This window comes from Tropicimonas sp. IMCC34011, from assembly GCF_003390865.1.
GTDB lineage: Bacteria > Pseudomonadota > Alphaproteobacteria > Rhodobacterales > Rhodobacteraceae > Tropicimonas_B.
Genome location: NZ_QMEJ01000001.1, coordinates 1 through 57,671, shown reverse-complemented (window position 1 = coordinate 57,671; position 57,671 = coordinate 1). Strand labels below are relative to the sequence as shown.

General features: G+C 63.7%; 43 protein-coding genes, 1 tRNA gene and 1 pseudogene (1 of these 45 running past the window's edge). 24 read left to right on the top strand and 21 right to left on the bottom strand.

Translation table 11 applies throughout. The features are described 5' to 3' along the window. Positions 1-221, bottom strand: partial view of a CoxG family protein gene (locus DQG15_RS00220; protein ID WP_116081800.1) — the start only. 232 nt of this gene lie to the left of the window's left edge; only the first 221 of its 453 coding nucleotides appear in the window; it begins with the start codon at positions 219-221; its stop codon lies beyond the left edge, outside the window. Positions 222-417: 196 nt separating this feature from the next. Between DQG15_RS00220 and DQG15_RS00215 the strand changes: the two genes are divergently transcribed. The 4 genes and pseudogenes from DQG15_RS00215 to DQG15_RS00200 all read left to right on the top strand — a co-directional run bounded on the left by DQG15_RS00215 (position 418) and on the right by DQG15_RS00200 (position 3,151). Continuing rightward, positions 418-1,014, top strand: a complete 597-nt coding sequence (locus DQG15_RS00215) for a TetR/AcrR family transcriptional regulator (RefSeq protein WP_116081798.1) — start codon at positions 418-420, stop codon at positions 1,012-1,014. 203 nt (positions 1,015-1,217) lie between these two features. Then, positions 1,218-1,295: pseudogene (locus DQG15_RS00210) on the top strand (amino acid ABC transporter ATP-binding protein); the annotation flags it as partial. Positions 1,296-1,339: 44 nt separating this feature from the next. Then, the gene (locus tag DQG15_RS00205) at positions 1,340-1,618 is read left to right on the top strand and encodes a RidA family protein (RefSeq protein ID WP_116081796.1); all 279 of its coding nucleotides are present in this window, start codon (positions 1,340-1,342) and stop codon (positions 1,616-1,618) included. Positions 1,619-1,861: 243 nt separating this feature from the next. Continuing rightward, positions 1,862-3,151 carry a methyltransferase domain-containing protein gene (locus DQG15_RS00200; protein ID WP_198665036.1) on the top strand — a complete coding sequence of 430 codons (1,290 nt, stop codon included), beginning with the start codon at positions 1,862-1,864 and terminating at the stop codon, positions 3,149-3,151. 6 nt (positions 3,152-3,157) lie between these two features. Here the strand turns inward: DQG15_RS00200 and DQG15_RS00195 are convergent, their stop codons facing one another. Then, positions 3,158-4,480 (bottom strand): ATP-binding protein, encoded by a 1,323-nt coding sequence (locus DQG15_RS00195; RefSeq protein ID WP_116081792.1) that lies wholly within the window; start codon positions 4,478-4,480, stop codon positions 3,158-3,160. A gap of 37 nt (positions 4,481-4,517) precedes the next feature. On the opposite strand from DQG15_RS00195, the gene DQG15_RS00190 reads away from it, so the two are divergent. The 3 genes from DQG15_RS00190 (at position 4,518) to DQG15_RS00180 (ending at position 7,816) form a co-directional block, all read left to right on the top strand. Then, positions 4,518-5,405, top strand: coding sequence for an MBL fold metallo-hydrolase (locus DQG15_RS00190; protein WP_232830640.1), 888 nt, complete (start codon positions 4,518-4,520; stop codon positions 5,403-5,405). A gap of 118 nt (positions 5,406-5,523) precedes the next feature. Next, positions 5,524-5,598: transfer RNA gene (locus DQG15_RS00185), tRNA-Asn, on the top strand. Positions 5,599-5,809: 211 nt separating this feature from the next. Continuing rightward, positions 5,810-7,816 carry a hypothetical protein gene (locus DQG15_RS00180; protein WP_157968836.1) on the top strand — a complete coding sequence of 669 codons (2,007 nt, stop codon included), beginning with the start codon at positions 5,810-5,812 and terminating at the stop codon, positions 7,814-7,816. A gap of 71 nt (positions 7,817-7,887) precedes the next feature. Here DQG15_RS00180 and DQG15_RS00175 read toward each other — a convergent pair whose 3' ends face one another. From DQG15_RS00175 to DQG15_RS00150, 6 genes are all read right to left on the bottom strand, one after another. After that, positions 7,888-8,253 carry a hypothetical protein gene (locus tag DQG15_RS00175; protein ID WP_116081789.1) on the bottom strand — a complete coding sequence of 122 codons (366 nt, stop codon included), beginning with the start codon at positions 8,251-8,253 and terminating at the stop codon, positions 7,888-7,890. A gap of 105 nt (positions 8,254-8,358) precedes the next feature. Next, on the bottom strand, positions 8,359-8,748 hold the full coding sequence (locus DQG15_RS00170) for a hypothetical protein (protein ID WP_116081788.1): 390 nt from the start codon (positions 8,746-8,748) through the stop codon (positions 8,359-8,361). A 351-nt stretch (positions 8,749-9,099) separates the two neighbouring features. After that, on the bottom strand, positions 9,100-10,572 hold the full coding sequence (locus DQG15_RS00165; RefSeq protein ID WP_157968835.1) for a hypothetical protein: 1,473 nt from the start codon (positions 10,570-10,572) through the stop codon (positions 9,100-9,102). Position 10,573: 1 nt separating this feature from the next. Then, positions 10,574-12,760 carry a tyrosine-type recombinase/integrase gene (locus tag DQG15_RS00160; protein ID WP_157968834.1) on the bottom strand — a complete coding sequence of 729 codons (2,187 nt, stop codon included), beginning with the start codon at positions 12,758-12,760 and terminating at the stop codon, positions 10,574-10,576. 287 nt (positions 12,761-13,047) lie between these two features. Further along, entirely contained in the window at positions 13,048-13,317 is a 270-nt protein-coding gene (locus tag DQG15_RS00155; protein WP_116081782.1) for a helix-turn-helix domain-containing protein, read from the bottom strand. Continuing rightward, positions 13,314-13,670: a helix-turn-helix domain-containing protein gene (locus tag DQG15_RS00150; protein WP_198665033.1), complete on the bottom strand. Its 357-nt coding sequence runs from the start codon at positions 13,668-13,670 to the stop codon at positions 13,314-13,316. Before DQG15_RS00150 ends, DQG15_RS00155 begins: the two co-directional genes overlap by 4 nt. A 250-nt stretch (positions 13,671-13,920) precedes the next feature. On the opposite strand from DQG15_RS00150, the gene DQG15_RS00145 reads away from it, so the two are divergent. Together DQG15_RS00145 and DQG15_RS00140 are read left to right on the top strand one after the other, a co-directional pair. Further along, positions 13,921-15,021, top strand: a complete 1,101-nt coding sequence (locus DQG15_RS00145; RefSeq protein ID WP_116081781.1) for an AAA family ATPase — start codon at positions 13,921-13,923, stop codon at positions 15,019-15,021. A gap of 146 nt (positions 15,022-15,167) precedes the next feature. After that, positions 15,168-15,770: a hypothetical protein gene (locus DQG15_RS00140; protein ID WP_116081779.1), complete on the top strand. Its 603-nt coding sequence runs from the start codon at positions 15,168-15,170 to the stop codon at positions 15,768-15,770. 30 nt (positions 15,771-15,800) lie between these two features. Here the strand turns inward: DQG15_RS00140 and DQG15_RS00135 are convergent, their stop codons facing one another. The 7 genes from DQG15_RS00135 to DQG15_RS00105 form a co-directional block, all read right to left on the bottom strand. Beyond that, positions 15,801-16,619, bottom strand: a complete 819-nt coding sequence (locus DQG15_RS00135) for an HNH endonuclease (protein WP_232830639.1) — start codon at positions 16,617-16,619, stop codon at positions 15,801-15,803. Further along, positions 16,616-20,581, bottom strand: a complete 3,966-nt coding sequence (locus DQG15_RS18760; protein ID WP_304466038.1) for a DNA methyltransferase — start codon at positions 20,579-20,581, stop codon at positions 16,616-16,618. The genes DQG15_RS00135 and DQG15_RS18760 overlap by 4 nt, the downstream gene beginning before the upstream one ends. Beyond that, entirely contained in the window at positions 20,578-23,340 is a 2,763-nt protein-coding gene (locus DQG15_RS00125) for a DEAD/DEAH box helicase (protein WP_116081777.1), read from the bottom strand. The genes DQG15_RS18760 and DQG15_RS00125 overlap by 4 nt, the downstream gene beginning before the upstream one ends. After that, positions 23,337-28,415, bottom strand: coding sequence for a DEAD/DEAH box helicase (locus DQG15_RS00120; RefSeq protein WP_116081776.1), 5,079 nt, complete (start codon positions 28,413-28,415; stop codon positions 23,337-23,339). Before DQG15_RS00120 ends, DQG15_RS00125 begins: the two co-directional genes overlap by 4 nt. Before the next feature lie 433 nt (positions 28,416-28,848). Continuing rightward, a complete protein-coding gene (locus DQG15_RS00115; RefSeq protein ID WP_198665032.1) occupies positions 28,849-29,820 on the bottom strand; it encodes a toll/interleukin-1 receptor domain-containing protein in 972 nt (323 codons plus the stop codon). 260 nt (positions 29,821-30,080) lie between these two features. After that, on the bottom strand, positions 30,081-30,482 hold the full coding sequence (locus DQG15_RS00110; protein ID WP_116081772.1) for a hypothetical protein: 402 nt from the start codon (positions 30,480-30,482) through the stop codon (positions 30,081-30,083). A 107-nt stretch (positions 30,483-30,589) separates the two neighbouring features. Beyond that, positions 30,590-30,928 carry a hypothetical protein gene (locus DQG15_RS00105; RefSeq protein ID WP_116081770.1) on the bottom strand — a complete coding sequence of 113 codons (339 nt, stop codon included), beginning with the start codon at positions 30,926-30,928 and terminating at the stop codon, positions 30,590-30,592. A gap of 501 nt (positions 30,929-31,429) precedes the next feature. Between DQG15_RS00105 and DQG15_RS00100 the strand changes: the two genes are divergently transcribed. Then, positions 31,430-33,295 (top strand): site-specific integrase, encoded by a 1,866-nt coding sequence (locus DQG15_RS00100; protein ID WP_157968833.1) that lies wholly within the window; start codon positions 31,430-31,432, stop codon positions 33,293-33,295. Positions 33,296-33,817: 522 nt separating this feature from the next. Further along, entirely contained in the window at positions 33,818-34,096 is a 279-nt protein-coding gene (locus DQG15_RS00095) for a hypothetical protein (RefSeq protein WP_116081767.1), read from the top strand. 597 nt (positions 34,097-34,693) lie between these two features. Here DQG15_RS00095 and DQG15_RS00085 read toward each other — a convergent pair. After that, entirely contained in the window at positions 34,694-34,918 is a 225-nt protein-coding gene (locus DQG15_RS00085; protein ID WP_116081764.1) for a hypothetical protein, read from the bottom strand. A gap of 10 nt (positions 34,919-34,928) precedes the next feature. On the opposite strand from DQG15_RS00085, the gene DQG15_RS00080 reads away from it, so the two are divergent. From DQG15_RS00080 to DQG15_RS00055, 7 genes are all read left to right on the top strand, one after another. Continuing rightward, positions 34,929-35,291 (top strand): hypothetical protein, encoded by a 363-nt coding sequence (locus tag DQG15_RS00080; RefSeq protein WP_157968832.1) that lies wholly within the window; start codon positions 34,929-34,931, stop codon positions 35,289-35,291. Continuing rightward, positions 35,288-35,551: a hypothetical protein gene (locus tag DQG15_RS17990; RefSeq protein WP_232830638.1), complete on the top strand. Its 264-nt coding sequence runs from the start codon at positions 35,288-35,290 to the stop codon at positions 35,549-35,551. Before DQG15_RS00080 ends, DQG15_RS17990 begins: the two co-directional genes overlap by 4 nt. 157 nt (positions 35,552-35,708) lie before the next feature. After that, a complete protein-coding gene (locus DQG15_RS00075; protein ID WP_116081761.1) occupies positions 35,709-36,521 on the top strand; it encodes a UvrD-helicase domain-containing protein in 813 nt (270 codons plus the stop codon). 299 nt (positions 36,522-36,820) lie between these two features. Continuing rightward, complete coding sequence (locus tag DQG15_RS00070) at positions 36,821-38,755, top strand: ATP-dependent endonuclease (protein ID WP_116081760.1); 1,935 nt, start codon at positions 36,821-36,823, stop codon at positions 38,753-38,755. A 275-nt stretch (positions 38,756-39,030) separates the two neighbouring features. Further along, positions 39,031-40,245, top strand: a complete 1,215-nt coding sequence (locus DQG15_RS00065; protein WP_116081758.1) for an exonuclease SbcCD subunit D — start codon at positions 39,031-39,033, stop codon at positions 40,243-40,245. A gap of 3 nt (positions 40,246-40,248) precedes the next feature. After that, positions 40,249-43,968, top strand: a complete 3,720-nt coding sequence (locus DQG15_RS00060) for an AAA family ATPase (RefSeq protein WP_116081757.1) — start codon at positions 40,249-40,251, stop codon at positions 43,966-43,968. 683 nt (positions 43,969-44,651) lie between these two features. After that, positions 44,652-45,065, top strand: a complete 414-nt coding sequence (locus DQG15_RS00055) for an ester cyclase (protein ID WP_116081755.1) — start codon at positions 44,652-44,654, stop codon at positions 45,063-45,065. Positions 45,066-45,436: 371 nt separating this feature from the next. Here DQG15_RS00055 and DQG15_RS00050 read toward each other — a convergent pair whose 3' ends face one another. The 3 genes from DQG15_RS00050 to DQG15_RS00040 are packed head-to-tail and all read right to left on the bottom strand — an operon-like array spanning position 45,437 to position 49,272. Then, entirely contained in the window at positions 45,437-45,955 is a 519-nt protein-coding gene (locus tag DQG15_RS00050; RefSeq protein WP_116081753.1) for a hypothetical protein, read from the bottom strand. A gap of 51 nt (positions 45,956-46,006) precedes the next feature. Then, positions 46,007-46,879: a hypothetical protein gene (locus tag DQG15_RS00045; protein WP_116081751.1), complete on the bottom strand. Its 873-nt coding sequence runs from the start codon at positions 46,877-46,879 to the stop codon at positions 46,007-46,009. Further along, complete coding sequence (locus DQG15_RS00040; protein WP_157968830.1) at positions 46,876-49,272, bottom strand: VWA domain-containing protein; 2,397 nt, start codon at positions 49,270-49,272, stop codon at positions 46,876-46,878. Before DQG15_RS00040 ends, DQG15_RS00045 begins: the two co-directional genes overlap by 4 nt. Positions 49,273-49,395: 123 nt before the next feature. Between DQG15_RS00040 and DQG15_RS18325 the strand changes: the two genes are divergently transcribed. After that, positions 49,396-50,103, top strand: coding sequence for a helix-turn-helix transcriptional regulator (locus DQG15_RS18325; protein WP_198665031.1), 708 nt, complete (start codon positions 49,396-49,398; stop codon positions 50,101-50,103). A 150-nt stretch (positions 50,104-50,253) separates the two neighbouring features. Here DQG15_RS18325 and DQG15_RS00030 read toward each other — a convergent pair whose 3' ends face one another. Together DQG15_RS00030 and DQG15_RS17985 are read right to left on the bottom strand one after the other, a co-directional pair. Next, on the bottom strand, positions 50,254-51,159 hold the full coding sequence (locus tag DQG15_RS00030) for a 5'-methylthioadenosine/S-adenosylhomocysteine nucleosidase (RefSeq protein ID WP_116081747.1): 906 nt from the start codon (positions 51,157-51,159) through the stop codon (positions 50,254-50,256). 706 nt (positions 51,160-51,865) lie between these two features. Further along, positions 51,866-52,039, bottom strand: coding sequence for a hypothetical protein (locus DQG15_RS17985; protein WP_157968829.1), 174 nt, complete (start codon positions 52,037-52,039; stop codon positions 51,866-51,868). Between the two features lie 122 nt (positions 52,040-52,161). Between DQG15_RS17985 and DQG15_RS00025 the strand changes: the two genes are divergently transcribed. The 5 genes from DQG15_RS00025 to rsgA all read left to right on the top strand — a co-directional run bounded on the left by DQG15_RS00025 (position 52,162) and on the right by rsgA (position 57,416). Further along, positions 52,162-52,683 carry a hypothetical protein gene (locus tag DQG15_RS00025; RefSeq protein ID WP_116081746.1) on the top strand — a complete coding sequence of 174 codons (522 nt, stop codon included), beginning with the start codon at positions 52,162-52,164 and terminating at the stop codon, positions 52,681-52,683. 245 nt (positions 52,684-52,928) lie between these two features. Beyond that, positions 52,929-53,861 (top strand): IS5 family transposase, encoded by a 933-nt coding sequence (locus tag DQG15_RS00020; protein ID WP_116081744.1) that lies wholly within the window; start codon positions 52,929-52,931, stop codon positions 53,859-53,861. Between the two features lie 774 nt (positions 53,862-54,635). Beyond that, a complete protein-coding gene (locus DQG15_RS00015) occupies positions 54,636-55,766 on the top strand; it encodes a MerR family transcriptional regulator (protein ID WP_116081742.1) in 1,131 nt (376 codons plus the stop codon). A gap of 29 nt (positions 55,767-55,795) precedes the next feature. Beyond that, on the top strand, positions 55,796-56,335 hold the full coding sequence (locus DQG15_RS00010; protein ID WP_116081741.1) for a GNAT family N-acetyltransferase: 540 nt from the start codon (positions 55,796-55,798) through the stop codon (positions 56,333-56,335). 4 nt (positions 56,336-56,339) lie between these two features. Next, the gene (gene rsgA / locus DQG15_RS00005) at positions 56,340-57,416 is read left to right on the top strand and encodes a ribosome small subunit-dependent GTPase A (RefSeq protein ID WP_116081739.1); all 1,077 of its coding nucleotides are present in this window, start codon (positions 56,340-56,342) and stop codon (positions 57,414-57,416) included. Positions 57,417-57,671: the final 255 nt, after the last annotated feature.

Genomic DNA, 57,671 nt, shown 5'->3' with positions numbered 1-57,671 from the left:
ATGGTGTGTTCGGGCTGCTCTTCGAGCACTTCCACCAGCAGATTGAAACGCGCCTTGATGGGGCCGACCTTCACCGATACCTGCGCCCGGTAGGAGGTGTCGTCCAGCTGCTCGATGGAGTCGCAGCCGGGAATGCAGGCGCCCATGATCTGCGGATCTTGTATCTTCTTCCAGACCTCGGTGCGCGGGGCCTCGACCTCGAACTCTCCCTCGATCTTCATACGATCCGCCCCCGAAGCTGACGCAGGGGCAAGAAGCGGATGCAGTTCGGCTGTCTGGATCGAGGCACGGTCATCTCCCGGTTGGCTTCACGCTCTGACGGCGCATTAACGAATGACGTTCGTTAAAGAGTGGCAGAGACCTTGATTCTGTCAATAGCGAATGTCATTCGATGAAAATTGATCTTGGAGAGGCGCCATGGCACGCCAAAAAAATGAGCAAATCCGGACAGCTATCATGGAAGCCGCGCAGCAGCTGTTCATGGAGAAGGGCTATATCGCGACGACGATCAGCAGCATCGCGCGGGCGGCCGGCACCTCGCAATCCAACGTCTACGTCTACTTTTCCTCGAAGTTCGAGATCGCTTTTGCAGTCTTCGACCCATGGTTGCGCGCCAGGGTCGCCGAGCTGGAAAAGCGTGTAATGGCTCAAGAAACACCGGAAGAAAGCCTTCGGAGCCTGATCGACGGGCTGTTGCACGGCATAGCGGCCGACCGCTCCGGCCAGACCCTCACCCTTGTACAGGCCCTCGCCACGGCGAAGCCCGGCGACGAATACAATCCGGAGCTGTTGATCTGGACCATGTCGCGCATCCATCACATGATCGGTGGCGCCCTCCCCAGCTCCGATCCCACGGAACGCAACGCGCTGACCCACTCGCTCATGCTCGCCTTCGACGGCATCGCTCTGCGCCAGAACCTCAGGCGGGGCGAGATCGAAGACGGCCTCTCCGTCGATGCGCTATACATGATGGTGCAAGCGCTTGTCGAACGACGGTCGCAAGCCAGGTCGTAGCGTGCAGGCCGCCCGGCAAGAGCCGGAGCAGACGGCATCTCACATCGCGCTCCAACGGAAAGCTCCCGCGCAAACCGCTTAAATTATTCGCACTTCACACGCGAGCGCCTCCGTCGGCGCGAAGCACTCGTGCGGATGCCACGGGGGGTTTGGCGAACTTCGTGCATCGCTCTGTCCCGATCATCGGACAGGTCAAGGCCTTCGAGATGATCAAGGAAGTTCTCGATACGATGATCGAGCTCGCCGAAGAGGGCATGACGATGATCTGCGTGACCCACGAAACAGCCGCGTGGTCACATATAACGGAACCGTATTCATCGGCGGCATGACCGCCGCCGATCGGTCGGAGGACATTACCGGCCAGACCCGGCAGGTGCTGGATAAGATCGACAGCTATCTGGAAAAGGCGGACGTCGACAAGTCGCACGTGCTGACCGCCCAGATCTGGCTGAAGCACATCGAGCGTGACTTCAAGGCGATGAATGAGGCCTGGAATGCCTGGACGGTGCCGGGGCATGCGCCCTCGCGCGCAACGGTCGAAGCTTCCATGGCCGCGCCGGACATCCTGATCGAGATCGTCGTCACCGCGGCCTGCGCGGATTGATCGAACGGCGCGCTCTGTAGACCCGGACGGCGTAGCCTCACCGGCTCAGGTTCTGCACCAACGCCCACCCGCTGCGCGCCTATGGCCGGTTCACGGCGGCGTTGAACTGGCCGGGTCGTATGGCTACGCTGCGTCATGGAGGGCGCCGATCGGGGGGTCCCGCTCCACGTGCCGCCTGAGGGCCGCTCACCGGCTCACGGGACGCGATGCGCAAAAGGATCTGCGAGGCAGAGGGACCGATCGATGAGCGATCTCGACGACACGACGACCCGTACCGAGTTGGGCGGACATCAAGCCGAGACGTCCCGAGATGCCCCACGCTCTCGCGCGGCCCTCGACGACGGCATACGGGCTGCGTCGCGGCAGGTCTACGCTGCACGACAGGCGGGGGACGAAGCCGAGGCGGCGCGGATCTTCAAGCGCATCCTGTCGCTGACGGAAGAGAAGATCACCCTCGATCCCGCCGACGGCGAAGCCCGCACGGAACTCGCGATCCTGCTTCACCTCTCGGGTCGCTCCGAGGAGGCCAAGTCGGAGGCGGACCGCTCCCTTGCCGCCGATCCCAGCGATCGCTCCGCCGTGCAACTCCGCTCGGTTCTCGCGCTGAAGGACGGCGACGAGGCGCGGGCGGCAGAGGTCTGGGACGACCTGATCGGGCAATGGCCCGAGAACGGCTCGCCCAGCCGAGCCTACATGATCGTTCGGGCCGCCAAGGTCTTCGCCTTCTTCGACCGCGATGCCCGCGCCCGCGCCTATCTGGACCTCGCCCGCCCGCTCCTGCGCACGCCGGCCGAGCGGGACGATCTGCGCGCCGTCGAAGTGCTGGTCAACGGCGCCGGGGACATGGAGCGGCAGGCGGCGCATTCGGTCGAGATCTTCGACGCCTTCGCGAAGACCTACGATCAGGTTCTCTTCGGCATCCAGAACCGCGGCCCGTTCCTGATCCGCGACATGGTCCAGCGCCTCGGCCTGCCCGCGACACGCTCGCGCGACATCCTGGATGCAGGCTGTGGCACCGGGCTCTGCGGTCCGCTCCTGAGGGAGTATGCGCGGACGCTCCACGGCTGCGACATCTCGATCGGCATGCTGGAGCAGAGCCGCGCGCGGAACATCTACGACCTCTTGACCCGCTCCGACATCAGCGTCGCCGGAAGCCTGCCGGAGGGACCGTTCGACGTGATCGTCGCGGGGGACGTCATGGTCTATTTCGGCACGCTGTCCGGCCCCCTCTCGGGGCTGGCCCAGGTCCTGAAGCCGGGCGGATGGATCGTCTTCACGACCGAGCTGGCGCAGAAGCCGGCGCCCCGCGGCTGGCACCCGACACTCACCCACCGCTACCGGCACGACCCCGCCTTCGTGCGCGCCGAACTGACCCGCTCCGGGTTCTCCGCGCCGCGTCACGAAGTAAGGGATACGCTCCGCCACGAGTTCATGATGCCGGTGGAGGCCAATTGCGTGGCGGCGCAGAAGCTCGCGCTCGCATCCAGCCCCGCCACTCTGACCCTTCCGGGCCTCAGCGGCCTGACCGGCTGATCCCGCTCAGAGTGGCAACACCAGGTCGGCCCGGAGCCCGCCCCAGCGTTCACTTTCCCCCAGGCGAAGCGTGCCGCCATGACCGCGCGCGATGTCGAATGCAATCGAGAGACCAAGCCCGACGCCGGATCCTTTATCCTGGTTGCGCGCGGTATCGAGGCGGGCGAAGGGCCGAAGCGCGATCTCCCGCGAGTCCTCGGGGATCCCCGGCCCGTCATCCTCGACGGTGAAAACCACCGCCCGCTCGCCCACCTGCACGGACACCTCGGCCTTCCCGGCATACCGGATCGCGTTCCCCACGAGGTTGGCCAGCGCGCGCTCCACGGCCAGCGGGCGAAGCGTCACCTGAACCTCATCGGGCGGCACCCGCCCCAGCGAGACAGTGCCGCCGGCGCGCTGACCGTTCTCGACGGCGCTCGTCGCGAGGCCCGCCGGGGAGACCTTTTGCGGATCGTCCAGCGCCTCGCCCCGGGCGAAATCGAGGAACGTGCCCAGCATCGTCTCCATCTCCGCGATGTCGTTCAGCATGTCCTCCGCCTCCGACTCGTCGGTGAGCATCGACAGGCCGAGGCGCAGGCGCGTCAGCGGCGTCCTCAGATCATGGCTGACGCCGGACAGCATCAGCGTGCGCTGCTCTATCTGCCTCTCGATGCGAGAGCGCATGTCCAGAAAGGCGTGGCCCGCCGCCCGCACCTCCGTCGCTCCGGAGGGCTTGTAGGGCACCACCCTGCCCCGCCCGAACGCCTCCGCGGCGGCCGAAAGGCGGGTGATGGGCCGAAGCTGCCCGCGTAGGTAGAGAAAGGCGATTCCGGTCATCACGATCGCCAGGATCCCCATCAGGACCAGAAGCTGGTGCGGGTTGGACGGAGCGGCCCGCCTCCGGTCGAACTGGAGCGTGAGAGGCCCGTGCGGCGTCTCCGTCTGGAGCGTGACACGGCGCAGGGAGGACGCAAGGTCGACGGCCCTCAGGTTCGGCAGCGCCTCCTCGAGACGCAGGATCACGACACGGCCCGAAATATCGTAGAAGGCCCGCCGATATCCCCGCATCTCCTCCCCCGGCAACGCCCAGTCAATCGCGAGCGCATCGGCCACGGGCGCGATCTCGCCTCGCGCCGCCTCGAGATCGGGCGCATCCTCCACGAGCGCCGAGAGATAGGACAGCTCGAGCGCCGCGGAGCGCATCATCTGATCCGTCACGCCCTCGAAGTTGCGCTGTACGAAGACGATGGCCAGCACGATCTGCAGCACGGCGATGGGCAGAACGAGGATCAGCGCCGCCCGCCCGTAGAGCCCTTTCGGCATCGATCGTTTAAGCCAGGCGAAATTCATGGGATCAGGGGTAAAGCGCCATGCGGGAGGACGAAAGATGAATTGCGACATGTGGGAGCCCCGCCTGCGCCGCATCCTCGCGCCGAACCCCTCACCGATGACGGCGGAGGGGACCAACACGTTCCTCGTCGGCCGCGGCGACGTCGCCGTGATCGATCCCGGGCCCGATCTGCCGGCCCACCTCGACGCAATACTCGCCGCACTGGATCCGGGCGAACGCATCGCCCTCATCCTCGTCACCCACAGCCACCTCGATCACAGCGGCCTCGCCCCTGCCCTCGCAGCCCGCACCGGCGCCCCGACGGCGGCGTTCGGCGACTACCGCGCCGGCCGCACCCCCCGGATGGACGCTCTCGCGGCGCGCATGACGCGCGGCAGCGACGGGGTCGACCGCACGTTCGTTCCCGATCTTGCGCTGGCGGATGGGCAGACCGTGACGGTCGGGGCGGAAACGCTCACCGCGATCCATACACCGGGCCACATCTCGAACCACCTGTGCTTCGCCTGGACGGACGCTCTCTTCACCGGCGACCATGTCATGGGCTGGTCGACATCCATCGTCTCCCCGCCCGAGGGCGATCTCGCGGCCTTCATGGCATCCATGAGAGCGCTGAGCGCGCGAAGCGACCGGATCCTCTACCCAGCTCATGGCGCGCCCGTGCCACGACCCTCCGCCCGGATCGCCGAACTCATTGCCCACCGGGAGGCCCGCGAGGCCCAGATCCTGGACACCCTCGCCGTAGGCCCGGCCACCCCGGACGAGCTGGCCGCGAAGATTTACACCGGCAGTCCAACGGTCCTTCTGCCCATGGCCGCGCGCAATGTGCTCTCCCAGCTCATCGACCTCGAGGCCCGCGACGCAGTCATCGCGGACCCCGACCTGCTGCCGGATGCCACCTTCCACCTCCGCACCGCAACCGACTGAAATCAAACGCCTCCGCAGGTCCCCCACCAAGTTTCCGCCACGTCTCCAACTCAGAGCAAAGTTTTTCTGAAACACCTCTGGACGCCCACCACCCGCATTGCTAAACGTCTCGCCGTGTTCCGGCGTAGCTCAGCGGTAGAGCAGTTGACTGTTAATCAATTGGTCGTAGGTTCGATCCCTACCGCCGGAGCCAATTCCCTCAAGTAGCTGAAAAGCAAAGACTTCTTGCGAGGAGTCGCAGCGCGGCACTTTCCGGCACGATTCCTGTCTCTCCGCCTGGCACATTCGCTGGCACAGGAGTCGGAGCACTGCGCACCCTTCAGACCAATCAACGACACCTCGAGTATCGACCTACCGGCTACCACTGGCGCCGGCGGTGGCCGCAACGTTGGCTTGCCCATCATATGGGACCGCCCGCGAAAAAAATGTCACTGCTTTTCCCGCTTCGAACGCATCTCCCGCCCGAAGCGAAGGTGCTGGCCCAGAAACTGACCTTTCTGACCGACATCGCCTTCGCCCGCAGGACGGAGACGACGATGGCAATCGGGCCGCAGATCATGGCAAGGCACCTCGAGGAGCTGGGATGCTTCCTCGTCGAGGCGCATGAGACCGCGCGCGAGGTTGCGCCGCAGCTCACCGCCGAGGCGGCCGCCTACGAGGCGGCGTGCTCCCAGGCCGCCATTGATGCACTCCGCTGCGCCCTTTCGCTGCGCGACCGGGAGCCTGCGCGCCAGCCCTTGAGGGATGTCGCGCGCCGTCTCGGCGTCGACCTGGACGAGGCCGATGCGGACTGGCCGCGCCTGGCATACCGGGCGCTCCGCGTCATGCTCGACGCGGCTGAAGAAAACGCGCGGCGTGACGCCGGCGTCTTCGATGCGCCGAGCCCCTACTTCTGCTCGTCGCGAGCGGTAAGGGCCACGCCGCGTCCCGCCTTGCCGCAAGCGATGCCGCGAGCGGCCTTGGCTTCGGAAACCTGCCCCACGCCGCTTTCCGCGCCGGCGTTCCATGCTCCTGATCAGGACCAGTTCGTGCCTTCTCCCGTCAAGGAGGCCGATGTCCCTCCGGTGATGCTCGCAACTGCGCCGCCGCCTGCGCAGGAAGAAAACGACAGCAAGGCGACAAGCATCCGACCGGTGCCGCAGAGGAAGCGGCCGGCCACGGGGGCAGGTTCCATGCGGCTCGGTGACTACTTCGACCTCTACATCGCCAAGAAGCTCGAGGGGTACACCGACGACTTCGGCGAGGAGGAGGTTCCGGATGAGGCCGCCGGGAAGAAATGGGAAAGAACGAGCAGGAACAACCTGGAAGTCGGGAAGCGTCTCTGGATCGGACTGCTCGGCAACAGGCCGATCTCGGACATCACCGACGAGCAGATCCGGGAGGCCAAGAAGAAGCTTCGGCTGATCCCCGAACGTCATGCGAAAAGCTGCTCCGAGACACGGGATCTTGATGTTCTGATCATGGAGACTGATGCCGAGGAAAAGCGAAACATCGAACGGGCGGTCGCGGAAGCGACCCTTTCGGGTGGTTCCGAAGCCAAGATCGAGCGCGCGAGGCTGGACAACCTCACCCCGCGCATCCGGGTCGAGACGGTTCTCAAGCACACGCGTGCGCTCAATCGCCCGGCAAAGATGCTGGTCAAGCTTGGGCAACTCGAAAGCAGCCCTTTCGAGAAGCACATGATCAGTAACAAGAGCGCGGCCAGGATGCGGAAGTTGGAGGAAAAGCGCGACCGGCGCCCCTGGGATGACCGCCTCTACAATCTACTTGCCACACCGGTGTTTCGGGGACGCTCCGCAGACGTGGGCGATCCGATGTTCTGGTCACCTCTGATGGCCCTAATTGGCGGCGGGCGCGAGGAGGAAATCCTCCAGCTTTCACCCGACGACTTCGAAACTTCTGGTGGCATCCATTACTACCGCCTCCGCGACACGGCCGGAAACAGCATCAAGTCGGACGCCGGGGTCCGGGTGATCCCCGTTCACCCCGAGCTCGTTCGTCTTGGACTGATCAAGCTGGTCGAACTGCGGCGCCGGCAGGGCGAACCGCGCCTGTTCCCGGAGCTCAAGCGCGGCAAGCACAAGGAGACCTTCACCGAACTGTTCACCAAGGAGTTCACCAAGTACCGGCAGGCGCATGGCGTCTATTGGCGGGGTCTCGACTTCCACGCGCTTCGTACAACGTTCCACCACGCCCTGATGGACAATCGCGTCCCTGGTTACATCAAGCGGGCCCTGATGGGGCACGAGGGTCTCGACGAGGGCGAAAAGTCCTACGCGCAGGGCGGAATCGCGATCAAGACCCTCTACAACGTTGTCTCCGAGATCCGTTTCAACCTGGAACAGGTGCAGAGTCCGTTCGGCCATCCCAGTCAGGAAAGGACCGGTGTTTCGCTTCGCGTGGTGTCTTGATCGCTGACAGACCCCCTGACTCCGGCCGCCGGTGTAAACGGGTGGCGGACGCTGCCGCCACCCAGAGTTGTTTAACCCTCTGTGACCATTGCGGAGAGTCGGAACATGGCCTCGTCCATTCGCGCGCCGTGCCAGCTGACGCTGGCCGCGAGGTCTCGAAGCACCTCTGCCTCAGTTTCCACTTCGACCAAGTCAGCGAACCGAACTTGTGCCAGCATGTCGCGGACCCGCGCAGCGGCACCAAGAAGATAGCGCGTGTCCGGCGCGGCGGCCTCCGTGTGCCGCTTCAGCTCCGCCACGGCAGCCTGGCCGGAGGCGTCGCCCAAGACTGCGGCGATGGCCGCGAGCGGCGCGAGCTGCGCATCGAGCGCGGATGCGACATCGCAGGCACGGGGCGTGTCCGCCTGCCGCGCCGCAATATCCGGGTGAGTGTTCATGGGACGTCCTCCGACATGCTGCCCGCGGCGGGTGCCGCGCTTGCAAAAGCAGGTGTCGTCAAGCGCCGCCGGCAGGAGGTCCGGCGGCGTGACCGATGCGTGGGGTTACGCAGCGGCCAGGTTGCGCGGTGCCGGCGGGTGATCCTGGTCCGCCAGTTCGAGGGCTTCACGCAACCGATCCGTGAGGAGGCAGATGTCCTCCACCACGGGATTTTGGGGATCGATCATGGCGAAGAGCGCCGCCTCTTCGCTGTCCTCGATTTCCACGCGCTCGAGCGCGAGGATGTCGAGCAAATCGCTAAGAGCCAGGCGAGTCCGCCGCGTCACGACCGGGCTCTCTTCGAGCATGCCCACGATTTGGTCGACAAGACGGCCGCCCCGCCGCCCGGCGAGGAGTTCTGCCGCCTGCCGGTAGGCCGGCCAGTCCTGTTCGAACAGGACATGCAGGGCGAAGGCGGGTGTCGCCGCAGTGGGCGACATGTATCGATGGAACATTGGGACCTCCGTTCCATGCCGACCGGAAAAGCCGGCTTCAAGATCGTCGCTGTTCCCCTCCTGTCGTCTGCGACGCGATGCTGTAGGCGGCGCCCCCTATGTCGTCCGCCTCGTTTCCGTTTCCCCTCGCGCCCTCACCGGAGCCTGTGCGATGCGGGTCTCATTCGGAGGACCCGCAGCGATCAGGCGCCCTGGCGCGTCCGGGCTTCCTCATCCCTGCTGATCAACCCCACTTCGGCAGCCCTCCATAAAGCAGTCCGGACTTCCGCCTGTCTCGGTCGACTGACCTCGCACATCTTGCCATGGCATCGGGGGTGCCGGTGAGGCTGGGTAGCCGCCAGCGGACGGCAATCATCCTCCCCGGGTCCGGCGAGGCGCCCGGCGCGGCTTTTGATTCCTGCGGCGTGCCTTGCCGGGCCTCGGCCCTGACCGGCCGCGCCGTGTCGGAGCGGTATCCGCTTCCAGTTCTGCTGCTCCGATCCGGGTCGCCTTACCGAGCTTCCGCGAGGCGATGATCTGGTCGCCACGCTGCGTGTAGACCGGTGTCACGTCATCACCCTTGTGGTTGAGGATGATGCTCGCCAGCGCAGCCTCCTCCGGCGCGGTCGCGGCGATGAAGTTCGCGACAGAATGCCGAACCGCATGCGGCGTGACGCGCACCCTGAAGACGGGCTCCGTGTAATCGCCGAGGATCTTGCTGAGCTGTGCGCCCTTCACCGGGCCACCACGCTCTCCCACGAACAACCTTGTTTCGCCCGGAGCGGCGATCACCGCCCGATGGAGACGGACGTATCGTCCGATCGCGTCGATCAGCGTGGCGCTGAACATCCGCCGATCCGTGTTGGCCTCCTTCGTGCTCCCCGCATCGAGAAACAGGCCGCGGAGATCACCGAGCAGGCTCTCCCCCAGCTCAAGCTCGGCACATCCGGTCAGCCGGATCGGTGCCTCCGCCAGTAGGATGATCGTCAGCGCGGTCCGTGCCCGGGTGTGTGCCACAACGAAGTCTCGTCGGTGTCGGGCTACGGCGTGAGCCGCATCGGCCTTGGCGAGGAGTTGCTGTCCGGCGACACGCAGCTCCGCCGCATCGACGGCACGGGCCGCATTGCGCGATCCATGGTTGGCGGCAAGTTTCTTGAGCCGGTCGCGCGCGGTCTTCAGCCATGCCCAGTCCCTCTCGGGACGAAGTGCCTGCGCAAGACCCGCCAGCGCCTCGAGATCGACGCTCACTCCACCAAGCCGGCGTTCGCCGCGCGCGACCCTGGCCTGGTCCTCGCGAAGTTTCGCGCGTAGCCCGTCAGGCGTGATATCTTCCGGCAGACCACGGGCGCGACACCAGTCGAAGTGATGCGCCGCCGTCTCAACGCGCCGCTGGATCGTGCTCGGAGCCCAGGCCTGCACAAGGATGCCGTCTCCGAGACCATCCGCGTCGACATGCAACAGCGGCGCGGCGGCGGCGCGCCAAGCGTCGGGAAATCTCGCCAGGTTGCGCTCGACGATTGCGCGAAGCTGGTCGCGAGGATCACTCCGTCCCTTCTGTTGGTTGTCACCCTCGTAGAGCGACGCCGCCGCATCCGGGAAGACGATGGCGAGAGCCTGGCGCACCTCGTTCCGGACCGGCCGCGACAGTCCCTGCGTGCGTTCCTTCCATGTCTCCCGCGTCGCGTCGCGGGCGTCGGCGCCGAGATCCATCGAGAGCCGAAACCAGCGACCGAGGCCCCTACGAAGTCGGGTTCTCTGCGCCGCGGAGAGCGAGTGGCGTTCGAAACGCTCCCGCAGGTCCTCGGGCCAGGAAGACGGCGGTAGAGTGAGTCTGCGTCTCGGCATTTCAGAGTTCCTTTCCCGTCCGCGGGTCGATGAACCTGAACGTCACGGTCGCCAGCACCTGCCGCGCCTTCCGCTCGAGCAGGTGAATGTAGCGCCGCTGCGCCACGATCTTCGACACCTCGGCGTAGTACGCCTGCGTCGTCTTCAGCCGCTTGTGGCCGAGGATCTCCTGGACCAGCGACATCGCCGACGGGTCCTGGTCGAGGATGATCTTTCCGGCGAGATGCCGCATGACGTGAAGGCACATCTTCAGTCCGCAATGCTTGCGCATGTGCTTCCTGAAAGCAGTGTTCAGCTTCGACTTCGTGATGTACCCGCGACCGACGGCATAGCCGCCGCCCTCGACCGCGCGGCCACCTGCTCCGGGAAACAGATGCGGATTGTCGGCACCGGCCGTCGCATGCTTCTGCGCGACGGGCAGGAAGTGCTGTATGTAGTACTTCAGCATCCGAACGGTCTCGCGATCGATCCGGACGTGGATTTCCTTCAGCGTCTTCCCTTCGTCGGCCGGAATCCGCAGCGTGCCTTCGCCGTCGCTTTCCGGCAGCATGAGGTGGCGGTCGTCGCCGCGATATCGCAGCCGGGCAAGGTTCGTGCGCCGGATCGGCGCCACGTACTGGCCGACGCGCGCGACGAGCGCGGACCTCGCGAGTGTGGCCTGAAGCAACTGGGGCTTGCGGCCCTGGCGGATCGGCGCGGTCGCGAGGGCCCAGAGAGCCGAGGGCGCTTCGAACCAGCGCTTCAGCTGCGAGGTGTCGGCGAACGCGGCCAGCATCGTGGCGTGCCGTAGGCCGATGCGGCGCTCCGCGTAGACTCGCTTAAAGCTCCCATCCGGAGCCCGCTTCATCCCGACGACGTTGGGATCGAGCTGTCGTTTCAACTCGTCCACTTCCTCGACCCGATCCGGATCGACGGCCAAGGCGCGTCCGACCGAGCAGAGTGCCTCGACGAGCGAGTGCTCGTAGCGGCCTTTCACCTTGGGATCGAAGATCCTGGCCTGCGCCTCGAGCCGCTGCCGGCGGGCATCGCGTGTCGATGCTACCAGCGCCGCAATCACGGCCCGGGAAAACAGGTCGGCGAGGACACTCGGCTTCGGATGTACGCGCGGGTCCATCGAGGCGGCGTGCCAAGCGCGCTTGACGGCGTCTCGCCAGTTTCTGTGAGTGCCGGGCTCGAGTATCGGCGCCGCTTGATCGCTGTCTTCCGAGACGGGGTCGATGAAGGCGATGCCGAGCTCGGCATATTCGAGATCTTCGTCCGGGACGAAGTCGCTCCAGTCCCCAGGGTTTCGCAACGACACGGCGGTCGCGAGATAGGCATCGACAGGCGACCGGATCGCCGCGGGAACGCTTTTCCAGTCCACGTTGGCCTGCCGATGTACCGACGCACCCGGGAGTGGCAGACACGGAGCCGCGAGACCGGCATCGACCGAGTCGTTCCATCGCCGGAACGCGGCGCGAAGCTTCTCGACATATCCCGGCGTGTGGGTTGCCATCTCGAGGGCGACGAAGGCGTCGATGAGAGGACCGTCTATCTCCATGGCAGCAACGCCCTGCCGGGCGCAGAAGCCGGCGAGACGACGCAGGATCGCGGCGGCACTGGTCTCATGGTCCTTCAGTTGCGTCTGGATCGTCTCTACGGTCTGCTTCCAGTGCGACGGCAGGGTCGCGACGGAGGTCTCGCGCAGTCCGCTGCTGACCGGATCGACAAGGCGGACGGCGCGCCGGACAAGGGTTCGCTTGTTTTCCAGGCTCTTCATGCTGGCCACGCCGAAAGTCTCAGGGGTGGCGTTGCGGAGGAGCGGCTCAACTGCGGCCGCGGTGGCCGGAAGGTCCTCGAGAGCGCCGCCCTCGGAGGCGGCGAGGGCTTGGAGGGCTGCCGTCGCGCGCTTCGCGTCGTCTGAGCCAAACCTGAGGCTGGCCGCGGTTGCGGCGTCGGAAAGGGTCGGCACCCGGCAACGGAGCCGACGTGCCAGCCATTGCGTCGGCCCGTCGTCCCAGAGACGCAGCGCCCGGCGCAGATCACTGGCGATTTGCGTCCACCGCCCGTCCAGCGCCGCCCTGGTCGCGGCGTCAGGGGCAGCGACGATCTGGCGAACCCGCGTGACGGCCAGTTCGCCGTCGGCGGCCGACACCGCGCACAGTTTCGCCAAACTGTCGAGGGTTGCCTGCCGGGTCGCGGCGTTCATGTTGCTAAGCCAGAGGCAGCGTCGGAGGTCTGCGGTATCACCGCCGTCATCAACGGGTTCGGCGTCCTGGAAATCCTGATGCTTCATCGGTTCATTCTTTCTTTTCGTTGTTGCCGTCATCCGCCTGCGAGAGGCAGTCGCGTTCCGGAAGACGCGGCTGCTCTCGAAGGACGGGGGACGGGGGTGGTCGCAGGAAGTCGCCAGTGGACATTTACCGACACTCACAGACATCCGGTGCCTTCGGGGGAGAGCGGAGGGTCTGCACGCCCACGCCGTGCAGACCGCTCCTACTCCCCTGATTCTCTATCTGTCTGATTTTCCGCAGAAATTTCTGCGGCGCTTTCAATGGAGCGGCAGTATTCCCGCCAGGAGGCGAGCATTTCGTCCGCGATGCCCTGGAACACCCAGATCTGGAGCTCGGTAATCCGCCAGCGGCCCGACGCCTTCGACCCGCGCAGGCGACCCTTCTCCAGATAGCGATGCACCTGGCGCTCGGAGACCTCCAGCCGCTGCGCCGCCTCGGCAGCGCTGTAGGAGTCGTCCGGCGCGGTGATCATTGCGCGCCCTCCACTTCAGCAAGCGCCGTGACCTCCACTTCGCGCCAGCGGCACGACTTGCCGATCATGATCGTCGTCAGCTTCCCCGAAGCTGCCAGAGCCCTGACGTCACACGGCGGGCAATCGAGGGCTTGTGCGACTTCATGCTGGCTCAGGAGTGGCCGGAGTTCGGCACCCTCCCCCGGACGACATGCCGAAAGCGGCCAGGCGCTCGGGGGAATTGCCAACGTTGCGCCGATCCGCACCGCGGGAATGTCGCCGGCGTCGACGAGGCGACGAACGGTCCGCTGTGACACTCCCAGCAGACGAGCCGCCTCGCCCAGCGGGATTGGGTTCAAGTCACTGTTTTTCATGGTTTCTCTCCAAGTTTCACTGGCTCTGGAGAGGACATAGGGAAGAAATGCACGATCCGGAAAATGCGGACGCGGCACCAGACGGACCGGCGGACATCCCCCCGTAGGGGGGTCCGCCGGTCCGTCTGAGTGACTGCGCGAGAATCCGAAAAATTGTCTGGCGAGCCGTTTTGGGAGCGCTCAGGGCGGACCTATTTTCCCCGTGTCCGCCAATGGGACAGCCTCTCGAGCAGAACAAGGATATGAAATCATGGAAGAAAATGAAGGGCCACCGCGCGTTCCGGCTGAGTTGAGCAGCTCGTATCGCGACGCCCGCGATCACGCGCCGGAGCTTACCTGGAACTATGCCGCGAAGGGCTTCCTCAGACGCGGGGAAACCTCTGTCCTCTACGGCCCGTCGAACTGCGGCAAGTCCGCCATCGTCTGCCACCTTGGCCACTGCATCATCACCGGATCGGCCTTCTTCGGCGCGCGGGTCACGCAGGGGCTTGTGCTGCATGTCGGAGCGGAAGCCCCGAATTCCATTCTCGACCGCTTGCAGGCCTACGACCTCCGCCAGGAAGAGCAGAATTCCTACATCGTCCGGATGAATGCCGTCGACCTTTCGAACCCCGGTGAAGTGGCCGCCTTCGTCGCCGACGCCAAGCGGATATACCGACACACGGGCCAGAAGATCGTGCTGGTCGTCTTCGACACACTCGCCCGCTCGATCGGTACCTTCGACGAGAACTGCGCAAGCTCCATGACGGGCGTGGCCGATGCCGGCGGCAGGATCGCGGATGCGCTGAAGGCCCATGTCATGTTCGTCCACCACACCGGGAAGGATACCGACCGTGGCGGACGTGGCAGTTCGGCACTGCGCGGCGCCGTCGATACCGAGCTCGCGCTGAAACCTCTCGAAGGGGGAGCGGTGCTGCTGTCGCAGGAAAAGCAGCGCACCATGCCGAAGGGAGAGGCGGTCCGGTTCAAGACCAAGGCCCACGTTCTCGGGCAGGACGAAGATGGCGAGGATCGCACGACCGTGACCGCTACCGAGTTGGAGGGCGGTGCGCCCGTTCCGGAAGGGAGGAGGGCCAGCAAGGACAGCATCGCAATCGAAATGGCGGTCCGGACGTCGCTTCACATCCGCAGGATGACAGGCGAGCATGCGGTAGACGAGTTCCAGACCCGCGACCTGCTGAAGACACTGCCCCCAGAACTGTTCGGTAGAATCGCCGACGACAGCCGAATGAAGAGCGTGCGGCGCTGCCTCCTCAGTCTTGCCAGAGAAAGATCACCGGTGGTGCGGGACAGCGGGAACGGCTGGAAGCTTGTTGTCGAGCACAACGTCCCTGAGGTGACAGGGTTATAGCCCAACTCGTCGCAGAGAAGAATTCCGGCCGCGGCCGGAACTTTCTTCCGTCGCGGGGAAACAGACCAATCTCATTCAGAGCGGCGCAGGTCGCTACTTTGACAAACCCCCTTTCGCAAACTCTTTGCGAAACGAAAGGAAAGAAAATGGCAGAAAAGAAGATCGGTCGCCCGCCCCAATACACTGAGGACCAGGTGGTCGAAGGGATTGAGATCGTCGAGAAAAACGGCGAGCGACCGACGGGTGACACTGTGAAGAAAGCTATGTGCGCCCGGCTCGGCGTGCGTGAAAGCATCAACGCGCAGAGCCTTGAAAAGGAGGTCCAACGGCTTCTCGAGGACCGTGATCGGCAGCGCCGAGAGCGGCTCATCGCAGCTTTGCCCGGTGAAAGCCGAGCTGCGGTCAAGGAGATCGGGGCGATGGTCGAGAACGCGGTGCTGCTTCACCTCGGTCAGGAGCTCGAAGGCCTTCGAGCGTTGGCGGCCCAGAAGGTCGCCGCCCAAGAGGTCGATCTCGGCATTCAGCGCGCGCAGATCCGTGACCTCCTGTCGAAGATCGATCATCTGGCAGTGGAAATTGCAGACCTCGACCATGCGAAGCTCGAAGTCGAGGACCTGCTGGCGAAGGCGAATTCGGAGAATGCGGCCCTGAAGGCACGCGTCGCGGACCTCCAGAAGGAACAGGATTTCCGCGGCCAGATGTTGGCGCTCATGAAAGAGACTTTGCAACAGCCTGTGCCGGCAGAGTAGCCCTTCCGGATCAGCCCCCAGCGGCGCCGATCAGGTCTGGTGCCGCGTCAGGGCCCGTTCGCGATGCCAGGCAAGCGGAGCGGCATGATCCTCGGCGAGCGTGATGGGTGGGACCGTGCTGAGACCCAGGGCCCGCCCGGCGGCCTCCGACAGGCCCGGCAATGCAATGGCGCGGCCTTCGGCATCGAAGCTGACCAGGAAGGCGTCGAAGGCGGCATCCCAGTGGGCGGCGAGCAGGAGGCCGTTGAAGACGTCGAGGCGCTGGCCGTCGCTCTTGCACTCGCTCCATGGAACGATGTGGCTGGCGCGCAGCAGGGCACGGTCGGTGATGCCGGTCAGGGGGCAGCGGCCAGCCCAGTAGTCGTCGAGGGCGGCGCGGAAGGTGGATTGGCCGACGCGCAGGCGGACCTGGGCCTCGCGGGTGGTGGCGCGGGTGGGGTCGAGGTCCTGCGAGGCGGGGCCGGACCAGGCCTGGCCTTCCCGCTTCAGGTCGGCCTCGAAGGCGGCCTCGGGGGCGTCCGGGAGGGCGCGGAACAGGTGCCAGGCACGCAGGGTGGCGGTGCGGAGCTCGATCAGTGTCGCGAACCGCAGGTGGTCGACCTCGGGGGCGCCCAGCCCCTCCTCGGCCAGGCGGCGCTGGACGCGGGGGGTGGTGCGCAGGGCGTAGCCGGGGGGGGCGAGGGCGAGCGCGATCTGGCCGGGGGCGTTCTGCGAGCGCAGCGTCATCCAGGGCGGGGCGTCGAGCGCGGCGGGGATGGTGCCCTCGGGTTGCAGTGTCCAGCCGCCGTCGTAGCCTGCCTTTTGCAGGATCAGCCGCGCCGGGCCGGAGGGGGCGGGGTCGAAGCTCACGCGCGGTCGCCCATGCCCACGGCGCTCCAGTCAGCCGAGAACCGGTCCCAGGCCTCGAGCACCAGCCGTTCGGTCCGGTATTCCCCGTAGAGCCGCTGTTCCTTCTGCTTCAACACCCGGAAGGTTTCCGAGGGGTAGTCGGCGCCCATGACGCTGGCCGGGTCGAGGATGTAGCGCAGTTCGTCCCGGGTCAGGCCGTAGGCGCGGGCGTAAAAGGCGTCGAGCTCGGCGCGGAGAAGCGCGCGGCGGCCCTCGTCCCAGGCGAAGGGCGGTCCGTCATGGCCAAGGTCGCGGGCGAAGGGGGCCAGCGCGTGGGAGGTGTAGGTGAGTTCGAGGACGCGAAGGGTGACGAAGTGCAGGCGGTCGGGGGTGTAGAATGTGGGGGGGAATATCGGGAACTGTTTGACGTAGCCGTATGTCAGGTGGGTGCCACCAACCTTCTGACGGGCAACGAAATCGGTAGGCAAGGAATTCAGGTTCGCCAGTAGCGCAGCCCACTGACCGGGCTCGGCATTGACGAAGAAGAGCGGCAAGACGTGCCCAACGGCAACTGTCGGGATAGCCGCCGCAATCGCTGTTCTCTCGTTCGTCGCGTTTGTGATGTCACGCCAGCCCATCAGCCAGCCGCGCCGCCGACCCTTGGCGTTGACACAGGCTTCGACCTCATCGCCGGAAACCCAGTAGCGCGGCATGGGCTCCCAGCCTGGATCGGCTTTTTCCGCCGTGGTCGCGTCACGGGCCTCCTCGCCGTCGTAGGTGGCCCATCGATGGTCCATCTGATGGATCATCTTCGCCTCGTAGAGCGGTACCATTCGCTCTTCGGCGCGCGAGAGCGGCAGGGAGCGGTTGTCGCGGCCATCAAGGTCCATCGCCGATTGCGCGGGCCGGGCCGCCTCAGGCCGGTGGACATGAGTGCGCGGGCGAGTCCATTCGTTGCCATGACGGCGCCAACCCTCTTCCGCCAGCTGAGAGGCAGTTCGGAATAAACCAGAGTCCGAAGTCATGTTGAACAGACCCTGCCGGAACTCGACCTCCCACGGATTGGCATCGGCCCGAGCCTCCTCGATCAGCACCGGCGCGGCATCGTAGATCTTTGCAGTCAGTTCGGCGTCTCGGCGCGAGCGGAAAACGGGTGCGGTCTTGGTGTTCGGGTTGATACGGGCAATCTGCTCAGAGGTGAGAAAAAAGACGCGCCGTCGGTCACTCTGCCACGACGGGTCGCGCAGATAGAAGGCGAAGCGCATTTCCTCTATGGGCGCTGACGAGATCGTAAGCAGCGCGAATTTGAAGGCGTGGTGAACACCGGGGAAGATCATGCTCTCATTTTCGAAGGAGATCATGTGGGATAGCCGCCGATCCTCGACCAGCCAGGCGAAGAACGGTGCCGTAGTCGCATCCGTCGCAATCCCGGTCGGCACGATTACCCCGGCCCGGCCGTGACGATTGACCGATCGCGCGAAATGTTCGGCGAAGAGGCCGTAGGTATTGACCTTGCCGCGGGCCGTCAGGTCGAACCGCCCGGAGGCTCGCGCGAAGTCATTCGCCGCTTCGCCCGTGCGCCTCGCGTGATTGAATTCCGCAAGGAGCTCCGGGTTTTCGGCTTCAAGCGCCGAAATCGCGGCCTTCCGCTTAGCTCCGGCAAGCTCGGCGATGTCCGGATCGCGGGCAGCGAAGAATTCCTTTTCGCCGATCTGGAGGACCTCCCAAGGCGGGTTGCCCAGCATCACGTCGAACCCACCGCGCGCCCAGATCGCGGGAAAGGCTATCGGCCAGTGCAGCACGTGCGCCTCGGCCGCGGTGTCGGCGACGCCCTGCACCAGCACCGGGTCGCCCTGCCGCGCCAGGATGCGGCCGATATCCGCCGTGGTCGGCACCTGCACCTGTGGCTTCTTGGGCAGCAGGAACGCCGCCACCCAGGCATCCGCCGCCCGCCGCACCCGCCGCCGCTCGGCATCCGCCCCCCGGGCTTCGAAGCTGGCGCGCAGGCGCTCGACCTCTTCCAGCGTGTCCTGGCTGGCGGCGTGGAGCCGCTGGTCGAAGGCCACCAGCGCCGGCGGCAGCCCGCCGGGCCCGTCGAGGCCGAGATCGCCCTGGCCCTCGCGCTCGGCCTTGATGCGCTTGCGCAGATCCGAGGCGATGCCCTTGTCGTCCCCGGTCAGCGCCTTGTAGGCCGCATCCGGGATGCCGTTCGCCAGTACCGACAGATCCGACAGCCCCAGGAGCGCGTCACCGTGCCGGATGTTGGCGTCGAGAAAGCCCAGAGGCCGCCCCGGCTCGACGCTTTCGATCCAGAGCGCGACGCGCGCGAGTTCCACGGCGAAATCGTTGCGGTCCACCCCGAAGATGCAGCGCGCCACGACTTCGCGCAGGGCATGGCGGAAGGCGGCGGGGTCGAAGGTCTCGCCCTCGGCCTCGGCGCGGGTGCGGGCGACCGCCTCGGCCATCCGGCGGGCGGCGGCGAGCAGGAAGTGCCCTGATCCGCAGGCCGGGTCGCAGACAGTCATGGTGAGGATGCCCTCGGCGCCGGTCTCGCCGTTCGGTGTGCCGATGCCGCGGCGGCGGTCGGCGATCACTGGGTCGAGCGCGCTGTCGAGTAGCGCCTGCACCAGGCTGTCGGGCGTGTAGTAGGAGCCGGTGGTCTTGCGCTGGTTGCCCCGCGTCTCGGCCCCGCCCGCATAGTCGAGCAGCGTGTGGTTCTCGGCCAGACGGGGGACGAGTTCCAGGAGGGATTCGTAGACCGAGCCCAGTTCCTCGGTCTGCATGTCGCGCCAGTTGATCCGGGCCAGGGAATTGCCGTCGCGTATCCAGGCGAGGTGGAAGAGCGCGTCGAGGAAGTGGCGGTTGGGCAGCGTGGCGGCATCGAGGAGCGGCGTGAGGCCCTCGCGGAACAGGCCGCCGAGGGCGGGCAGGCTCAGGAGCGGCTCACCCTTCTGGAGAGCGCGGAACAGGACCTTGACGCCCTCCCAGGCGTCGTAGTGCCGGTCGCGGCTGGTTCGCCTGCGGGCGCGCAGGGCGAGGCGGGTGAGCGCATAGCCCTCGGCATAGGTCTGGCGAGCCTCATCGGTGGCGTCGGGGGCGTGCAGGAGGTCGCGGTCCTCGGTGGTCAGGATGAAGATCAGCCGGTAGACGACGCGCAGGGCTTCGGCATGGAGCGCATCGGCCGGATGTTCCTCAGCTTCGATCCGGGCACGGGTGGCCGGGTCCGCGAGGGCGCCAGCGCCGAGCGCCCTCAGCGCCGCCTCGACGCCATCGCGCAAGCGTTCGCGGGCGGCGACGCCCTGCTCGGCTGCGGCCTTGCTCCAGCGTTCCAGCGGGCCGTCCACGGCATCGCCGCGGCCGAAACGTGTGCGATGGATCAGCCGCCAAAGACCGGCGAATGCGGCAAGGTCGTCCGTGTCGAGGATTGCGCCCAGGTCGGCCTCGAGGAAGGCCGGGCGGCCGAGGCGGACGGAGTCGCGCATGAGACGGATGCGCTTGCCGTCGGTGGCGAGGCCCCAGAGGGCATCGTCCGAGGCGTTGAGCGCGTCCTGCAAGAGCAGCGCCGGTGACCGGAACCGGCCCGAGGGTCCGCCTTCATGCCGGGCGCGGTCGAGGCCGTCTTCGGGCGCGACGACGACCGGGACACAGCCGTCGCCTGTCATCAAGTCGACTGGGAAGCGTCTTTCGCCCACGGTCAGCTGCCCGTGCGTCAGGTCGTCGAAACCGAAGGCCCGCAGTACCGTGCGGGCCTGCGAGGCGGCATCGGTGGCGGGGTCGTCATTGGCGGCGCGGGCCATGCGGAAGGCGCGCTCGATCTCATCGTTGAGGGTCAGGCCCTTCGGCACGCCATAGTCCGCTGCGGCCTGTTCGGTGGCCTGCCCGCGGGCAATCTTCGCGATCATGTCAGACGGGATCAGGCCTCCTTCGAGGATCAGGCCGGCGCCGATCTCAACGGGGCGGTGCATCGTCTCGTGGCGCATCATTTGGCCTCCGGCAGGATAACATGGAGGGCGATGAGATCCAGCGGCAGGACCGGCTCGACGATTGTCCGGCCGCGCGTGGACGAAGCGACGCGCAGGCGGTCGTGATCGGCCGTCAGTGACTCGGCCCGTGATTGGGCGATGGCGGAGAGGGCGTCCGAGGCCTCGATACGATCCCGAGCGCGCAACACCTGAGCACGTCGCACCGGCTCGGGCAAGGTTGCCCCAACCTCTTCGTCAAGCACCTTGAGCGCGTCGAGGCCGATGGCGGTATGTCCAGAGGCCGTTCCCTCCCACAGCACTGGTACAATTTCTTCTGCCAGCAGGAAATCTTCGGCAGCAGCCGAGGCACGGCGAATGCGGTGGCGGACCCTGAGAAGTGCCAGCGTCAGCATTGTTTTGGCGCCGCGGCTGGTCCAGGCGCCGGATCGTGCAAGAGCGTCCGGAGCATCCTCCAGAGCACCTTCGGACAGGGTGTCGGACAGGGTCGCGACGATCGGGTGAGTACGGTGCAGCACTTCGATCCCTGGCTGGGCGACCGCATCGAACGAAACGCGGGTACGGCCCTGGATGCCGCGCGAGGACAGGGCTTCACGCATCATGTCGGGCAGCGCGTCGACCGGGATGGACTTGCCGTCAAAGGTGACACCGACCCGGTCCAGGGCGCGGCGCACGAACCGCCGGACGTCCTCGGTATCTCCAAGCAGATCGCGCACGCGCTGCCACTCCGGGATCACCTCTTCGGGTTTCAGGCGCCGCTGGGCAAATCGTGCCCGGGAGGCCTTCTCGTTCTCCTCCGCATCGCGCCAGAGCTGTTCAAGATCTGCCGCTGGATCGAGGTCGCGAAACAGATCGCCCTGACGACCCGAAGCAGTGCCGGACTTCAAAACCATTGCATGCATCAGCGCCTCGGAGACAGTGCCACGATCGTCGAGCATGCTGACCGAGACATTGGTGGCTTTCCGGATCGCCTCGGCCTTCCGGAGGATCACGTCGAGCACGGCCCCATCGATGGCTGAGTTGCTTCCGAAGATGGTCAGCGAGCGTACGTCGTTCTTCTGACCGAACCGGTCCACCCGACCTTCGCGCTGCTGGTGGCGCGTCGGATTCCAAGACAGATCGTAGTGCACGACGGAATCGAACAAAGTCTGGAGGTTGATCCCTTCCGAAAGGCAGTCGGTGGCCACGAGTATCCGGCGATCGGCATCCGACATGGCTTCAACGCGGACCCTGCGTTCCGTTCCCGGAAGCCGGCCGGTAACGACCTCAATGGTCCGGTCCTTGAAGGCCTTGTCGCTCTTGAGCGCAGCGCCTACGGCTTCAGCCGTGGCAATGTACCGGCAAAACACGACCGGCTGATGTCCCTCGGAACAGAGCCCCATCAGTTCACGCTTCAGGAGGGACAACTTGGCATCCTCCTGTGGTCTGGTCTCAAGGTCGTGCGCCATCTTCAGGAGGTCGTCGAGGCCGGACATGTCCTCCGCCATCGCTCCCGGTTCGAGGTCGTCATCCGTGAGCTGACCCTCGTCCTCGTCGAAGATAGTGGCTTCCAGATCGGCATCTTCGACTGGCCCGCGTCTGGCTTCCAGCGTGGCAACCGCGGCGGCAGGCGAGGAGCCGACGCAACGCATCAGGGCCAGGGTTGCCCAGATCGCCAATCGCCGCTGCCGAGCGTCATGGCCGGCTTTCGCAGCGCGCTCGGTGCACCAGCCAAGGACAGCCTCGTGGAATGCCACGTGCGAGGGGGATAGCTGAAACGCTCTTTCGCCGACATCATGCCGGGGGAAAGTCCGCATTGCACCGGGAACCTCCCAGCCCTCCTCGCGCACATCGATGCGCCGCCTCTGTACGAAGTGCTGAGCCAGTTCTTCCCGGGCCTTCGACAACGCCCCGTGGGCGAAGTCCGGCCGAAGCAGCGCCAGGATGTCGTCAAAGGCCTCCGCGTCGCCGGAATGCGGCGTGGCCGTGAGCAGGACCATGTGGCGATCCGCGTCCTTGGCCAAACCGTTCAGCAGGACCTGCCTCTGGGTCGTGCCGCGTCCGCCGCCGACACAGGCGTGCGCCTCGTCCACGATGACGAAGTTCGGGCAAGATTTCGCGAAGTCGGCGCGACGTCGATCGGCCTTGATGTAGTCCAGGCTGACGACCGTCAGAGGATGGGCGTCGAACGGGCTCTCGTTCAATGCCAAGCCGCGCTCCAGCCGCGGTGCGGTCGTGGCGGTCACGGCGGTTGCATGCAGGTCGAACTTCTCCCGCAGCTCATCGACCCATTGCTCGACCAGATGTGGCGGACACAGCACGCAAGCTCGCGTCACCTCACCGCGGTCCCACATCTCGCGCAGGATCAGCCCGGCCTCGATGGTCTTGCCGATGCCGACGTCGTCCGCGATCAGCAGTCGCATGGGGTCGAGACGCAGGGCCATGATCAGTGGAACGAGCTGATAGGCTCGCGGCTCGAACGCAATCCGGCCGGACGACCGGAATGGCCCCGCGCCGCGACGAAGGCTGAGGCGTAGTGCATCCGACAGCAGGCGCGCTTGCGAGGAGGTGCCCATCCGAGACGCGTCCGGCGCCTTGAAAATGGCCGGCTCGGGCGGAACCTGCTCGAGTCCGGGCAGCACGACGGTGGCGTCACCCTCCATCCCGGATAGCGGCCGCAAACGCAGGCGGTCGGGTCCCGATCCGGGCAGGACAACCCATTCCCTACCACGCGCACGGATCAGGCCGCCGGGGCTCGCCAGGGAGCTGGGTGCAGAGGTCATGGCGTCACCTTATCAATGTGCGCCAGTTCTTCTGGCAGCATTTCCGGCGGATCGCTCGCCCCAAGGACGATATAGCCTTCGTTCGACAGCGCTTCGGTGAGGTCGGCGTCGTCGGTCACGGCGGTATAGGACTTGCTCCACGAGGCTCGAGCTTTCTTGCCCCCCCGCACGACGGGTTTCGGGTCCGGCGGTACGATACCCCACCTGCGTGCCGCGTCTGCCCAAGGCCTGTCTGTGGCCAGCGTGTCGACCGAGACCGGTTTGCCGATCGGAGCAGTCGCCTCGACTTGGGCCGACAAGAGGTCGGCCAGGAAACGACGGGCATCTCCGCGCTGGCGATCAATCAGTTCGTGATCGGGCTGGTTGAAATAGGTCAGGATGCAGCGATAGCAGCCCTCCACACACGGAGCGTCGGTACGGTCACGCCACTCACCTCCAACTTCTTCAAGATGCATGATTTCAAGAGCGGCCCTGACAACCGCTTGTAGGTCCTCCTGGCGCGAGATCCGCGACAGCACACCGGCGCCCCCCTCGGACGCCTCGTAGAAGAGAAGGCCGTTGCGCGCCTCGCGATCAGGAACCGGATCGACGGCGATCTCACCCTCCTCCAGACGAAAGACCCGCTCAAGGCCGCGTGCCAGCGCACTTTGTAGGGTAGCGACATCCTCAACCTCCAACTGCTGCGTCGGCACCAGGAGCATGGCATTCTTGCGATCCTCCACCATCGGCAGAACCGTCTGCTCAGGCTCCGCACTTGGACGCGAATCCGGATCGATCTCATCACCGCCCGCCGAACCACGCCAACGGCCACTGTGGGTTCCGATCTTGAACCCGTAGAGGTCCTTGTCACGCCGGCGCCTCAGCCCCTTGTTGATCCTGGCGATGCGGGTCCGCGGACCGTAGGAGATCGTCGCCAGCTCCTTGCCGTCGCAATCACGGAGTCGGACCCTCTCTGGTTCGCCCTGGAATGCGAAGGCGGTCTGAATGTCGAAACCTTGGCGCTGACGCTCCTCGTCATTGGCGGAAATGCGCTCCGACGGAGCGGCCTCGACATTCTCGACCCGGAACGCACCATCGAGCCGAATGGGTTCGGCAAGGCTGGTGCCGCATCCCTCGCAGCGCTCGGGTGCATCGGAGGCTTGAATGGCACCGCAGTTCGGGCAGAGCAGCAGTACCTCCGTACTCAGCCCGCCTCCGTCTCCTGCGCGCACTTCGGGTGGCAACATTGCGCGCGTCACCCGGAAGGACTGGCCCTCGTGATAGATCATGCTCCCCGGTCCGAACTCAGAGATCGCCAGAAAGCGGGCCCGAGACAGGAAGTCGCCGCGGCCACGACGCTCGGCGCCAGGGACGAAAGCTGTGAGCGGCAGGCGCGGGAAATTGTACCCGGGCAGGAATCCCTCGGTTGCCAGATAGCGGTAGGTGAAGAAGTCCGACGAATTCGAGTCCTTGCCGCTCTTGAGCAATTCGATTTGACGTCGAGCGCTGTTGTAGGACCGATCGCCTTGTCGTCTTTCCTCGGCACTTGCCTGGGTACTCTTCGACAGCCGGTAGCCGCGATCTCTCTGGTCTTCGGCGGCACTCAACCGCCGCCTCCACGAGTCGAACGCCTGGTCGAAATTCTTGAAGGCGTTGCGCGCGGTGACTTCGGCGAGATCATGTCCGAAGGGCCGGCCGGCAATCTGACTGAGGACGGCCACCATGCGCTCTGCCGCCCGAGAGGCAAGGTCGGGAACCGACAGAGCTGCCGCCACGTCGGCGCGGAGGGGATACTTGCCGTCGCCTTGGGTGAGGTCCAGCACCTCGGCGATGGCCGCTGCGAGTTCGATACCGGATTCCGCCAACCAGATCGCGTGACAATGGGAGACGACAAGCTCCTCATTGCCGAGATCGAGAAGCGGCGGCTGCACCGAGCCCGCAACCATCTGGCCCGGATCGGCGAAGTAGTACTGGTCATGCGGGCTTTGCGCGGCGCAATAGGTGGTGATCAGTGCCGCCTGCCCGGCGCGGCCCGCGCGCCCGGCCCGCTGCGTGTAGTTGGCCGGCGTTGGTGGGACATTGCGAAGGTGCACATGCTCGAGCGTTGAGATGTCGACCCCGAGTTCCATCGTTGGCGAGCAGACCAGCAACGGCAGACGCCGAGAGGTTTCGTTGTCATGCGGCGTCTCCCGCATCTGCTTCCGGTCGTCCTCACCGAACCGGAACCGGCGCTCCCGGTGCTGCCGGAGATCCTTGTCCACCTGTGCCGTATGCTCCCTCGCCTCGAGGCCGCGCAATGGCGCTCGCCTGGCCAGCATGTTGTCGGCAACCCTGGCGTAGAGGTCCCGGAAATAGCGGTTGGGTGGTGCCCCTCTGTCGCCATCCTCCACAGGATCAGTGACGGCACAGAGCTTCAGCGCACCGGGATCGAGCTTCCATCCCATGGGGCCAAAGGGGGTACGCTGCGCCCGGATATAGGCGTAGTCGTCATGGGCGGTCGCCTGAAGAAGCGCTTCGATGACCTCGGTCACCTCGGCTCGCCGCAGCCGACGCCCCCATAGGTTTTCGTCCACGAGAGCTTTGCCCAGGGCCGACGGCGCACTGCCGCGAAGCACGATGCCTTCGTCCCGCAGGGAGATGTTGGCGCGCGATGTGCCTTCGAGCATCAGCCAGGCGGCTTCGCGCGGGCGCTCCTTTTCGTGGATGGCCCAGGGAGATTGGAGATAGCGTCTCGACTCCTCGGCAATTTCCTCGAACCGTTGCCGGTCCAGCGCCTCGACGTCGATGGCGAGACCGGTCCGCATGTGTTCGAGGAGGATACGCAAGGCCTTTAAGCGGATATCCGGCGACGCATTTCGGAGGGCTTCAGGCGCGCCGGCGAAGATGGCATCCTCACCCGCAAGTCCCGGAAGCATCGAGTACTCGACCCGGACGAGCTCGAGATCTTCGAGGTTGGGGTTGGTGAAACGCCAGCCACGGCGTTGATCCGTCCAGACCCGATGCGCAATGACCCGGGACAAAAGGACCTCGGCCTCGGTCGCTTTGCGTCCGCGGACATCATCCCGAAGCCATTCCTCATGGCTGTCCTCGTTCGACCAAGCATAGCCCAGAGCTCGCCGGACGGCGTCTCCGAAATCACGGCCCGCCAGCCCGCCACTGCCAGCGTCACGCACGGCGGCGAAAATGGCGGCGCGCAGCTTGGTGACGAAGACGTGGTCGTTGAAGTGCCCTGCCTGCAAGGCGGCATCCTGGCGGTTGTCGGTAAAGGTCAGCAGCTTGCTGCGCCCGGCCTGCGCCGTCTCCATTTCCTCAAGGGCGACCGAGTTCAAAATCGTCGTTGCCGAGGATCGGCCCTCGGCGGAGAGGCCAGACAACCTGTTGCGGTCCCGGCCTTGTCCCGGAGGGGTGTCTCCGCAGCGCAGGCAGAGAGAGAACTTCCCCTTCATGAACCACATGCCGAGCCCGGACCCTTCGACGCCCTGGGAGTCGACCGAAACCTGAAACGGGACCCGCTCGCGATAGGTCCGCTTGACCCGGGTCGCGCCATTCGCCGTCTCCTCGAGCCAAGACGACGGAAGATCCTGCTCGCCCTCGAAGGGCAGTCCTTCCGCACGGCACAGAAATCCGGTTTCGTCATCGTCGTCGAGCGGCTCTTCGTCGATCGAGCGAGGAACGTATCGCCGCCCCGTACCATCCAGTACCGACCGGACGGGATGATAGTCCTGCCCACACTTGCGGCAGAAGCGAACCTCGAACAGTCGCGCCTCGGCTTTCGGGTCTGTCTTCTGCTTGTCGAACCGGATGGTTCGTCCACCTTCCGGGCCGAGGGTTGCATACAGGCTGTCGGGACCGGACAGATACTGATGAAGCTTGTAGGCCAGAAAGCCTCTGTCCGATGGCCCTCCCCGCTGGGTTTCCGGCATCGAGGCGACGGACAGCGCGTGCTTGAGCGCGACCAGGCAGTCGGGCACCGGCTCGCCGGACTCCTCGGAAAGCTGCGCTGCCGCCTCGCTCAGGGTGCGCGGCTTGCGGCGCTGTGGGATCGGATCGTCCGTCAGGCCGATGCGGGTTTCGGCCCAGACGACGAGCGGTTCAACCTTCAGACTGTCATCCGGCAGCGCGGCAAGGGGCGTGTGGATGGCCTTCTGCAAGTCAGCTCCATCCACATGTCCTTCGGTGGCGCGCACCAGTGTCTCGCCGATCACGGCCTCAGGCTCGATCCGGTCACCGAAGATCATCGTCGCCGTATTCGCCACGACGGTAGCCGGGTCTTCGGAGACCGCATCCGACGAGGCCATGGTGGCCGAGGTACCGATGCATCGCAAGTGGTCTGGTGACAGCCGATCCCGCAGGCGCCGAACCAGCATTGCCACGTCGGCGCCCTGGCGGCCGCGATAGGTGTGCAACTCGTCAAGAACGAGCCAGTCGAGCCCACGCGCGTTCTCCAGGACCTGGCGTCCTTTCCGGTCGGCCCGGGTGAGCAGGAGTTCCAGCATCATGAAGTTGGTCAGCAGGATGTCTGGCGGATTGGCCGCGATCCGTTCCCGATCAGCCTCGGATTCCTGCCCGGTATATCTCTCGACGACAGGAGGATTGCTCAACCCCGAGTCACGCAGAAAGCCATTGATTTCTTCGAGCTGGGAATTAGCGAGCGCATTCATCGGATAGATGATGATGGCGCGGGTTCGGCGCTTTTCTCCCGCGGCGCGCGCTCGGATGGCAGCGTCGATCAGTGGGATGAAGAAACAGAGCGACTTGCCCGAGCCAGTTCCAGTCGTAACGACAAAACCCTTTCCCGACTGCGCCATGCCGAGCGCAAGGTCTTGATGCACATAGAGCTCGATCGAGGCTCCATCATTGCGTCGAAAGACCTTCGCGGTATCGTCAAGAATTGTTCCGTCGGCAGCTCGCGCATCAACCGAGGCTCCAGGCCTGAAACGAGGATTCAGGCTGACGAGAGGCTCGCGGACATATCGGCGCTGGTTGTAGGCCTGATCGATCGCGGATTGGAGATCTTTGGAAAGGATGTTGGCGAAGGATCGAGAGAAATTCTCATATCGTTCGATCGCCTTCTGGTTCAGCGAAAATACGTCCATACTTCTATGCCTTGCCTCCACCCGATCGCTTCATAACCGAACCGTTGCGGGCAATTATAGTCTTTTCATGGCCTTGGTTGGTCACTGCCAGTGGCTCCGCCTTCACAGCTCACAGTATCCCAATCCAGGGAACTCCGAAATCTCCCCCACGCCGCCGCCTCCCCGATGGCCATGGAAAGCTTGGTCAGATCGGCCCGCAGGAATATGCAATCCGGTCAAAGAAAGAGCAAACCCGGGACAAAGTTATCTTCTGAACGAGGACAATCCGGGGAGTAGGTCACCGGAACTTCGCATGCCCGGCGGCCGAGACGACATCCTCTGCACGCTGTCAGATGTCCTCGCCATCTCCACGCCGGAAGGAACGGTCCAACTAAACTCAGACATCAGAGCAGCTTCTCCACCGAGCCATCTTTCGGTGGAGGCGCAAACCCCTTCAGTGTCCCTGGAGTGCGCCGATCATGAGGGACCATAGATACTCGGCAGCGCCTTCCTGCGTCAGATGCGAATCCCGGTTGATGCCCCCCATGGGCATGCCCATCGCGGTGAGAAACAGCTTCTGGTCATCGTGTCCGACCGACAGGCTTTCGTTGTGGGTGTTTGCCTGTCCGCTGTCGTTTCCCAGCCAGGTGATACCGGACCCGAACAGTCCGCCCACCCGGATCGTGCCACCGGCCGCTTTCTCGCCATTCCGATAGATCGTAGCCGTGAAGCAGTCGCCATCCACCCGTCGGAAGCGGCTTTCAATGCTCTCGTTTCGAGCCCCAAGTTCCTCAAGGGAACCTTGGAAGAATTTGGCGAGATATTCGAATGTCTCGAACAGGAAGGCGTCCCGGTCCGCTTCCGAGAACTCTTTCTTGAGTCGAAGATTGGAAGAGCGCGGCAAGGTTTCGACGTCAGCTCGACCGGCCGCAGCTTCATGATCTTGCTTGACGTATTCGCGCTCCCCATTCTCCTTGCCGGCAGCCCCGAGTTCAGTGATAGCTCTTCGAATGGATTTGGTGACATCGAGGAATGCCTCGTCGCGATCCGGCCACTGCGTCACCGGCTTCGCGTCTTTGGGAACTACCAGGAACTGGGCGAGGTCCGTGTGAGTCCAGTCGCATGGACGAAGAATCACGGAGATCAGGCGGGCAGTGCCTTCACGATGCCGCTCCAGCGCTCGCCCCTTCTCAATGTTGTAGCAGTAATCCGAAGCCAGGAAGTTCGGGCTGACCAGGAGCAGTATCACGTCCGCTTCATCGAGCTCCCGAAAAATCGTCCAGTCGAGATGGTCACCGGCGACGAGCCTGCGGTCGTGCCACACATCCACGAGGCCTTGCCGTTTCAGCATTGAGAGGTGGACCTCGAGCTCGTCTCGGAGAGCCTCGTCCACATGGCTGTAGGAGATGAATACGCGGGCGCCCACGACATGCGCTCCTCTTTGGCAGCAGGGCACGCCGTCGAGGCACCCTTGAGATCGGCATTTTGACATTGGTAGCAAGATGCCATGGGCCAAATCCAGTGTCGTTTGCAGGACGTTTTCACAGTCCCGCAATAGCTGCACGACAGCATGATGACGATCGCACACTGACCGCACTGCTGCTGCCGTCCTGAGCTATGTGCGTGCGAAAACCTTGTGACAGCCCTCCAAGGGGCCCGAGCGGATGCCCGGGCCCTTGAGCTGCTTCAGTCGTCCAGCGCTCTGTCGAGCGTCGCGAGGATGTCCGTGAGCCGCGCTGCACTCCAACGCAGGTGCGTGTCGAAGGACGCTGGTCCGGGCAGTCCCCATGCCGTCTCCAGGCGGCATCGGGAGGGGATGTGGCTCACCACGTCGAGCAGTGTCGAGAGCCAGCTCCTTGCGTCCTCCAGCAGTTCGCGCAGATGCCGTGATGTCGCGCCCGGATCGAGATGCAGCTGATCCAGCGACTCGAGAAGGTCTGAGGCGCTTCTCCGGCCAGCCTGGGCGAGCACGCGTCCCAGTGTATCCCGCTCTTCATCGAGCCACGCTCCGAGGCGGTGAAGCGCCACCTCAAGCACATCTGCGGTAGCCCACGGCCTGTGGACGTGTGTGAAGACGATCGAGTTCATGCGAACCTCCACGATCGGAAAGTCCGGGACAAATTGCCCGATGGCCGCATCGGATGGGACGGCGAGAACACCGCCGCGGCCGTCAAGAGGGAGCCGAAGACTGCGCGTCAGCCTCCAAGGCCGTAGGCGGCATGGAGGCAGCGGAGCATCCCCAGACGATCATGCGCGGAGACCGGGCGGTCCGGCGACACATCGAAGACGTCGCGGCCGGGCTCGATCGCGACGGCGTATCCGAGGCACCGCAGCAGAGCGCTCGCCTCGGCGCGGACCTGTCGGCGCCGGGCGCGATCGCCGTCGACTCCGAAGACGTGTATGAACGCAAAGTGGTCGGGTGGCCCGTAGTGCACTTGCCCGGCAATCCCCAGGTTGGGCAGGTCAGGGTGGGCCGCCTGGAGCGCGACTTCGATCCAGCCCAGATGTTCGGGTCGCCTGTCGGTGTTCATCATGTGTAGCCTCCTTGTCTGAAAGCAAGATTGGCCGGTTTGGTCGGCGACGAAGGAAGTCTCGTCGAAAAGATCGTGGTCCTTTGCAAGACCGCGAGCAGGAGCGTCATCCGAGGCGTGCATGGAGCTTCGCATCCCGATGCGCGCCGCTCCGGACGACTTGGCGGCCACCCGAAAGACGAGCCGCGCATGGCCCATGTTATTCCGAAAGCCGAGGCGACTTCCCGGCGCGGTCTGCTTGGCACGAAGACGTCTTGCCATCTGGCACAGAGTACGGCACAGGTGCTGTCACACTGCGGAGTCGCACGAGAGTCGCTCCGGAAAAGGACCGCGATTTCAGTGCCTTGCGGAAATACCTCCGGGCCCTACCGCCGGAGCCAATTCACCCACTAAGCCCTTGATAATTAAGGCATAGGCTGAATTTGGCAATTACAGTGTCACACAGCACTGTAGCACAAGTTCATGAAATGCGGGTCGCTCGTCTCCAATTCTGGAGGCCGCATCTTGGCGACCACCCCCTACCTCCTGCAACGCGGCTCCACCTGGAGCTGGCGTCGGCGCGTGCCTGAGTTTTCCACAAAAACCCGACATTGGCAGCTGTCTCTGCGCACCACGGACCGGTCCATCGCATGTATCATCGCACACAGATTGAATTACGAGTGCGACCGGATGCTGGATGCAATCACCGATGGAAAGCTGACCCCCGCCCAGGCCAAGGCTTGGCTGACCTCCGTTGTGCGCAGCGAGCTTGACCGCATCGAGCGTCAGCGCATGATCAGCCGGATGGACCCGGTGGGCTCTTGCGAGGAAGACCAGCGTCTCGATTGGGCGACGGCGCGCGCCTGGTCTCACCTGGCGAGAAAGGGACTGCATCCGGAGCTCTCCGCTCACGACCGACGCACCGTACTCAACGAAGGTTCGAGTGAGACAGACATCGCGTCGCTGGAGACGATGCTTGGCATCCTGTCGCGCGACGTGCTGTCCGAGGCGGGCGTCAACAAGATGCTTCGCGCCGCGCGGGACAGCATTCAGACGGCTACAGGCGAGACCTTGAACCCTGCGGCCGAGACGCTTCTCTCTCTGCGGCAACTGCTGCTGGCAGGAAAAGCCGCGGCCTGGTCCGCATCTGAAGATCGGGAAGATCCGAGCCTTGAACAAGCGCGCGACCTTGCGCGGGAAATCCTAGACGGCGCGTCTGCCGAGATCATCGAGCCTCTGGAGCCTCTTCCCGTCCCTCAGGAAGCCACTCTGATCGAGGCACCTGCCCTCACTCAAATCCCTGCCCAAAGGCCCGAGTTCAGTTTTGACCCGGACATTGTCGCACTCGTTGAGCGTATCAATGCCGAGAGGGATCGCGATCACATCAAGGAAGACACCAGGAAGCAGCTTGCCGCCCAGGCACGCCTGTTCATCAAGGCCACGGGCATCACCGACGTTCGGGATATCACCCAGGGCCATCTCAAGTTCTACAAGTCGGTGTTGCAGCGACTTCCAACGAGCTACGGGAAAAGCGCGAAGGACGCGGACAGGACCATCGATGAGCTTCTGGCAAGCGCCGAGGATCTTCCCGAGAAGAAGGTCGGCCTCTCACCTCGCACGATCAACGGGCATCTGGACCGGTTCAAGCTCATCTTCCAGTTCGCCAAGAGCGAAAGCCTCACGATTTCGGACACGATCGAACTCGGCCTGCTCCGCGTCCGGGAGGAAAAGCGCAACCGCGACAAGCGCGAAGCCTTCACCTTGCCGGAACTTCAGCAGGTTTTCCGGCATCCGATCTGGACTGGGTGCCGGTCAACGTCGCGGCGCCATGAGCGTGGCAACATCGTAAAGGCGGATGGGCTCTACTGGGGGCCGATCCTGGCTGGCTACAGCGGCGCCCGGCGGGAGGAGGTTCTCGGGCTGGAACCCCGCGATGTCGTGTCCGTCGACGGCATTCCCTGCTACCACATCCGCGACAACATGCACCGCAGGGTCAAGACCTTCAGTTCCGAGCGCCTGGTTCCCATTCACGAGCACCTGATCGAACTGGGCTTTCTCAGGCATGTCGACGAGATGCGCATGCGAGGCGCCTCGGCCCTCTTCCCCGAGTTGATCGCGACAAATGATAGCCAGTCCTTCGGAGACAAGATCTACTACAACTGGGCGAAGGCGCTGGTGCTGCAGCTGGACGGTAACCCCAGGGGACTCTGCTTCCACTCGTTCCGCCATTATGCCATCGCCCACCTGAAGGAGTTGCCCGAGGTCAGCGAGAAGCAACGCCGTGACTTGGTTGGGCACAGCGGCGGTGACGTGCATGACGAGCAGTATGATGTCGCCACGTCGATGCCCGTGATGAGCAGCGTGGTCGCGAAGCTCCCGCGATTGTTCTGACACGCTGACGAGTTCACTGTCCGATTGGCCTTCCGCACATGATGACGAATGGCACGGATCGTCGCATCTGGATCAGAAAATCATTTTCGACATATCGGATGCTTCGGCTCGCGATTGCCCGCCCGAGGGCCCTCCCACTTAGGTCCTTTCGCGCGCAAGTGTCCCGCGTTCAGTCCGAAGCGACAATTGCGATCCGATAAACATGTTAGGCATGGCCAGTGTGGTCTCTGAGCCCCTCTGGCGGAAAGTACGGATTTTCCGACAAGGTCATCTCAGCCGACGCATGCCGGGCGCTTCACCAGCCACTCGGCTCACCAGGCGAGCGCGGTTATCCACATAATAGCTACGTGAGACGGTCTCGAACCGCCATTCGGGCGCGATGAGGCATCCTGCAGCAGTTACACTGTCGGCCAGAGAAACTGCTAAAGGAACAACCACGTTGACTGACAATCTGGCCATCATCTGCGCCCGCACCCGCTCTACGTGCCCCCAGATCATCGGTCACACTGACTGGGGTCTTGTATGACCGCCCTGCGAGACAAGCTCGTGAAGTTGCGCTTCTCGCAGGAGGAGTTCTCGCTGCTGGAAACGCTGCGCCGGACCTCGGGATCGGAGAGCCGCGCCGTGTTCATCCGCAGACGGGCTCTGGAACCCGAAATCGGTACACAGGCGATCGCGGATCTTGTCGGTCAGGTCGGTGTGACGCTGAACACCTACGATATCGCTCCCAAACAGCTCGACCACCTGGCGCTACTCCTCGGAGAACTCACGCTGGAGCTCCGCAGTGCTAAGAAAAGCTGATCGATGCGCGCGCATAGCACCTTCCACAAAACGGCCGGCGTCCTGCCCGACTATGACCTCCGCGACGGTGCGGAATTCATCGGCGGCACCATCCTCCGCGCAGATCCCGTGTCCATGCGCGACCGCTTGGATAACCTCGCGGATGGTGCGGGAGTGATCCACATGACATTGTCGCTGCCCGTAGGAGTGCGGGCCAGTCGCGAAACATGGCGTGCGATTGTCATGGCGCAGCTCGATCTGATGGGCCTACCCGCCCTGCGCACTCCGTGGGTCGCGGCCCGTCATACCGATGCCAACTGCGACCATGTGCATGTCGCCATCGCCCTGCGTGGCTTTGACGGATCCCGCCTGCGCCCCGAGACCGGCGACATCCTGACAAGTCGCAATCACCAGATGCTGACCCGGCGCCTCGGCTTGCCCGTACCGGACTACTTCAATCCTCAGATCCCGCGCCTCGACCCACCGGTCATCACCCGCCGGCTGACCACGGCGCCCAAGAAGAGGCTGAGCGAGGCCCTCAGAGCCATCTTCACAACCGAGCGCCCAAGAACCCTCGACGCCCTCGATGCTGCTCTGACGCGGCAAACCCCGGCCATCCTACGCACCACGACCCAGAATACGCATGGTGTGAAGAGCCATCTCTTCAGCCTGGATGGCGCGCACGTCTTTGGGGGCGAACTCGGGCCCGAGTGGGAGCCGCGCCATCTCGAGACGCGCCTCGCACATGCCCATGCCCTCCACCGCCTTCGACTGCGCCTGAACACCCAGATATTTATCGCAGCGATCCTGCCCCACGCGAAACCGCTCATGGAGTTCGAACATGCAAGAAAAGATGACATCCCTGACCCTTCCCCAGGAGTACGAAGTGTTGCTGAAAGCGATGCTCACCACGGACGGCAAGGTGGACCAGCTGCTCCCGCTGCTCGATCTGCTGAACGACCCGGGTCACCCGATGTCCGAACTCGGCCAAGCTCTGATCGAGGCGCTCCAGAGGATCGCCGAGGACTTGCGGAAGGCCACACAGCTCCGAGAAGAGCACCGCGCAGCCCTGCATCAGGCGAACGAGACCAACACCGCACTGTCACAGATGCTCAAGGACATCTCGCAAGAGCTTCGGGAGATCCGGGCGGAGAACCGCAGTTTGAAGCAGCAGATCTCCAAGATCCACGGCCTGATGTTCAGCCCGGCGGAGTGACCTTTGGTAGGCAGCTCAGGAAATTGCTCCGTTCACTTCACGCGGGCTTCAGTGGCTGGCGCTGGCGCCGTTCGGACAAATCAGGGATTCAGGTAACGTTCCGGGATGGAAGCGTTGCCGAGGTGATCGGCGGCGTCCTGGTCGACGCGCGTGAGGAAGGTGAAGTCACCCAGTTCGCCGAAGCCTGGCGCAAGAAGTTCGGGGAGGTGAACAGCGAGATACCCGGAACGTCAGACGACCACTCCCCGGAACCGATGTAGTAAGACCGCTCCATCCCCTTGGACGGATGCCACGAGACGTCTGCGGCAGCAGACCGATGGCTCTCTGTCCGAGCACCCCACTCGCCATTGAGAACACACACTTCCCCCCTGGGGCACGTCTGGTATGTCGGGAAGCGAACCCGACCTCTGGATTTCGATGAAACTCGTATCGCGGCCACTGCCCGCCTTTCTGTCCGACCCCTTCCGCAAGCACCCCCGAGCGCTGGCACTTCAGGACGACATCATTTCGGCGTCTGGCGGCGCGCATGCTAGGGTTCACCTCTCGGAAATCGCAGCAGCTCCCGTCGTTCAGCGTGGCCGTGTTTCCGCCCGCCTCACCCTAGATCTCGGCGACCAGTCCTGCGTCCTGCTGCCCGGGGTCCAGGAGGCACCCGCCAGAGCATTCGCGCAAGCTGTCGAAATAGCCTGGTCAGGCTACAATCTTGCCCAGCTTTCCAGGGAAGACGACGCGATTGCGGCCCTGCTGACGGCGATTGAGGGATTGAAGGCACCGGCGATGTATCCCGCCGCCTGCCTGGTAGGCCCGGTCGCAAGCAAGGCCGCCGACCTCGACGCCCGCGTCCTGAAGAAGCTCAACCCGACAGCCCTGGGGGTGGAGACGATGGCGCGTCTGGCTCCGATCATGGAGCTCGCGCGCGATCCAGAGCAGTTCCGCGAGACGGCGGTAGCGGCCTTCGTCAACCAGCAGCTGGCGGACTGGAAAGAGTTCTTCGATACCGTCGAGTCCATGCCGCTGACGCCGGAGCAACGGCTGTCCGTCGTGGTCGACGAGGATGCGACCCTGGTCCTCGCCGGTGCGGGTTCGGGCAAGACCTCGGTCATCACCGCCAAGGCTGCCTATCTGGTGAAGGCCGCTATACGCCGGACTTCCGGCTCACGGAGAGCGGCGTCTATCTCGAGCAATTCGGCGTCCGCAAGGCAACACGGCAGGACGGTACGGAGGAGCTGACCACCGCCCCCTTCATCGACCGCGACGTCTAGCCGCCCAAACCATGGCGAGGTCACCACAAGGGAGAGCCGCGGATGAGATTAAACCGTAGATGCAACTCGTAGCTGCAGTTGAAAACACACCGCAGGCAGTGCTGTGGTATGCTGAGATAAGTTTCTCGTATCTTGACGCGATACAGAAATTCTGTTGGTTTCGAATTATTGCCGCGCTTCAAAATACTAGTATCAGCATCTTCTGCAGGAAGATGAAAAGCGAGTGAGGCTATATTGCTATACTGCTTGAGTAAGAGGCCTTAGAAGATGAGTGAGAGCAGATCCAAGTTGGTCGAAATGTTCGTTCGAAATATTGGCTGCATTGGGCCCGAGGGTGTCAGCGTGGCGCTTGATGACATTGTCTGCATTGTCGGTCGAAACAATTCTGGAAAATCGACACTGCTGCGGGCGTACGAACTCGCTCAGGGCAGCGAGAAATTCGACTGGCTCCGTGATCGTTGTGCGCAAGCACCGGAGGACCAACCCTCAGAAGTAATTTTGCAGATACACATTCCCAAAGGTATCGGCAACATAGGTGAGGAATGGAAAGAGCAACGGGACGGCCTCCACATCCTCACCAGTCGCTGGCAATGGTTGCCCGAGAAAGTCATTGACGGCAAAGTCTCACCTGTTAGGCAGACTCGCAAACCCGATCAACCCATCGAAGAGAATGATGGCTATGCCGAAGACGGCAAGGCGGGCGGCGCCGACAACGTCTTTAAGTCGCGACTGCCGCAGCCTGTTCGGATCGGTTCGCGCGGCGACCCTTCTGAGGCAGAAAAGGCTCTTATGAAGCTTGTCTTAGAGCCAGTCGGGACGGCACTCTCGAATGCGGCCTCTGATCCTAATACAGCGCTTTCTCAAGCGATGGAACAGCTCACAGAGCGTGTAACAGGGATTGTGCAGGAAGAAGAGGCCCAATTCAGTGCAGCCGTTTCGGAAGTTGAGAAAGGCTTCACAAGCGTATTCCCAGGTCTCTCCATAACGTTAGATGTCAAAGCGGCGCCGCCAAAATTCGATGCCGCCAAACTGATTGCTGACGGTTCTGGTCTGCGCGTAACGGATGGAGGCGCCGAAGTTCAGCTTTCTCAACAGGGCGCTGGCGCGCAACGGGCGTTGTTCTGGACCATGCTGCAAGTCCGAAACCGCATGATAAGCGACAAAAAGATTCGACAGGACACAGTCAAGGCGCTGGAGAAGGAATTAGGGAAGGCAAAGAAAGATGCAGACAGACAGCAGGAGCTCCAAGCGCAAATCGATTTGATACAGGCTGGGGGTGCTCTGCCTGCAGACTCAGAAGACCCAGCCCTCCCTGGCTACATATTGCTGATCGACGAGCCGGAGAACGCCCTACACCCACTTGCTGCTCGCGCGGCTCAACGGCAACTATATGAGCTTGCTCGGCAGCCTGAGTGGCAGGTTATGATGACCACGCACTCGCCTCTATTCATCAATCCAGCGGTAGATCACACCACGATTTTGCGACTCGAACGCGACCCGATTGAAAATAACTTTGCACCTCGCACTTTCCGTACTGATGAGGCGGGATTCACCGGTGATGAAAAGGAAACTCTGCAAGCCATCCAAGAGATGGATCCGACTTTTTGCGAGGTATTCTTCGGTACCTATCCGATTGTAGTTGAGGGTGATACGGAACACGCTGCCTTCATCGCGGCAGTGGTCGAGGCAGGGCACGAGCTTATCGATCAAGTCACGATTATCAAGGCAAGGGGTAAGCCACAAATCCGCGCGGTCATGAAAATGCTTATCCACTTCCGCAGAGATTTTGGCGTGGTGCATGACTGCGACTGGCCGCGTGGTACCACCAAAAATAAATACGGCGAGCTCAAGAAATCTAGCTCTTGGACGCAAAATGTGGAAATTCGCAAACTCGTCAAGCAAGCGAAAGCCCTTGGCATAGGAGTAGCGCACGAAGTCAGCATTCCCGACTTCGAACGTCGAATAGGCTTGCCTCTTGGGGGATCAAGCAAGCCATTCGAGGCCTACGTCGCGATCAAGCAGGACAACGGAAACAAAGAGGCGGTGCGGGATCTTTTACAACGCCTGAAGCAGCCGACACGGCTCAAGCCAGAAGATGTGGACGAGTGCGACGCTGACGCCTTTGTTGCTGAACTCGAAAAGCAACTACGCGCAGTTGCTGCCGAACGTGGGTTAGAAGACGGCTATCGAATTGGAGACTGAATACGGAAATTCTTGTTTGCCTCCGCCGAAGAGAAAAGTCCCCCGGCGGAGGCCGGTGCCATGCTGCACTATGTCTCGAACGGCCGCTCCCGGGAAGCGGCTCCGCAGTGGCTACCAGACTCGGAAATGTCCGCAGAGGGCCGATCGCATCAGCCGGCATGATGGGAAGCGCTGCGCTCGAAGCCATGTCCGCTACCTGCCCACAACAACGCGCCGGGCGCTTGACCCTCGCGCCGCTCCCGGGGATCTTGACCGGCAACCCAAGGAGCCCCCCCATGCGCGCGCTGCACAGTGCTGACTGGCATATCGGCCAGACCCTGAACGGCTGGTCCCGCGAGGCCGAACATGCGCGCTTCTTCGACTCCCTGACCGACCTTCTGGTCGCGGAACGGATCGACCTGCTGCTGGTGGCCGGCGACATCTTCGACACCACCAACCCCTCGGGCGAAAGCCAGCGGCTGTTCTACCGCACCATGGCCGGGATCAAGCAGCGGCTGCCCCGCCTGCAGGTCATCCTGACCGGCGGCAACCATGATCCCGCCCTGCGCCTGGAGGCTCCCGCCGACCTGCTGGGCAGCTTCGACATCCACACGATCGGCACAGTCCACCGCCGCGGCGGCCAGCCGGACCTGGACCGCCACCTGATCCCCGTGCCCGGCCCCGACGGCACGCCCGAGGCCTACGTGATGGCCATCCCCTTCCTGCGCGCCGCGGACCTCTCGGGCCTCAGCTTTGCCGCCGCGGAGGGCGAGACCACCGTCATCGACGCCGCCCGCCGCTTCTATGCCGATCTGACCGAGGCCGCCCTGCCCCGCATCGGCGACCTGCCCCTGATCGCCATGGGGCACCTGCATTGCACCGGCGGCCTAGAATCGGAAGGCGCCGAACGGCGCATCTTGATCGGCGGTTCCCATGCCGTGCCGCCCGACATCTATCCGCCCCGCATCGACTACGTGGCGCTCGGCCACCTGCACGGGCCGCAGTCGCTGGACAGTGGCCGGGTGCGCTATAGCGGCAGCTGCTTCCCGCTCTCGGCCTCCGAGATCCGTTACAGGCACGGCGTCACCATCCTGGACATCGAGGGCCGCAGAATCCGCGCCACCCACCGCGACATCCCCCTGCCCGCCCCGGTGCTGCGCCTGCCCTCCACCGGCACGATGACCCTGGCCCAGCTGGAAGCGGCCCTGTCCGAGATCGAGGAAGGTCCCGAGGTCGACCTGCGCCCGCTAGTCTATGTCGAACTGCTGGCCGAGGAGGCGCCCGCGGTGATGATGGGCCGGGCCGAGGCGCTGCTGCGCGCCGCCCCCGTCCGTCCCGCCGGCATCCGCATCCACCGCGCCCAGGACCACACAGCGCCGCCCGCCCCCGCCCCCTCGCTGGCCGAGACCTCGCCCGAGGCGCTCTTTGCCCAAGCCTTCGAGGCGAAGAATGGCTTCGCCCCCGAAGACCGCCACCTCGCCGCTTTCCGCGACGTGCTGTCCGAGGTCTGAGCCATGCAGATCCTGTCGATCCGGGGCGAGAACATCGCCAGCCTCGGCAAACCCTTCGAGATCCGCCTCGACGAGGGGCCGCTGGCCAGCGCCGGTCTGTTTGCCATCACCGGCGAGACCGGCGCGGGCAAGTCCAGCCTGCTGGATGCGATGTGCCTGGCGCTCTACGGCGATTGCCCGCGCCTGTCCGGCGGCGGCACCCGCGAGGCGGTGGCGGATGTCGACGGCGCGACCCTGCGGTCGACCGATCCCCGCATGGTGCTGCGCCGGGGCGCCGCCCGAGGCATGGCCGAGGTGACGTTCCGCGCCGTCGATGGCGAGGTCTACACCGCCGGCTGGTCCGCCCGCCGCGCCCGCGACCGGATCGAGGGCCGCCTGCAGGCCGCCGACCGCAGCCTGATCCGTGCCTCCGACGGTCAGGTCCTGGAAAGCCAGCTGTCGCGTGTCAACGACCGGGTGTCCGAGCTGACCGGCCTGACCTACGACGAGTTCCGCCGCACCGTCCTGCTGGCCCAGGGCGACTTCGACGCCTTCCTCTCGGCCCAGACCGGCGAACGCGCCGCGATCCTGGAAAAGGTCACCGGCACGCAGGTCTACCGCGACATCTCGCGCCGGGTCTACGAACGCCACGCCGCCGCCCAATCCACCCTCGCCACGCTGGAGACCCGGCGCGGTGAGCACCGCCTGCTCAGCGCGGAAGACCGCGCAGCACTTGAGGCCGAGGGCAAAAGCCTGCGGGACCAGCAGGCAACCACCGCCGCAGACCTGGCCGTAGTCCTGGCCGACCTTGGCCGTTACGTCGCGCTGGAAACGGCCAAGGCGGCATTCGACCGGGCCGAGGCGCGTGTCGGGGCGGCCGAGACGGCGCTGACGGAGCTGACAGACCAGCAGGCCTGGCTGGCCGACTGGGATCGTGCCCAGGCACTGCGGAGCGAAGTGAGGGAGGATCAGGCCGCCGCCATGGCCCTGCATCATACGACCGACGCCGTGGCCCGCCTGACGGAGACCCACGCGGCACAGACCGGGACGGTTGCCGAACGAGCCGACGAGGCCACCGACGCCGCCACCCGGCTGGATCAGATCGAGGCGCTGTTCAAGGCGCTTGGCCCGGACTGGACGGCGGCCGAACAGCTCGACGGCCAGATCGCAACGGCAACCCGGGAACTGGCAAGCGCCGAGGCCGATCAGGCCGCACGGCAGGACAACCTGGCGGCTGCGCAAACCTCGCAGGAGGCGCTGGACGCTCAGGACCGGGACCTTCAAACGGCCCTGACGCAGGCTGCCCATGCCCTGCAAGAGATCCCCGGACAGGATGTCCTGCTGGCGCAGTGGACCGCGCTGGAAGACCGGCTCGAGGCCCGGATCCAGGCCGCAACCCGCCTGCACGCCGCCGAAGCGGCGCTTGGCACCCTGCACCGTGCCGACCAGGACCAGACCACAGCCCGAGACAAGGCCCGTGCCGAGGCCGAGACGGTCAAGACCGGCCTTGCCGAGCTGCGCCGCGCCCAGTCCGAGCTACAGCCAGAGCGGCTGCGGTTGCAGGCCGAGGATCCGGCTGGGCGGCTTGCCACGCTCGCCCAGCACCTGATCGACCTGCGCAGCCTGCGCCAGGCCACGGCCCAGCTGCGCGAGGCCGAACGCGCCCTCTCCGACAGCGCCGAACTGCAGCGCCGCGCCCTCACGGATCGCACCACGGCAGAGGCCGACCAGACCCGCCTGACCGCCGAGCTGGAGACGGCCCGGCACCATGTCGACGCCCTTTCCCGCCCCGTTGCCTCGGCCGAGGCCGCGCTCAGCGCCGAAGCGGATCACCTGCGCCAGCACCTGCAGCCCGGCGCGCCCTGCCCGGTCTGCCATGCGACCGAACATCCGGTGATGGAGAACAGCGCCCTTGCCCGCCTGGCCGAAGATCTGCGCCAGCAGATGCAGGCGGCCACCGATGCCCGCGATGCCGCGCAGGCCGGGTTGCGGGACGCCCAGGCCTGGCGCGAGGCGGCGCAGGCCGCGATCACCCGCGAAGAGAACCGCGCCGCCGAGCTGACCGCTGCCCGCGCCTCGGCACAGGACGATCACGCCCGCCAATGCGCTGCGCTGGACGGCACCGACATGCCCCTCGACCCGCAGGCGCCGGATGAGGCCTTCACGGCCCTGCTGGCCCGCTTGGATGCCGCCCGCGTCCCCCTGGACGCCGACCGTGACCGGCTGAAGGCGCTGGAGCAGGAACACCAGCGCCTTGGCGCCGCGATCGAGGCCGGGTTGGCGCGACAGACTACGCTGGCCGACCAGATCACCACCCTGACCGAAGGCCTGGCCGACAGCGAGGCACGCGCGCGCGACCTGACACGCGACCTCACCGCCGACACGCGCGAGATCGTGGCCCTGGCGCCACGCCTCACCCCGCCGCTTGCGGCGCTTGGCCTGACGCCGGATGCCTTCGGCGCCGACGGCCAGCTCACATTGGACCGGCTCCGCGACAGCGCCCGCCGCGCCGCGACGCTGCGCCAGCAGATGACCGACACCGGGGCCGCGCGGGCCGAGCTGCTGCCCCGGCTGACCGAAGCGCGCGAGGCGACCCGCTCCGCCGGCCAGCTTGCCACCGAGGCGCAGCAGGCCCGCGACCGGCGCCGCTCCGCGCTGGATGACCTGACGGCGCAGCGCGCCGAGCTGTTGGGGGGCGAGCCCACCGGCGTCCACCGCACCCGCCACAACGAGGCCCGCAAGGCCGCCATGGCCGCCGCGACCGAGGCACAGCGCCTCCATGCCGACGCCGCCTCGCGCTTGGCCGGGGATCTCGCCGGCCTGACCGCGGCGCAGGACGCCCTGACCAGCGCCACCGCCCGCCAGCAGGCCGCAACCACGGCGCTGACCGTGGCCTGCGAGGCCGCCGGGCTGGACCTGGCACGCGTTCAGACCCTGCACGCCGCATCGACGGAGGACGTCGACCACCGTCGCGCCACACTGGACGCCGCCCGCACCGAACGCACCAGCGCCGAAGGCGCGCGTCAGGAGCGGCGCGAGGAGCTGGCCCGGCTGCAGGAGGCTGAACTGCCGGAGACCCCGCGCCCTGACCTCGAGGCGCGCAAGGCCCGGCTGGAGGCCACGGCCACCACGCTGACCGAAGCCGTCGGACGGCTGGCCGAACGGCGCGAGGCGGACGCCCGTGCCAGCGCCGCCCTATCGGGCCTGCTGGCCAAGATCGAGGCGGCCCGCAGCCTGGCCGAGACCTGGACCGCGATGAACGAGGCCATCGGCTCGGCCCGGGGCGACCGCTTCACCCAGATCGCCCAGGCGGTGACCCTGGCCATGCTGGTCGAACGCGCCAACCTGCACCTGGACCAGCTGAAGCCGCGCTACCAGCTGGCCGTGGCCGACCAGGACCTGGCCCTGCACATCATCGACCGAGACATGGCCGGCGACACCCGTCCCAGCCGCCTGCTCTCGGGCGGCGAACGCTTCCTGGTGTCTCTGTCGCTGGCGCTTGCGCTCTCGGGCATGGGCAGCCGCGGCGCGCTAGCTGGCACCCTTTTCATCGACGAGGGCTTCGGTAGCCTCGACGCGGAATCCCTCGACCTGGCCATCGACGCTTTGGAGCGGCTCCAGGCCCAAGGCCGCACGATCGGCGTGATCAGCCATGTCCAGGCGATGAAGGACCGCATTCCGGTGCAGCTGGAGGTCACCAAGACCGGCGGCGGTGCCAGCGAAGTGGCCTTGCGGCTCGCCTGAGCCCGTCAAGGGCGAAATCTGGCGTTTTAGGCGTTCAAATCCCTCCAGTTCCTCACTTTCAGGTGAGCAAAAAACTCCAGTTACAGCTCTGCGTCTGGAGTTTTTTGCTCACCGGTAGGGAGGATTCTGCTCTGATTGTCAGATACCCCCCGGGGGAGCCACTAGACTCGAAAATCAGAGAAAACACCCCCAAGACCCACCATCTCCCCAGAATGAGACCGTTGTACTCCCACGTCCTCAGCTCACGAGAGGCCGATCAAGGCCAAGATCCCTTCGCCAGCAGAGGCTCTCAAAGAACAATAACCGCATCACCAACCCCTCCGCATCGCCGGAGTACTTACGAGCTTCGCGGTTCAAACTAACACCGTTACAGGATCCGCCAGCAAGGACCCGAGCGGGTTGCGCCTCGAGCCGTGGGAAGGGAACATGGAGACGGCAGCATTGCGGAGGATGCGAACGTCGCCGGCGAGACATCACCGGTCGCGCCGTCTGGCTCTCCCGGCCCTTAGCAGCCGTTGGCTGTGGCTTAGAGTGCTGCAGTGCGGTTTCTCCAAAGCAGTCGTTCGTCGATACTGCAGCATTTGAGTTCATCAGTTGGCCGCTGAGCGGGCGAAGCGGGCATGCCATTGCTGCGCAATCTTTGCTACTCGAGATAGAATAACCAAGTATAACGAGGTGAGCCGATGCAGCGGGAGGAAATTATAGATGCCTACCGGGAATACATTGCCTGTTTGAACGCCCAAGACTGGAGCAACCTCCAGCGCCATGTTGCGGACAACGTCGAATATAACGGGAGGACCATTGGGTTTGACGGCTACCGCGACATGCTAGTCGAGGATTTCCGAGCCATCCCCGATCTTTCGTTCAATATTGCCTTTCTTGTCTGCGACCCGCCCATGATCGCAAGCAGGCTTTCATTCGACTGCACACCGATGGGCCAGCTCTTCGGCCTGCCTGTGAACAAAAAACGTGTCCGCTTCGCCGAGAACGTATTCTATGAATTTCGTAACGGCAGGATACGGACCGTCTGGTCTGTTGTCGACAAGGCAAGCGTCGCGGCCCAAATCTCAAATCATGCTGGGCAGTATGGGCTCTAAGCGATCATGCGGCACCGCGGCGGGATTCCTACCGTTTAGGTGTGCCCGTCGTCGCTCGCGGCCCGTAGCTGGCAATCGGCAGGTCCGGCTGCTCAGGGCGCTCCCGGCCCATTGCTGACATTGACCGTGATTCTGAATGCGGCAGTGCGGCACGTCAAAAGCAGCCATTCGAGCATCGTCCAGCATTCTTTTGCATCTAACAACAGCAGCGGTAGATGAAATCAATATTATTGCCCTTACCTCCAAAAGTTTCTTCAGTCATCCGCATAATCGATGACATTTCGTAACAGATCGACCGGCAGCCGGACGTTGCCGCAGGATAGACTGGGCGCAAGCTTGCGCAAGAAATTCAAGAGTTGGCTTATTCTATCTTATTCGGCACACGGAGGCTCACCAGATGTAGGGTCATTGTGCATCGTAATGTGACCTCGTGCATTCACGATAGCGGCGGATGCGTCGTCAGTCTCAGGCATCTCAACCTGAACAAACTCGCCATCGACGCAAAGTCCATTGCGACCCTCAAAGGTGATCTGCTCCCGCTCAGACATTAATAAATCAAAGGTCGTTTTGGCCATATCGGGATCATCGAAAAAAATATCACAATATGAATTCGAAAAGCCGTCCGAGGACGAGACATAGGCGCTTACCTTGGCGGGATCTCCGATCGGCGAAAAGCTGGAAACACGCGAGCTGATCTGCTTCCACGGCAGTTCCACACCTTGTCCTTCTGCTTCGTAGTCATGAGCGGTGATTATGACGAGGCAGGCCTCCATCACTGCGGCTATATTTTCGGGCGTGTCCATTGTTGCGGTTTGCGCCTGAGCGCTGGAAACGACTACTGCGAAGCTTGCCGCAATGAAGGGACGGTGAACGATGGCGAGAAAAGTCATTTTGTATCCTTGTGTGAAACTTCAGTGTCGTCGATCTTTTGCGTTTGTAATCTAGTCGTTGCCATGAAACGCGGTGATCACCGTATAGACGTGGCAGGTGCCAAATCCGCCCATCCCGAAGCTTAAAGCTTGGCGGTGATTGATTAGAGTGGGTGAAATCACCTGCACGCCCCATTGTATGTACACGCCAGCCCCTCCTGCGGTCCCGTCACGGCTGCCATACCAGGAGTTCGCACCGACCTGGGTCCATTCAAGCTGTGGAGCCATTTTCTGAGGCGTGAAATCGGGGCCAAAGGTGCCGCGGCCGCTTGACATGTTCATCGCCGCCATTTGCGGACCCAGGGCTTCGGCAATCCCCGGCAGGCAACCCGTAATTGTCTGGTCTCTGATTTCGATAGCCCAGAAACCGTCGCGTGGCTGGATACGTGCGGATCGCATCGTGTCGGGTTCCGGAAAGAAGTCTTCGGTATCTTCAAAGTCCAAATCGGATGGTTCTTCATCGCCGGACGCGCGTCGGCGACGCTTTTCTTCTTCCTCGGCGTCAAACTCGATATCGGACGGTTCTTCATCATCGCCATCGTCACGCCGAAGTCTCTCTTCCTCCCCGGCGCTGAGCTCCATCCGGGGCTCTGCCGGAGGGTCCCTGGCGTCCACGATGTAGGGCGGTCCATCCCCTCCGAAGCGTTTGTTCGCCTCTTCCGGAGTGTCGCTGGTCCACTTCACCGTTTTGTCTATTTTGTTCAGGATCACGCCGGTCGTGCCTGTGGGCGGTGTGTTGCCCATCAGAACTTGCGCGCCTTGGAGTGTAACGTTGCTTTCGTACTGGACGACGCCGTTAACGTCCTTCTCTACGACGAAGACTTGAAAATCCTGGGCAAGGACAGGGCTGGCTGTCAGCGCGGCGATCACAGCAAGGGCTTTCATTCTGAATCTCCGGTCAGCTGATTCAATAACTCAGACATCTCGGCCTCGCGGCGCGGCTCACCGACTATCTTGGATGATAGGCTGTTCCGAATGACGCCAATCTCGGCCAGACGTTGCGTGTCGTCGGTGTGATCGTGGCAGAACCTGCCATACAGCACGTCATAGCAGGGTCCGAGGTCGGCGCTGCGTTGAGGCTGATTCAGTGTTGCCCAGAGTGGTCCGTCCGGTGTCATCGCTACCATGTTGAACATGATCTCCCCGCTGCGACTGTGGATTGGTGCCTCTGCGCCCCATCCGGCTGGCAGGGTGAAATCGACTTCGAGTTGGGGGTCAGCTATATCGCAATCCTGTTCTTTGGCGCAGAAATGGACTGCCTCGATCGGAAGGTTAGCCCCACCACCGGTCTCGCGCGATGTGGCAACGGTTTCCGCAGGGGTGACGGGCTCAATTACGGTGGTGGCCAAATCCTCAGGTCGCAAGACGACGACCTCAAGGTTCTGGTCGGAGCTTTGGTTAATCATGCCGGAGGGCGCGCGCCATATGGTTCCATCGCGCGTCAGCGTAACGGTCTTCGCGACACCGTCCGTGGTAACGGTCAGCCTGCGCGTGTCAGCGTCTACGATGGCGAGTGTCGTCGTCCCGGATGATCCCTGAGCCCCAAGCCACCTGTTGTCCGGTGCCTCGACGACAAAGTCGCCCTCGCCCGTTTCCGTGCCTTCGTCATGGATAACCTGAAATCGTCCCAGCGGCACAGAGCCTACGTCGTCTATGCCGACTACAATCCAGTTACCATGCAATTCACCAACCTGCGTCAGTGGTCCCTCTTCGCCGCCCATCGCGCCGGCTTCGATGGACATTCCATCCTGTACGGCTTCACCCGCTGGCGCCGCTGCATTGGACGGCAGGGGAACGCCGACGGCAATCAGCCCCATGTCGGCCTCAAATCTGTTAAAATCTTTGTCGAACCATTTGAGGACAATGGTGTAAACACCAGCCACGTCCGGCACCGTCAACTTGAACCCATCTTGCGTCGACATTGTAGAAATCACCTGTCCGGATCCAACACGTTCCCCGTCTTGGTGGAATTCGAATGACGATTGGCGATTGGCGTCACCCACCCAACGCGCATCAATATTGCTTCCCACATCAGCCTCGCGGGCACCCTGCCATTCAGGCGTTACGACTTCGCTAAACCGAACTGGAAAACGTCCATACTCCACCCGCTGCCGTGCATCCATAACGACAACATCGTAATCACCCGCCTTGGCAGGGGACGGAATGCTTGAGTCCTCGAATACACCGGCGTTGGGTGACAATAGGTTGCCGCCTTCGTATTCTGTCAGATCCGTACTGCCTACGGGGGCCAGATACACGCGGCTGTGAATGTCACGATCCAGTCCAGATGTGTCATTGATCATCACCTGATGTTCTCGGTTCAGCGGCATGTTCGCACTGGACTGCATCACAAAACCGGCGTCCTCGGTACTCAACTCAAGCTCGACGATTTTGGTGTCGGCGGCGATGTCGATCGTATAATCGCCGGATACCTTATCGCCGCCCGCGCGCAAATTCACTGTGCCAATCGGCAAATCGACGACAAGCCCCGGCACGACGGCGTCGGACGCAGCAAGTCGGCCGATTTCCTCGTCGCCTTGAAACAAGACAGTTTCGTCCGGCAAGGCCAGTCCGTAAGGCATGTAAATGCGAATAGTCACGTCCTTGGCCTGCTCTGGTTCCACCACTGGCTCTGGTAAGGCTTCGGTTGCAGGCTTGGCGGTGGCTTGCATTACACCGTCCATCGCACTGGCCAGCTCACCCGCGTCGCTTGCGTCGAAATACTGACCACCCGTAGCTCTGGCGAGGCACTGCAACTGCGCCTTGTCGCCATCAACTATGTCGAACCCGATGACATGCGCCGTAAAGTCAAGCCCAAGCGCCTCAAGCTCTGCACCAACCGCACATGGGTCTGCAGAACAATTTTCCACACCGTCAGACAGCAGTACGACTGTCGCCGCTTCTTCAGTATAGCGTAAAACTTCGGCGGCTTGGCGCACTGCATCCGACAACGGTGTCTTGCCAATGGGAGTGAGCCCTGCGACCAACTTGGCGATGTCAGACCCATCCCCCGGTGTGGCAAGGGTTTCGATATCCGCGCAATTGCCACGTTCGCGATGACCGTATGCGATCAAGCCTGTGCGTGTACTGTTCGCATCCCAATCTGCCAAAAGCCCATCAAACGCACCCCGGGCGATTTCGACCTTTGCCACCCCGTCGACCTGCCCCCACATCGACCCGGACATATCAAAAACCACCATCACGTCACGATTTTCGTCCTGCGCGGCAAGGCCACCGGCAGCAAGCAGGGCAAAGCCCAGCGGGTAGAAAATGCGCATCATGTATCCTGTGATGAAGTTAGCTTTGTTGACCGATCAAAAAACTCTCTTTACTTTAGAGGAACCAGACTATTTTCTTCAAGATAAGGAAATCCTTATACCTTGAGGATAGGGAGGCTGCGGGTGTCGCTGATCCGGTCTTTGGCTGACAGCATGGAGGATCGACAAGACTTGGTTGGAGTGTGGAACGCGGCGATGTCGTGCCTGCCTCAACTGGGTCTCTCCAAAGTGGTGTTTATGGACTTGAGCACACGCAACGAAAATTTGATTCTCAGCAATGCCTGCGAGAATTGGCTTACCGGATACCGCGAGGACGTGCGCGTGGGGCTGGATCCATTTGCCGGGCACTGCCTGACAACACTTGCGTCACAACTTACTGGGATCGGCCATCTTGAGCGCCATCGACATCTTTCAAAAGGCGCTCTGACCCAGATCGCTGCCGGTAGCAGTGCGCTCGACATCAACACTGGCCTGTCGGTTACAATCCTTGTGGGTGCGGATGGCGCGGGTGTGGGTGTGAACTTGATGACAGACCACAACGTTACCGAATTTGCGCAATTGCGCGCGGAACATGAGAGTGAGTGGCGCGCATGGTCACACTTGTTGTTTGCAGGATTAAACAGGACATCGACTGGCGAAACGGATTTGACGGCCCGAGAGCGTGATTGCTTGGCCTACGTCGCTGACGGATTGCGCACAACGGAAGTTGCCTACCGGATCGGTATAAGTGAGGGCACCGTCGAGTTGCATTTGCGAAGAGCACGAAAGCGCCTTGGCGCAGCAACGCGTGATCAGGCAGTTGCGATAGCAATTCGGAAACGTCTGATTTAAGTGTTTGAACCTACGCTTTAGCACCTCGTCAGCACGACATGTCAATCGGCAGTCGATCTTGCGTGCCGATTGACAAATTGCTGACCATCATGCCCTCCTTGCTTCAAATTTAGCGAAGAAGACGTCCACGATACCTGGGGCTTTTCAGTCTTACTGCGTCGGCATAGCGGCCAGGAATGCCTCCACCACTTGTGACGAATTGCTGGAGGACAGGCTCATAAACGTCGCCATCTCATTCTCGCCGTCGCCACCTCCAGCGAGATCCGAAAGCGAGCGGAAAGCGATGAAGGGTATCTCATTAGCGTAGGCTACATGCGCCACAGCCGCGCTTTCCATATCCAAAACTCGCGCCTCAAAGGTGTCGTAGACGAACTCGCGATAGTTTGCGTTGTCAACAAAGGTCATTCCCGAAACGCCCGATCCGCCGGTAACGATCTCCGGGGCATCCGACAGGCAGTTGTCTTGTTCGTTGCATGCGCTGAGAGAAGTAGTGTCTTTAAGGTTCTTCGCTATGTCGAGGAGCGCGGGGTCGACGTGGAACCAGAACCGTGTCTCTGGCTCGTCCGAGCCGTCCCGAATTAGGGTCACGCCCCGGGTGAACATCATGCCGTAGTTCGGGAAATCCGATTGCATCCATCCCGGTATCACGAACTCTCCCTCGTCCGTTTCGCGCGCATAGATTCCTTCAAGATACTGGCCCCACTTTTCGGGCACAACGACATCCCCAATATTCAGGTCAGGATCGACCCCTCCTGCGATGCCGGAAAACACGATATGAGAGATGTCGAAGCGGTCGAGAGCCAGCTGCGTCGTCATGGCAGCGTTAACCATCGACACACCCGATAGAAAGAGCACGACCTCCTTGCCGGCGAGCGTGCCAGTGACAAAACGGTTGCCGTTGATGACCTCTTCTTCGACACCCTCGAGGTCTTGTTGTAGCTCAATCCATTCGGGCTCGAATGCCGACATTACAGCGATCCGCGATGAGTCTTGGGCGTAAAGCGGCAACGGTGAGATGGTCATAAGCAGGGGCAAAGTGAAAGCAAAACGGTGCATAAGGATATCCTTTGGGGTGTCTGCCTTCCGTAAGGTGACTGCTCGCAGCGCAGAAGACCCGATGATCCGATGATCCGAATACGGAAGTTAGATACGGCGCCGCCTGCACTTAAGGCAGAATGCCCGTGAAAGGGGCAGGTTGCGTCAATCAATCTACTACGTCTGTCAGCATTCGGCACCGCGCATCGGTCGAACGAATGCTTGAAGGCGCAGTTCACTGGCGGTGGTGCCGAACCGAACACTGATACATATGCAACAAATGTCTATTTTGCCCCGCGAACCGGAACTTCGTGCGCGGTGCAGCGAATGTCGGCTCCCCGCCCTTTGCGCATGACTTCGCACCTGCAGCGTAAATCATTCAAGTTAGCTCACGGTACCTTGGATCGGCGTCTCGGATCTCGGACGCCCAATCTCCTCCGCGCGCCTCCATGACCGTCCGGTTCGGCGAAGCTGCACTTTACATTAGCGATTAGCGGGCTCGCCAATCGCTGCTCAGGGGCTGTTCGTGTTGGTTGGGTGCCCAGGTCTGTTGCAGGGGCAAAGTTCGTTCCTTGCGCTCAGCGGCCACTTTGGGCTTCAGCACGCATGGCTCCGGGGTCGGGAAGAATTGTTGCTCAGGGTTACTGGCATCAGCGTGCAGTACCTGCCCGCCCATGTCACCAAATCCGCTTACTCTGATTCTTCAAGCTGAGCGAGCGCCCTCAACCTAGCCCATACCCCGTGCTTGCAGCCATTCCGTCATAACCCTCCGCACAACTTCCGGTCGGGAAGGCAAATCTTGCTGGACCCGGCGATAATCGTCGATCGCCTTGAGCATCTGACGATCCATTCTGATGGTGACCGGCTCGGTGTCCAGTTTCGGACGTCCCATCTTAGCCATTTCGAATCTCCTTCAAGAAACTACTTGACTAAATGACATCGGAAATCTAAATTGTCAAGTACGACGGGAGCTACAACCTTCCCGCCGTACTCTAACCACAACCGATCATCAGGAGATCGATCATGGCTGACACCTGCCCTACCACGCGCCTCGGCGCGGCTGAAGTCGCGTACTTCCGTCATTCGCCCGTTTCAGGCCACTTCTCCCACCTGCTCGCCGCCCTGGCCGCTGCGATCGAGGCCGAGCGCGATATCGAGGACGGTCTCTGGTCCGATCCGAGCTTCGACCATTGGCTGAGAGAGGCGGAACTTGGGTGGGAGCGTGCCAGCGGTCTCTGCCGCGCCGTCATCGACGCGCCGGCCACCCGTGCGAGCGATGTCCCGCTGCGGCGTTTTGCGCGCCACCTTCACTGGACGCTCGGCTGCGAGACCGCTGCCGAACTGCGGACTGCTCGCCAGGTCGTTGCGGGACATCCGGACTTGTTTTCCTGGAACGGGAATTGCCCCGAGGCGCTGCGCGTCGCGCAGATGCTCGCGCGCGGTCAACAGCAGTTCGACGAGATCTGCAATCTCGATATGTTGAACCCGATTGATGCCGTGGCCTCCCTGGAGGCTTTCACCGGATACGAGCCCTTCGCCGCCTGATCTCCACAAACATCGTCCCGGCACCCTGATGCCCTGTCCCGGAACGGGTCAGGGCTCAAACAAACGTGCCCGCGTTCTCAGCCGACATATTCTCGGAGGTCCAGCAATGGCTCATCCCTCACATTTCTCACTCAAACCCGCACCCGTTCGTCCGCATATCTACATCGGCGCGTCCCGGAGGCGTTGTTGCAGAACTCTGACGTCCGAGGATTCACCTTGCGAATCCATGCGCTTACACGGACGGCATGAGCAAGCCATCACCCGCCCGCTATCGCACGACGAACTGGTCCAGCTACAACGCGTCGCTGCAGAAGCGCGGGTCTTTGCTGATCTGGGTCGACGAGAACATGACCTGGCTTGCGCCGCGTGACGGGCGACGCGGACGGCCAGCAGTGTTTTCCGATGCTGCCATTCAGTTCTGCCTGTCGATCAAGATCCTGTTCAAGCTGCCGCTCCGCCAGACCGCCGGCATGGTGGCGAGCCTGCTGAAGTTGGCGGGGCTGGACTGGCCCGTGCCAGATTTCTCCACGCTGTGCCGCAGGCAAAGGACTCTGGCCGTCAAGGTCCCTTATCGCCGCTCGGATGGCCCGCTGAACCTGCTCGTAGACAGCACCGGGATCAAGTTCCTCGGCGATGGCGAATGGCAGGCGCGCAAGCACGGCGTTCAGGGTCGGCGCCAGTGGCGCAAGGTCCATCTGGCCATGGACCCGGCTACGTCCGACATCCGCGCTGTCGAGTTCACTCCAAGCCGCGACGGCGACAGTCCCGTGCTACCCGACCTGCTGGACCAGATTCCGGACTGCGAACCGATCGGCACTGTGACCGCGGACAGCGCCTACGACACGCGACGCTGCCACAAGGCCATCATCGAGCGCGACGCGGTTCCGGTTATCCCGATCCGCAAGAACGGGCGGCTATGGAAGGATGACTGCCCCGCGGCACACGCCCGAAACGACACGCTGCGTGCCACCCGACACTACGGGCGGGCGTTCTGGAAACGCTGGACAGGCTACCATGCCCGAAGCCGGATCGAGGCAAGGATGCGCTGCCTGAAAGCCTTCGGCGAGCGCATCATGGCAAGAGACCCCGACCGCCAGACCGCCGAAATTCACATCCGCATCGCTCTCATGAACCGCTTCAATGCCCTCGGCACCGCCGAGATCGTCCGCGTAGCCTAACCTCAGCGGGATAAGGGGCAGTCGGGCTTTAGGCAGGGGTAATGCAACAACGCCGCTCTGGTGTGGTCTCGGGCATATGGATCATCTGGCTTCGACGTTCGTCAGCAGACCAATTTGATCGTCTTTTTCCGTCTGGTAGCGGGTACTTCCCTCAAAGGGCGGGCCACCATTCAGATTTGAGTCGCGCAGCGAAACTTGATGTATTGGCCGTACCTACGCAAAATCCAGCTACCTGGTGTGTCGCTCTATGACGAATGCCAAATCGGGCTCAAGCTTGAGGTATGGCGCGGAATAGATGTGCCCCATCATCCTCGGATCGGCATAAAGATGAGACGCATCTTCGCCTAGATGGCCGGTTTCGAGGGACACACGATAAAGACTCTCTAAGTCTCCCGGCTTCGCTTGGCGTATAATCATTGATAGGCTCCATCGTTCATGCACTCACTGTATCTTTAGTAACAAAGCCTAAATAATGACAGTAGACCAATCTGGGCTCGAAGCAGACATGCGGCGGCGCGGCAGGCCCCTCGCCCTGGCGCGACAGGCCTGCGGGCGCTGACGGCCCATTGCCGACCTTGGGACTTGTTTACCACGCCGCGGCGCAGCTTCACCGAAGCGGTCGTCCGTGCGTCGCTCAGCATTTTCCGACAGCCAACGTCCGCTGAGCGGACGAAGCCGACTTTCAGCGTCACTGAACTTGACCTGTCTATAGCTTCACACCTTAGGAAGTTCTCGACGGTCGAGAATCGGTGTGAGCGAACAAGGCGGCGGCGGGTGTATCAGATCTCGGAATTGGCTGAGAGCGTAGGGCTCTCGCGTGCGACGCTGCTCTATTACGAGAAGCTCGGGCTGCTGAAGGGCAAGCGGCAGGCGAACGGCTATCGCGTCTACACCGACGCCGACCGACAGCGGCTGCGGCTGATGCAGCAACTGCAGGCCGGCGGGCTGAGTTTGCAGGAATGCCAGGCCTGCCTCGATGGCAAGCTCGACCGCGAGATGCTGGGCCAGCGCCTGGCAGTGCTGGACGCGGAGATCGCCGAAAAAGGCAAGTCGCGCGATCTTCTGGCGGCTTTGCTCGGACAGTCGAGCCTCAAGGACTGGCACGAAGAGGTCGAGCGCGTCGCGCCCGATCTGCACCGCGCGTGGCTCATGTCACAGGGGTTTTCCAGCGCGGAGGCGGGGCTGGTCGCGCTGGTCTCCAAGGATATGAACGCCCACGACGCCTACATGGCGGGCTTCATGGAGGTGTTCGCCGACCTCGACTGGTGGGGCCCGGGAACGGCCGAGGCGACACGCCGGGCGCTCACAATGGTGCCGTTCGCGCCCGAGACGATCCTCGAGATCGGCTGCGGCCCAGGCATGGCGACGATGACGCTGGCTGAGGCGACCACGGCGCGGATCACAGCCACCGATACCGCCGAGGTCGCGCTCGACAAGCTCAGGGCGCGGATCGCGGCGCGCGGCCTCAATGACCGGATCGCGGTGCAGAACGTCGACATGGCCGCAATTCCGGCCCCCGAGCGTCCCTGGGTTGTGATCTGGTCCGAGGGCAGCGCCTATATCCTCGGTGTGGAAAAGGCGCTTGCGGACTGGCGGGCGCTTCTGCGCCCCGGCGGCGTCCTCGTGTTCTCCGACATGGTCTGGCGGAGCGAAAAACCCGACGACGAGATCCGCGAATTCTGGGCCGCGGAATACCCCGCGATGGCGACGCCCGCGACCCGCATCGCGCAGGCCAGGCGCGCGGGCTACCGCGTCCTCGGCCATTTCGACATCGGGCCGGAGGGGATGGAGACCTACTACCGCCCGCTCGCCGCGCGGCTCGACGATCTGCGCCGCGAGATCGACGTGTTCGAGGCCGGGCGCGGGCAGTTCGGCTACGAGATGTTCGTGCTGGAGCGGGGCTGACCCCGCCTGGCACCAGAGAGGATAGAGACATGGACTATTCAACGGACTACACCACCCACGCCGAGGCGATTGTGGAACTCTTCGCGTCGACCTTCACTGCCTCGGAGGGCGCGGAGGAAGGCGCGCTGATCGGCGCCCTCGCACGCCGGCTGATCGCGGAGACGCCCTCCGGGGATCTGCGCGTGTTCACCGCCTGGGAGGACGGCACGCTTGTCGGCGGCATCTTCTTCACGCGCCTCACCTACGAGGGCGATCCGCGCACGGTCTTCATGATGGCCCCCGTGGCCGTGGCAACGGCACATCAGGGCAAGGGGATAGGGCAGCGGCTGATCGACCACGGCCTTGATGCGCTCCGGCGGGAGGACGTGGACATCGCGGTCACCTATGGCGATCCGGCCTTCTACGACCGCGTGGGCTTCGAGCCTGTCTCGGCGGCCGACCTGCCGGCGCCCCAGCCGCTCAACCAGCCGCAGGGCTGGATCGCGCAATCCCTGACCGAGGCGCCGCTGACGCCGCTACGCGGCTCTGCCCGTTGCGTTGCCGCCTTCGACGACCCCGCGCTCTGGTAGGTCCATGGTCCGCGACTACTCCGCCTTCCTGCCAGGTGGCACTCCGGCGCGCCGCGAGCCCACGGCGCTGGAACGCCTCGGTTGGGGCCCGGCCTTCGCAAGCCAGATCGACGCAGACGCCCTGACCACGACGCCCCCGGTGCGTGTCGTTGCCGTGCACCGCAGCGGCTTGCAGGTGGCGGGCGACGGCACCCTCGAGACGATCCCGCCGGGACCGGAGGCGACGGTCGGCGACTGGCTGCTCTACGATCGCGAGCGGCCCCGGTCGAGCCGGGTGCTGGAGCGCAAGAGCCTGATCAAGCGCCGCGCACCGGGCACGGGGCGCGAGGTGCAGCTGATCGCGGCGAACATCGACACCGTCTTCGTCGTCACGTCCTGCAACCAGGATTTCAACTTGGCGCGGCTGGAGCGCTACGTCGCGCTCGCTTTCGAGGCCGGCATCGAGCCTGTCATTCTCCTGACCAAGGTCGATCTCACCGACGACGCCGCGCCCTACGTCGAAGAGGCACGGAAGGTGTCGGATCGGGTGCCGGCCGTGGCGCTGGACGCCCGTGCCGAAGAACCGGCGGAGACATTGGCGGACTGGTGCAAACTGGGTCGCACCGTCGCCTTTCTCGGCTCCTCTGGCGTCGGCAAGTCGACCCTCACCAACGCGCTCCTCGGCACGCAGGCGATCGCCACCCAAGGCATCCGCGAAGACGATGCGAGGGGCCGGCACACTACGACCCGGCGCGAATTACACGCCACCCCCGGCGGCTGCATCGTCCTCGACACGCCGGGCATGCGCGAGCTTCAATTAACCGACGCCGCGACCGGCATCTCCGACGTGTTCCCGGATATCGAGGCACTGGCTGCGCGCTGTCGCTTCGCCGACTGTCGGCACAAGACCGAGCCCGACTGCGCCATCCTAGCCGCCATAGAAGACGATAGCCTCGACCCGGCGCGGCTCGCCCGCTGGCGCAAGCTTCAGGCCGAGGATGCCTTCAATTCGGCCAGCCTCGCCGAGCGGCGTGAAAAGGATCGCACCTTCGGAAAGCTCGTCCGCAGCGCGATGAAGGCGAAATCGGATCGAAAGCGATAGCTCCGAGCGCTGCCAATCCGGTCCGCTTCGGGCTCCTTGCCGACCTTCGCTGCGCCGCAGTGCGAGGCGCTTGGCCGCCCCTAGGGCGGCGTCGCTCCCGGCCCAAACCTGCCGTTCCTTGCCGGCCTCAATTTTGCCACGCGGCGCCCCAGACCGGTCATTCAGTTGTGGTGCAGCATTTCCAACGGCACAAGGTCGGCAGTGCGGACTTAGCTGCTGTTGCTGCTTAGGCATTACTTTGAACGTTATCAAAGA

Excerpts from the sequence above, each read along its gene's own strand:
- DQG15_RS00215 (WP_116081798.1), top strand. The coding sequence starts at position 418 with ATGGCACGCCAAAAAAATGAGCAAATCCGGACAGCTATCATGGAAGCC.
- DQG15_RS00205 (WP_116081796.1), top strand. The coding sequence starts at position 1,340 with ATGACCGCCGCCGATCGGTCGGAGGACATTACCGGCCAGACCCGGCAG.
- DQG15_RS00200 (WP_198665036.1), top strand. The coding sequence starts at position 1,862 with ATGAGCGATCTCGACGACACGACGACCCGTACCGAGTTGGGCGGACAT.
- DQG15_RS00195 (WP_116081792.1), bottom strand. The coding sequence starts at position 4,480 with ATGAATTTCGCCTGGCTTAAACGATCGATGCCGAAAGGGCTCTACGGG.
- DQG15_RS00190 (WP_232830640.1), top strand. The coding sequence starts at position 4,518 with ATGAATTGCGACATGTGGGAGCCCCGCCTGCGCCGCATCCTCGCGCCG.
- DQG15_RS00180 (WP_157968836.1), top strand. The coding sequence starts at position 5,810 with ATGGGACCGCCCGCGAAAAAAATGTCACTGCTTTTCCCGCTTCGAACG.
- DQG15_RS00175 (WP_116081789.1), bottom strand. The coding sequence starts at position 8,253 with ATGAACACTCACCCGGATATTGCGGCGCGGCAGGCGGACACGCCCCGT.
- DQG15_RS00170 (WP_116081788.1), bottom strand. The coding sequence starts at position 8,748 with ATGTTCCATCGATACATGTCGCCCACTGCGGCGACACCCGCCTTCGCC.
- DQG15_RS00165 (WP_157968835.1), bottom strand. The coding sequence starts at position 10,572 with ATGCCGAGACGCAGACTCACTCTACCGCCGTCTTCCTGGCCCGAGGAC.
- DQG15_RS00160 (WP_157968834.1), bottom strand. The coding sequence starts at position 12,760 with ATGAACGCCGCGACCCGGCAGGCAACCCTCGACAGTTTGGCGAAACTG.
- DQG15_RS00155 (WP_116081782.1), bottom strand. The coding sequence starts at position 13,317 with ATGATCACCGCGCCGGACGACTCCTACAGCGCTGCCGAGGCGGCGCAG.
- DQG15_RS00150 (WP_198665033.1), bottom strand. The coding sequence starts at position 13,670 with ATGAAAAACAGTGACTTGAACCCAATCCCGCTGGGCGAGGCGGCTCGT.
- DQG15_RS00145 (WP_116081781.1), top strand. The coding sequence starts at position 13,921 with ATGGAAGAAAATGAAGGGCCACCGCGCGTTCCGGCTGAGTTGAGCAGC.
- DQG15_RS00140 (WP_116081779.1), top strand. The coding sequence starts at position 15,168 with ATGGCAGAAAAGAAGATCGGTCGCCCGCCCCAATACACTGAGGACCAG.
- DQG15_RS18760 (WP_304466038.1), bottom strand. The coding sequence starts at position 20,581 with ATGATGCGCCACGAGACGATGCACCGCCCCGTTGAGATCGGCGCCGGC.
- DQG15_RS00125 (WP_116081777.1), bottom strand. The coding sequence starts at position 23,340 with ATGACCTCTGCACCCAGCTCCCTGGCGAGCCCCGGCGGCCTGATCCGT.
- DQG15_RS00120 (WP_116081776.1), bottom strand. The coding sequence starts at position 28,415 with ATGGACGTATTTTCGCTGAACCAGAAGGCGATCGAACGATATGAGAAT.
- DQG15_RS00110 (WP_116081772.1), bottom strand. The coding sequence starts at position 30,482 with ATGAACTCGATCGTCTTCACACACGTCCACAGGCCGTGGGCTACCGCA.
- DQG15_RS00105 (WP_116081770.1), bottom strand. The coding sequence starts at position 30,928 with ATGATGAACACCGACAGGCGACCCGAACATCTGGGCTGGATCGAAGTC.
- DQG15_RS00095 (WP_116081767.1), top strand. The coding sequence starts at position 33,818 with ATGACCGCCCTGCGAGACAAGCTCGTGAAGTTGCGCTTCTCGCAGGAG.
- DQG15_RS00085 (WP_116081764.1), bottom strand. The coding sequence starts at position 34,918 with ATGTTCGAACTCCATGAGCGGTTTCGCGTGGGGCAGGATCGCTGCGAT.
- DQG15_RS00080 (WP_157968832.1), top strand. The coding sequence starts at position 34,929 with ATGACATCCCTGACCCTTCCCCAGGAGTACGAAGTGTTGCTGAAAGCG.
- DQG15_RS00075 (WP_116081761.1), top strand. The coding sequence starts at position 35,709 with ATGAAACTCGTATCGCGGCCACTGCCCGCCTTTCTGTCCGACCCCTTC.
- DQG15_RS00070 (WP_116081760.1), top strand. The coding sequence starts at position 36,821 with ATGAGTGAGAGCAGATCCAAGTTGGTCGAAATGTTCGTTCGAAATATT.
- DQG15_RS00065 (WP_116081758.1), top strand. The coding sequence starts at position 39,031 with ATGCGCGCGCTGCACAGTGCTGACTGGCATATCGGCCAGACCCTGAAC.
- DQG15_RS00060 (WP_116081757.1), top strand. The coding sequence starts at position 40,249 with ATGCAGATCCTGTCGATCCGGGGCGAGAACATCGCCAGCCTCGGCAAA.
- DQG15_RS00055 (WP_116081755.1), top strand. The coding sequence starts at position 44,652 with ATGCAGCGGGAGGAAATTATAGATGCCTACCGGGAATACATTGCCTGT.
- DQG15_RS00050 (WP_116081753.1), bottom strand. The coding sequence starts at position 45,955 with ATGACTTTTCTCGCCATCGTTCACCGTCCCTTCATTGCGGCAAGCTTC.
- DQG15_RS00045 (WP_116081751.1), bottom strand. The coding sequence starts at position 46,879 with ATGAAAGCCCTTGCTGTGATCGCCGCGCTGACAGCCAGCCCTGTCCTT.
- DQG15_RS00040 (WP_157968830.1), bottom strand. The coding sequence starts at position 49,272 with ATGCGCATTTTCTACCCGCTGGGCTTTGCCCTGCTTGCTGCCGGTGGC.
- DQG15_RS00030 (WP_116081747.1), bottom strand. The coding sequence starts at position 51,159 with ATGCACCGTTTTGCTTTCACTTTGCCCCTGCTTATGACCATCTCACCG.
- DQG15_RS17985 (WP_157968829.1), bottom strand. The coding sequence starts at position 52,039 with ATGGCTAAGATGGGACGTCCGAAACTGGACACCGAGCCGGTCACCATC.
- DQG15_RS00025 (WP_116081746.1), top strand. The coding sequence starts at position 52,162 with ATGGCTGACACCTGCCCTACCACGCGCCTCGGCGCGGCTGAAGTCGCG.
- DQG15_RS00020 (WP_116081744.1), top strand. The coding sequence starts at position 52,929 with ATGAGCAAGCCATCACCCGCCCGCTATCGCACGACGAACTGGTCCAGC.
- DQG15_RS00010 (WP_116081741.1), top strand. The coding sequence starts at position 55,796 with ATGGACTATTCAACGGACTACACCACCCACGCCGAGGCGATTGTGGAA.
- rsgA (WP_116081739.1), top strand. The coding sequence starts at position 56,340 with ATGGTCCGCGACTACTCCGCCTTCCTGCCAGGTGGCACTCCGGCGCGC.